The organism is Aquisphaera insulae, assembly GCF_011064615.1.
GTDB classification, from domain to species: domain Bacteria; phylum Planctomycetota; class Planctomycetia; order Isosphaerales; family Isosphaeraceae; genus Aquisphaera; species Aquisphaera insulae.
The window spans coordinates 1-40,987 of the sequence record NZ_JAALJH010000083.1 but is presented as its reverse complement, the minus strand read 5'-3'; the positions used below and the strand labels follow the sequence as shown (position 1 = coordinate 40,987).

The 40,987-nt window shown below is 67.4% G+C and carries 42 protein-coding genes; 11 read left to right on the top strand and 31 right to left on the bottom strand.

Annotation, left to right across the window (positions count from 1 at the left end):
• Positions 1 to 63 precede the first annotated feature (63 nt).
• The gene (locus tag G6O54_RS29680) at positions 64 to 258 is read left to right on the top strand and encodes a type II toxin-antitoxin system VapB family antitoxin (RefSeq protein ID WP_165231844.1); all 195 of its coding nucleotides are present in this window, start codon (positions 64 to 66) and stop codon (positions 256 to 258) included.
• A complete protein-coding gene (vapC, locus tag G6O54_RS29675) occupies positions 255 to 650 on the top strand; it encodes a type II toxin-antitoxin system VapC family toxin (protein WP_165231841.1) in 396 nt (131 codons plus the stop codon). The genes G6O54_RS29680 and vapC overlap by 4 nt, the downstream gene beginning before the upstream one ends.
• Before the next feature lie 21 nt (positions 651 to 671).
• Here vapC and G6O54_RS29670 read toward each other — a convergent pair whose 3' ends face one another.
• From G6O54_RS29670 to G6O54_RS29655, 4 genes are all read right to left on the bottom strand, one after another.
• Positions 672 to 3,653 carry a DUF5060 domain-containing protein gene (locus G6O54_RS29670; RefSeq protein WP_165231838.1) on the bottom strand — a complete coding sequence of 994 codons (2,982 nt, stop codon included), beginning with the start codon at positions 3,651 to 3,653 and terminating at the stop codon, positions 672 to 674.
• Between the two features lie 125 nt (positions 3,654 to 3,778).
• Positions 3,779 to 4,240 (bottom strand): SRPBCC family protein, encoded by a 462-nt coding sequence (locus G6O54_RS29665; RefSeq protein ID WP_165231835.1) that lies wholly within the window; start codon positions 4,238 to 4,240, stop codon positions 3,779 to 3,781.
• Positions 4,233 to 4,562: an ArsR/SmtB family transcription factor gene (locus G6O54_RS29660; protein ID WP_165231832.1), complete on the bottom strand. Its 330-nt coding sequence runs from the start codon at positions 4,560 to 4,562 to the stop codon at positions 4,233 to 4,235. The genes G6O54_RS29665 and G6O54_RS29660 overlap by 8 nt, the downstream gene beginning before the upstream one ends.
• Before the next feature lie 74 nt (positions 4,563 to 4,636).
• A complete protein-coding gene (locus tag G6O54_RS29655; RefSeq protein WP_250847156.1) occupies positions 4,637 to 5,377 on the bottom strand; it encodes a GNAT family N-acetyltransferase in 741 nt (246 codons plus the stop codon).
• Positions 5,378 to 5,470: 93 nt separating this feature from the next.
• Here G6O54_RS29655 and G6O54_RS29650 point away from each other — a divergent pair, with 93 nt between their 5' ends.
• The 6 genes from G6O54_RS29650 to G6O54_RS29625 all read left to right on the top strand — a co-directional run bounded on the left by G6O54_RS29650 (position 5,471) and on the right by G6O54_RS29625 (position 13,666).
• Positions 5,471 to 6,481: a hypothetical protein gene (locus G6O54_RS29650; protein WP_165231830.1), complete on the top strand. Its 1,011-nt coding sequence runs from the start codon at positions 5,471 to 5,473 to the stop codon at positions 6,479 to 6,481.
• Between the two features lie 191 nt (positions 6,482 to 6,672).
• Positions 6,673 to 7,263 (top strand): ECF-type sigma factor, encoded by a 591-nt coding sequence (locus G6O54_RS29645; protein ID WP_165231827.1) that lies wholly within the window; start codon positions 6,673 to 6,675, stop codon positions 7,261 to 7,263.
• An 87-nt stretch (positions 7,264 to 7,350) separates the two neighbouring features.
• Positions 7,351 to 10,785 (top strand): protein kinase domain-containing protein, encoded by a 3,435-nt coding sequence (locus G6O54_RS29640; RefSeq protein WP_165231824.1) that lies wholly within the window; start codon positions 7,351 to 7,353, stop codon positions 10,783 to 10,785.
• A 162-nt stretch (positions 10,786 to 10,947) separates the two neighbouring features.
• On the top strand, positions 10,948 to 11,739 hold the full coding sequence (locus G6O54_RS29635) for a dienelactone hydrolase family protein (RefSeq protein WP_165231821.1): 792 nt from the start codon (positions 10,948 to 10,950) through the stop codon (positions 11,737 to 11,739).
• 139 nt (positions 11,740 to 11,878) lie between these two features.
• The gene (locus G6O54_RS29630; protein WP_165231818.1) at positions 11,879 to 12,298 is read left to right on the top strand and encodes a hypothetical protein; all 420 of its coding nucleotides are present in this window, start codon (positions 11,879 to 11,881) and stop codon (positions 12,296 to 12,298) included.
• 144 nt (positions 12,299 to 12,442) lie between these two features.
• Positions 12,443 to 13,666, top strand: coding sequence for a PDZ domain-containing protein (locus G6O54_RS29625; protein WP_165231815.1), 1,224 nt, complete (start codon positions 12,443 to 12,445; stop codon positions 13,664 to 13,666).
• Positions 13,667 to 13,676: 10 nt separating this feature from the next.
• On the opposite strand, the gene G6O54_RS29620 is transcribed toward G6O54_RS29625, so the two are convergent.
• Positions 13,677 to 14,486: an IS5 family transposase gene (locus G6O54_RS29620; RefSeq protein WP_165231812.1), complete on the bottom strand. Its 810-nt coding sequence runs from the start codon at positions 14,484 to 14,486 to the stop codon at positions 13,677 to 13,679.
• Positions 14,487 to 14,736: 250 nt separating this feature from the next.
• On the opposite strand from G6O54_RS29620, the gene G6O54_RS29615 reads away from it, so the two are divergent.
• Positions 14,737 to 15,897: a prenyltransferase/squalene oxidase repeat-containing protein gene (locus G6O54_RS29615; RefSeq protein ID WP_165231809.1), complete on the top strand. Its 1,161-nt coding sequence runs from the start codon at positions 14,737 to 14,739 to the stop codon at positions 15,895 to 15,897.
• Between the two features lie 142 nt (positions 15,898 to 16,039).
• On the opposite strand, the gene G6O54_RS29610 is transcribed toward G6O54_RS29615, so the two are convergent.
• The 5 genes from G6O54_RS29610 to G6O54_RS29590 all read right to left on the bottom strand — a co-directional run bounded on the left by G6O54_RS29610 (position 16,040) and on the right by G6O54_RS29590 (position 21,198).
• Positions 16,040 to 16,546: a GNAT family N-acetyltransferase gene (locus G6O54_RS29610; RefSeq protein ID WP_165231806.1), complete on the bottom strand. Its 507-nt coding sequence runs from the start codon at positions 16,544 to 16,546 to the stop codon at positions 16,040 to 16,042.
• Positions 16,543 to 17,106 (bottom strand): pyridoxamine 5'-phosphate oxidase family protein, encoded by a 564-nt coding sequence (locus tag G6O54_RS29605; RefSeq protein WP_165231803.1) that lies wholly within the window; start codon positions 17,104 to 17,106, stop codon positions 16,543 to 16,545. Before G6O54_RS29605 ends, G6O54_RS29610 begins: the two co-directional genes overlap by 4 nt.
• Before the next feature lie 113 nt (positions 17,107 to 17,219).
• A complete protein-coding gene (locus G6O54_RS29600; protein ID WP_165231800.1) occupies positions 17,220 to 17,789 on the bottom strand; it encodes a Uma2 family endonuclease in 570 nt (189 codons plus the stop codon).
• 95 nt (positions 17,790 to 17,884) lie between these two features.
• A complete protein-coding gene (locus G6O54_RS29595) occupies positions 17,885 to 19,462 on the bottom strand; it encodes a hypothetical protein (protein WP_165231797.1) in 1,578 nt (525 codons plus the stop codon).
• 80 nt (positions 19,463 to 19,542) lie between these two features.
• Positions 19,543 to 21,198, bottom strand: coding sequence for a hypothetical protein (locus tag G6O54_RS29590; protein ID WP_165231794.1), 1,656 nt, complete (start codon positions 21,196 to 21,198; stop codon positions 19,543 to 19,545).
• Positions 21,199 to 21,436: 238 nt separating this feature from the next.
• Between G6O54_RS29590 and lpxB the strand changes: the two genes are divergently transcribed.
• Complete coding sequence (lpxB, locus tag G6O54_RS29585; protein ID WP_165231791.1) at positions 21,437 to 22,705, top strand: lipid-A-disaccharide synthase; 1,269 nt, start codon at positions 21,437 to 21,439, stop codon at positions 22,703 to 22,705.
• Positions 22,706 to 22,875: 170 nt separating this feature from the next.
• Here lpxB and G6O54_RS29580 read toward each other — a convergent pair whose 3' ends face one another.
• The 11 genes from G6O54_RS29580 to G6O54_RS29530 form a co-directional block, all read right to left on the bottom strand.
• Positions 22,876 to 23,085, bottom strand: coding sequence for a hypothetical protein (locus G6O54_RS29580; RefSeq protein WP_205679082.1), 210 nt, complete (start codon positions 23,083 to 23,085; stop codon positions 22,876 to 22,878).
• Positions 23,086 to 23,120: 35 nt separating this feature from the next.
• A complete protein-coding gene (locus G6O54_RS29575; protein WP_165231787.1) occupies positions 23,121 to 23,420 on the bottom strand; it encodes a hypothetical protein in 300 nt (99 codons plus the stop codon).
• Between the two features lie 50 nt (positions 23,421 to 23,470).
• Complete coding sequence (locus G6O54_RS29570) at positions 23,471 to 23,980, bottom strand: hypothetical protein (protein ID WP_165231784.1); 510 nt, start codon at positions 23,978 to 23,980, stop codon at positions 23,471 to 23,473.
• 214 nt (positions 23,981 to 24,194) lie between these two features.
• Complete coding sequence (locus G6O54_RS29565) at positions 24,195 to 24,605, bottom strand: hypothetical protein (RefSeq protein ID WP_165231781.1); 411 nt, start codon at positions 24,603 to 24,605, stop codon at positions 24,195 to 24,197.
• A 61-nt stretch (positions 24,606 to 24,666) separates the two neighbouring features.
• Positions 24,667 to 25,089: a hypothetical protein gene (locus tag G6O54_RS29560; RefSeq protein ID WP_205679081.1), complete on the bottom strand. Its 423-nt coding sequence runs from the start codon at positions 25,087 to 25,089 to the stop codon at positions 24,667 to 24,669.
• 95 nt (positions 25,090 to 25,184) lie between these two features.
• On the bottom strand, positions 25,185 to 25,574 hold the full coding sequence (locus G6O54_RS29555; RefSeq protein WP_165231779.1) for a hypothetical protein: 390 nt from the start codon (positions 25,572 to 25,574) through the stop codon (positions 25,185 to 25,187).
• A 154-nt stretch (positions 25,575 to 25,728) separates the two neighbouring features.
• Positions 25,729 to 26,097, bottom strand: coding sequence for a hypothetical protein (locus tag G6O54_RS29550; RefSeq protein WP_165231776.1), 369 nt, complete (start codon positions 26,095 to 26,097; stop codon positions 25,729 to 25,731).
• A gap of 195 nt (positions 26,098 to 26,292) precedes the next feature.
• Complete coding sequence (gene cyaB, locus G6O54_RS29545; protein WP_165231773.1) at positions 26,293 to 26,856, bottom strand: class IV adenylate cyclase; 564 nt, start codon at positions 26,854 to 26,856, stop codon at positions 26,293 to 26,295.
• 90 nt (positions 26,857 to 26,946) lie between these two features.
• Positions 26,947 to 27,168 carry a pilus assembly protein HicB gene (locus tag G6O54_RS29540; RefSeq protein ID WP_165231770.1) on the bottom strand — a complete coding sequence of 74 codons (222 nt, stop codon included), beginning with the start codon at positions 27,166 to 27,168 and terminating at the stop codon, positions 26,947 to 26,949.
• Positions 27,165 to 27,332: a type II toxin-antitoxin system HicA family toxin gene (locus tag G6O54_RS29535; protein WP_165231767.1), complete on the bottom strand. Its 168-nt coding sequence runs from the start codon at positions 27,330 to 27,332 to the stop codon at positions 27,165 to 27,167. The genes G6O54_RS29540 and G6O54_RS29535 overlap by 4 nt, the downstream gene beginning before the upstream one ends.
• Positions 27,333 to 27,340: 8 nt before the next feature.
• Positions 27,341 to 27,742 carry a S1 RNA-binding domain-containing protein gene (locus G6O54_RS29530; protein WP_165231764.1) on the bottom strand — a complete coding sequence of 134 codons (402 nt, stop codon included), beginning with the start codon at positions 27,740 to 27,742 and terminating at the stop codon, positions 27,341 to 27,343.
• A gap of 375 nt (positions 27,743 to 28,117) precedes the next feature.
• Between G6O54_RS29530 and G6O54_RS29525 the strand changes: the two genes are divergently transcribed.
• Positions 28,118 to 30,445, top strand: coding sequence for an SPFH domain-containing protein (locus G6O54_RS29525; RefSeq protein ID WP_250847155.1), 2,328 nt, complete (start codon positions 28,118 to 28,120; stop codon positions 30,443 to 30,445).
• A gap of 196 nt (positions 30,446 to 30,641) precedes the next feature.
• Here the strand turns inward: G6O54_RS29525 and G6O54_RS38595 are convergent, their stop codons facing one another.
• The 10 genes from G6O54_RS38595 to G6O54_RS29475 all read right to left on the bottom strand — a co-directional run bounded on the left by G6O54_RS38595 (position 30,642) and on the right by G6O54_RS29475 (position 40,375).
• Positions 30,642 to 32,342, bottom strand: a complete 1,701-nt coding sequence (locus tag G6O54_RS38595) for an FAD-dependent oxidoreductase (protein ID WP_165231761.1) — start codon at positions 32,340 to 32,342, stop codon at positions 30,642 to 30,644.
• Positions 32,343 to 32,375: 33 nt separating this feature from the next.
• Positions 32,376 to 32,660, bottom strand: a complete 285-nt coding sequence (locus G6O54_RS29515; protein ID WP_165231758.1) for a ubiquitin carboxyl-terminal hydrolase 14 — start codon at positions 32,658 to 32,660, stop codon at positions 32,376 to 32,378.
• Between the two features lie 107 nt (positions 32,661 to 32,767).
• A complete protein-coding gene (locus tag G6O54_RS29510) occupies positions 32,768 to 33,607 on the bottom strand; it encodes an aldo/keto reductase (RefSeq protein WP_165231755.1) in 840 nt (279 codons plus the stop codon).
• Positions 33,573 to 33,965, bottom strand: a complete 393-nt coding sequence (locus tag G6O54_RS29505) for a DJ-1/PfpI family protein (protein ID WP_165231752.1) — start codon at positions 33,963 to 33,965, stop codon at positions 33,573 to 33,575. The genes G6O54_RS29510 and G6O54_RS29505 overlap by 35 nt, the downstream gene beginning before the upstream one ends.
• Before the next feature lie 269 nt (positions 33,966 to 34,234).
• Positions 34,235 to 35,404 (bottom strand): zinc-dependent alcohol dehydrogenase, encoded by a 1,170-nt coding sequence (locus tag G6O54_RS29500; RefSeq protein WP_165231749.1) that lies wholly within the window; start codon positions 35,402 to 35,404, stop codon positions 34,235 to 34,237.
• A gap of 116 nt (positions 35,405 to 35,520) precedes the next feature.
• Positions 35,521 to 35,967, bottom strand: coding sequence for a cyclase dehydrase (locus G6O54_RS29495; RefSeq protein WP_165231746.1), 447 nt, complete (start codon positions 35,965 to 35,967; stop codon positions 35,521 to 35,523).
• A 73-nt stretch (positions 35,968 to 36,040) separates the two neighbouring features.
• Positions 36,041 to 37,210 (bottom strand): zinc-dependent alcohol dehydrogenase, encoded by a 1,170-nt coding sequence (locus G6O54_RS29490; RefSeq protein ID WP_165231744.1) that lies wholly within the window; start codon positions 37,208 to 37,210, stop codon positions 36,041 to 36,043.
• Positions 37,211 to 37,224: 14 nt separating this feature from the next.
• Positions 37,225 to 38,016 (bottom strand): SRPBCC family protein, encoded by a 792-nt coding sequence (locus tag G6O54_RS29485; RefSeq protein ID WP_165231742.1) that lies wholly within the window; start codon positions 38,014 to 38,016, stop codon positions 37,225 to 37,227.
• 129 nt (positions 38,017 to 38,145) lie between these two features.
• A complete protein-coding gene (locus G6O54_RS29480; RefSeq protein ID WP_165231740.1) occupies positions 38,146 to 39,312 on the bottom strand; it encodes an L-dopachrome tautomerase-related protein in 1,167 nt (388 codons plus the stop codon).
• A gap of 412 nt (positions 39,313 to 39,724) precedes the next feature.
• A complete protein-coding gene (locus G6O54_RS29475; protein WP_165231738.1) occupies positions 39,725 to 40,375 on the bottom strand; it encodes a response regulator transcription factor in 651 nt (216 codons plus the stop codon).
• Between the last annotated feature and the right edge of the window lie 612 nt (positions 40,376 to 40,987).

Below are 40,987 nucleotides of genomic sequence, written 5' to 3'. Positions count from 1 at the left end.
CTTACAGCTTCACACACTCGACCCCGGCTCCCACAATGTGTATTATCCAAACGGAGCTTACACATGCGCACGAACATCGTGATCGATGACACGCTCATGGCCGAGGCCCTCAAGGTCTCCGGTGTCCGCACCAAGCGAGAGGCCGTGGAGCTCGCCCTCAGGACCCTGGTACAACTCGGCAGACAGAAGGAGATCCGTCGCCTCCGCGGGAAGATTCCCTGGGAAGGTGATCTCGAGAGCATGAGGCGCGACTCATGATTCTGGTCGATTCCAGCGTCTGGATCGATTACCTCCGCGGGACGTCCACACTCCAGGTCCGGAAGCTGGATTCCCTTCTCGCCGTCGCTCCGCTCGCCATCGGTGACCTGATCTTAACCGAGGTCCTCCAGGGCTGCACGACGGGAAGGGGCTTCAACGAGGCCCGTCGAACGCTATCCATATTGCCACTCATCTCCCTCGGAGGCGCTGACGTTGCCGTCGCCGCGGCGAGGAACTTCCGGACCCTGCGCTCACTTGGCGTCACGGTTCGCAAGACGATCGACACCATCATCGCCACGCGCTGCATCCTGGATGATCTCGAGCTCTTGCACAACGACCGCGATTTCGACGCTTTCCAGAAGCACCTCGGCCTGCGGTGCGTGGTCTGCTGACTGGGCGTGATCCGAACGACCTCACCGGCTCGCCTTCACCGCCACGTCCTTCTGGAGCCTCGGCAGCTCGATCGGAAGCACGCCGCCGCTCGCGCGGACGGTCTCGCGCCGGGTGACCTCGCCGAGGAAGGTGTCCCACCATTCGAGGTGCCAGACGCCATCCGCCGCCGGCACGTTGACGCGGAGATGCTCCGCGGGCTCGATGATCTTGCCGTCGTGCTCGGACCGCCAGGTACTCGCCGTGTTGTGGAGCCAGAGGAGGACCTGCGAGTCGCTCCCCAGGCCCAGGGCATGCAGCGGCGGGGCCTGGATCGTCCGGTATCGAGGGAGCGTCAGGGAGCGGAGCTGGATCCAGTCCCCGTCCACGTTCGCGAGCGTCAGCTCGTGGCGGCCGGCGGGGACCTCGATGGCGATGTCCTCCGCATAGTCGGAAACCCATATGTTCCATTGCTTGTCGAACCGGGCCTTCTTCCAGGGGCCCTTCCCCTCGGGCCCGGCCTCGAGCGCCCGGTCGAGGACGACCGCGCCGTCGACCGAAGCCCGGAGCCGCGCACGCGTGCAGACGTCGCCGAGGCGGACGAGCACCTTGCCGGCCTCGGGCATGTCCAGGTGCCACGTCAGCGTCGTGAACAGCTCGTGCGGGTTGCCCCGCGACGGGCCGCCGATCGTCATCGCCACGGGCTCGCCCCGGACGGTCCCGTCGCGGAGGACCGTGTAGGAATTCGACGAGGACTTGCCCCACTCGACCGTCGCCGGGATGGTCAGGTCGTCGTGCCGCTCCGGGGGCTGGCGAGTGTACTCCACCTTGAGGCCGTCGATCGGCCGGAAGGCCGTGGTGGGCCAGCTCACCGAGTCCGTGAACTTCCGCAGCGGGGTGAGCACGTGATAGAGGTTGGCGGGGTGGACGTAGCTGTCCCAGTACCAGAGCATGGCCGTCCCCGCGCCGCCGGACATGACGCCGGCCCAGGCGCCGTTGTGCATGTTCAGGCCGGTCCGGGTCGCGTCCCACTTCTCGTCGCCGGTCTGCCAGTCGATGCCGAACTCGGCCAGGATGTACGGCTTGTCGAAGCCGAGATGGGCACGCGTCTCGCGCTCGATCATCCGGGTGAAGTCGGCGATGTCGCCGGCCTTGCCGTACATATGAGCCATCGAGAAATCGACGTCGGGCAGCTTCCAGGTGGGGGCCGTCCCGTAGGTGTTGCTGACGAGGTGCTTGTAGGGGTCGTGCTGCTTCAGGTATGCGGCCATCTCGGCCGTCCAGGCGACCTCCGCGGGGGACTCGGGGATCTCGTTCCAGAACTCCCAGGCGAAGAGGGTCGGCTCGGCGGCCCAGCGGGCGATCAGGTAGCGGAGCCTGCGCTTGTAGAGCCGCTTCGCCTCGGGGTTGGTCCAGAAGTCCTCCGGGCGGGCGCACGGGCCGCCGTTCTTCGCGTTGTAGGGGTTGCTGACCCACATCCCCTCGTTGAAGTAGCCGCCGTCGCGGAACTCGCCGTAGGTGCCCAGGCAGAACATCAGCCGGACGCCGTTCTCGCGGGCGAGCCGGGTCACCTCGTCGAGCTGCCAGGCGTTGCCCAGCTCGTAGCGGCCGAGGCCCTCGTAGGATCCGCTGCCGGCCTTCGGCGTCGGCGCGGGGGTCCATTCGAGCCCCTTCTCGTTGTTCGACAGCCAGAGCCGCGCCCAGTTCCCTCCGGCGCCTCCGAGCGCCTTGAACCAGGCGGCGTACATCGCCAGCGGAGCCCGCCCCCACGACCAGCAAACGTTCTCGCCCACGGCGAAGTAGGGCGTGCCGTCGTCGAACGCGAAGTAATGTGGGTTCGACTTCGCCACCCGGATGAAGCCGTGCGAGGCCCCCTTCTCCGCCTTCAGCTCCACGGGCGCCGAGCGGACGGTCCCGCCCCGGCCCTTGACGACGAGCGCGATCCGGTGCGTCCCGACCATCGCCGGCGCGTACCGGACGCGAAAGCCCGGCGGGCCGTCCCGGACGATCCGCTCGCGGCTCGACCGCGACTCCGATCGCATCGGCGCGAAGAAGAACCCGGGGACGACGAGCTTCGATCCGTCCGGTGCCGAGACCTCGGCATCGACGGCGATCTGCTCCGGATCGAACGGGTTGTCGTACGTCGCGGCGACGTCCGCGACCAGGTCGACCGCCGTGAATGTCGACACGACGTCGCGATCGAGCTTCAAGGATCGGATCGCCAGCGGCCGGTCGTCGGCCTGCCCGAGCCGGGCGAGCTCGCCCTCCGCGCCGGCCTTCGAATCCGCCAGGAGGCGTTCGGCGGAGGTTTCTCGCACGATGATGCCGAAGCGGATGGGCTTGCCCGCCTCGAGCGTGCCGCCCCCCGCGATCAGGAGGAGCCCGAAGGCCGGCGTGTTCCACTTCCGGTTGTCCTGGAGCTGGATCCGGACGCCCCGCGTCTCGATCCGCAGCGCGGACCCGCCCGGGTCCCCGAACCCGATCCACTCCGCCTCGTCGGTCCCCGCGAGGACGTGGTTGTCCGTGGGCGACGCTGCCGGCAGGGTTCCGCGGGCCGGCGAATCGCCCGCGACGTAGAACTGCGTCTTCCCGGCATGCGCCGGAACGGGGAGACTCCCTTCGAGCAGGACGGCTTCGGTCTTCAGGGCTCGAGTCGGCGTGATCTCATAATCAATCGCCACGCCGTCGTTTGCCTTCTTCACGGCCTGTCGGAATCGCACGGGCATACCGGCAACATCCCAGGTCGCCGCGTAGTGCGTCGTGTCCCCCTTCGTCTCGACCCGCACGCCATCCGCGGAGCCGCCGCCCTGCTCGGCCAGCTTCCCGTCCCAGCCCGGCTTGATGAGGGCGACGCCAAGGTTCTCGAGGTAGGTCGTCCGCCCGGCGCCGAGCCGAACGACCTCCCCACGCGGCCCGAATTCCGAAGCGACCTGGGCGCGGGCCACCGTCGCGAGCGAGGCGATCGAGAGGGCCACCAACGAGAAGGACGTCCTGGCACGCGATCCCGACCGGCAGACGATCCTCATGACGAGCATCCTGATTCATGGCGTCGAGCCGAGTCGAGTCGATCAGACGGCGAGCGATCCCGGCGGCCCGGCATCCTTGCAGGCTAAACCCGGCGTCCGAAGATCTCAAGGAGTGCAGCGCCCCGTCATAGGCCCTCCGGCCAGGTCCTCGTCTCCTCCAGGGCCTCTCCCGTCTCCAGCAGGCTCTTGAGGCTGGACAGGATCGCCGGCCAGCCGCTCGAGACCATGCCGATCAGCTTGGACTCGGGCCGGTCCATCTCGTGGATCACGGTGAGCTTGACCCGTTCCCCCTTCGGCTCGAGCTCGTAGGTCAGCCGCGAGAATCCCTCCGCATGGGCCTCGGGGAAGAGCTCGCTCCGCCACGAGATCACGAGCCGCCGATGATCCTCGATCACGAGGACCTCGCCGCGGTCGGCGACCCGGCCGTCCGGCGCGACGATCTTCCAGGACGACCCCGGCTTCCAGTCCGACTCCTGCACGGTCTCGACCCAGTACTTGCGGGTGAACTCCGGATCGATGAGCGCCCGCCAGAGTTTCTCCGGCGTCGTCCGGATGTACGTGACGTAGACGAATCGCGACTCAGCCATCGTTCTCCCCCTCCAGCCTTTCCTTCAGGTCCGCGAGCGCGCGAAGCCGCCCCTGCTCGAACTTCCCGATCCAGCGATCGGCGATCTCCTGGATCGGCACCGCATTGAGGTAATGCCGCTTCTCCCGGCCCCGCCGGATCGGGACCACCAGGTCCGCCCCCTCCAGCACCTTCAGGTGCTTCGTCACCGCCTGGCGCGTCATCCCCATCCGCTCGCAGAGCTGCCCGAGCGTCTGCCCGTTCTCCGCATGCAGACGATCCAGCAGCTCGCGACGGCCCCGATCCGCGAGCGCCCGGAAGACCCTGTCTTCATCCACTTCCATCGCCCCATTATGCAACCAAACGGTTGCATGTCAAGCAAGCCGCCGCGGGCCGATTTCCGCCGGGGCCCGGTCGATCAGGGGGCCTCTCGCCTCAGCCTGGCCAGGGGGAGGTCGCGACGCCAGGCGAAGCCGGCCTTCTCGTAGGCGGCCCGGGCGCCGGCGTTCCCGGCGTCGACGTGGAGGAACGGGGTGAGGCCCTGGTGGAGGATCTGGTCGACGAGACGAGCGAGGAGGCGGCCGGCGAGGCCCCGGCCGCGGAAGTCCGGGTGCGTGCAGACGCCGCTGATCTCGCGGAAGGTCCCCGGCCACATCCGGGTCCCCGCCATGGCGATCAGGGCTCCCTCGTGGCGGAATCCGAGGTAGCTCCCCAGCTCGTGGGTCCTCGGGCGGAAGTAGGCCGGGTAGACGAGGCCCGTGAGCGCGAGCATGTCGGGCACGTCCTCCGGCCCGAGCGCGAGGGCTTCCGCGTCCAGTTCGGTGTCCTTTCGATCCCCGTCGAAGACCAACTGGGAGACGGCCCCCCTCGATTCCATCGTCCAGCCGGCAGGATCGTCGGGTATCAGGCCGACCATGGTCAGTCGCTCGCCCGGCTCCGCCAGACGGGCCATCGCCGCGAGGCTCGACGGGCCGATTTCGGGTATGCCGAGGAACGGGGCCACCTCAGGGGGGAACCTCCGCGCCAGACCGTCGCCGACGGCGAAACCGGCATGGTTCGTCGTGAGTGAGCTCCAGATCGGATTGTCGAGCATCGCGTGCGCGTCCTCCAGGATCCGGTTCGTGTCCGGTCGCCGCCTGGATCGTCGATAAGGTCTCAAGGGCTGGACCGGCCTCCTCGTGGCGAGGCCCTGAGGTTGTACCGCAACGGTCCGGTCGTCGACACCTCGTACAGGTTCGCAGGAGTCGGGATCATGTCCCATCCCCAAGCGGTCTCGCGGACGGAAAAGCTCCAGGCGGCCAGGCAGTTCATCCGGGATGCTCCGCTCCCCGCCATGGCGTTCGCGCTCGCCGCTCGCGACCTGTCGTGGACCCAGGCCCGCGACTTCGTCTTCGGCCTGGCCGCCCAGAACTACTTCCAGCTCGACGACTCGGTGCTGGACCAGTTCACGGCCGCTCGCGACGCCGACGGCAAGGTCGTGGTGACGCCCCCGGCCGAGCCCCCCGCCGGCAGCGGGTCGAGCGCCGCGCACACGGGCATGTTCTCGATCCGGCCGGACATCATCAGCGGGCTTCAGGTGCTGTATATCAGCAAGTTCACGGCCGCGTCGGACATCGCCGGCACGGTGCGACGAGGGGTGCTGCGGAACCTCGACCCGCGGTTCCTCGTCCTGCTGGCGTGGCTCTGCGAGATGCTACGCACCCGCTGGGGCGCGACCACGCTCTACGACCTGGGCTTCGGCGGGGACGAGAACCACAGCGGCAACAACGCCCACCACTGGGGCCGCGCCTTCGACCTCGCGGGCGTGGGGGGCGAGGTCGGCTGGGGGCGATACGACATCACGGTCCTGAAGCACTGGGGCAAGCAGCCGGTGACGATGCCCGCGGACTTCGGCCCGATCAACCCGGCCACCCGCGAGCACCGGTACAAGAAGGGCCAGCGCTATCCCCAGTGGCCGGACGGGTTCGAGCAGACGGACTACCGGATCGCGCTCCCCGACGACCCCGACGCCTTCATGAAGCGCACCCTGGAGATGCCGGCGCAGGTCGATTACGCCTCCCGCGTCTTCGCGGACATCTACCAGACCGCCGCCATCGAGGGCAAGGACACCGCCAGCCCCCAGGCCCGCCCCACCTCGATCGGCAAGGAGAGTCGCTTCATCATCCACCCCGACCATCCCAACACCGGCCTGCGGACGCATCACCGCGATCACTTCCACATCCAGGTCGGGCCCACGGAACACGCGGGGTTCTGGAGGAGCTGAACGGACCGGGCCGCGATCGAGGCCGTTGGCGCCGGCCGGGTGCCTTGCTATCGTTCTTCTCAGGACGGCAAGCACGTCCCCACCCGGCCGGCGACCGGATCCCGTTCGTCGCCGGCCGGCCGGATCCTGAGCACAAGAACCGCGAGTTCACCTCCGGTACGACGCTCCTCAGCCTCTCGGAGGATGGCCTCATGAGCGATGCCGCGCAGGCCGTTCCCATGAGCGGGACGATCGAGAAGCAGACGGCCGGGCGGCTCCTCGCGCTGGTCTATGACGAGCTCCGGCTGCTCGCCTCGCGGAAGCTGGCCGGGGAGAAGGCCGGGCAGACGCTCCAGGCCACCGCGCTGGTCCACGAGGCCTTCCTGCGGCTGGCCGGCGAGGGGGACGCCCCCAGTTGGGACGGCCGGGGCCACTTCTACGCCGCGGCGGCCGAGGCGATGCGGCGGATCCTCATCGAGAACGCCCGCCGCAAGGGGGCGGAGAAGCACGGCGGCGGCCGGACGCGGATCGAGCTCGACTTCGACCTCGGCGCGACCGATCGGCCCTTCGGCGGATCTCTCGACGAGCTCCTGGACCTGGACGACGCCCTCAGGGCGCTGGCCGCCGAGGACCCGGACGCGGCCCGGGTCGCGGAGCTGAGAGTCTTCGCGGGGCTCTCGGTCGAACGGGCCGCGGAGATCATCGGGATCTCCCGCGCCGGTGCCTACCAGCAGTGGACCTACGCCCGAGCCTGGCTCAACGCCCGACTCCGCGACGAGGGGCCCGCGGATCGTCGCGGATAGCCTCTCCGCGATTTCGTGGACATTCCCGCGGCGGATTTCGCATGGCTCAACAGCGAGCTATCCGAGGACCGCACCGTGAGCGCGGAAATGGCCCGAGCCAAGTCGATATTCCTGGAAGCCGTCGAGCGGTGCGAGCCCCACGAGTGGCCGCGGTTCCTCGACGATGCCTGCGGAGATGACGGGGCCCTCCGTGCCCAGGTCGAATCCCTGCTGGACTCCCACAAGTTGCCCGCGGGCCTGCTCGACGTCCTGGGCCGGACCTGGGGAGACACGCCCCCCCTGCCTGCCCCGGCCGATACGCCGGCGGCCCTCGGCTCGATGATCGGCCCGTACCGGCTTCGGGAGGTGATCGGCGAGGGGGGCATGGGCGTCGTCTACATGGCGGAGCAGCAGTCGCCCGTCCGCCGGATGGTCGCGCTCAAGGTCATCAAGCCGGGGCTGGATACCCGCCGCGTGATCGCCCGGTTCGAGGCCGAGCGGCAGGCCCTGGCCTTGATGGACCATCCCGGTATCGCCCGCGTCCTGGACGCCGGCACGACGGAGCTGGGCCGCCCCTACTTCGTGATGGAGCTCGTCCGGGGCGTCCCGATCACGGAGTATTGCGACCGCCACAACCTGCCGGTCCGCGACCGGCTGGAGCTGTTCGAGCGCGTCTGCCGGGCCGTCCAGCACGCCCACCAGAAGGGGATCATCCACCGCGACCTGAAGCCGACGAACGTCCTGATCGCCACCACCGACGGCGTCCCCGAACCGAAGGTCATCGACTTCGGCATCGCCAAGGCGATGGGGGACCAGGCGCTGACCGACAAGACCCTGTTCACCGGCTTCGTTCAGGTCATGGGCACCCCCGCCTACATGAGCCCGGAGCAGGCCGAATGGAGCGGTCCCGACGTCGACACGCGTTCCGACGTCTACTCCCTGGGCGTCCTCCTCTACGAGCTCCTGACCGGCACGGCCCCGTTCGAGCCCGCGACCCTCCGCTCCGCCGGGTTCGACGAGGTCCGCCGGATCCTCCGCGAGGACGACCCGCCCACCCCCAGCCGCCGCCTCCAGACCCTGGGCCGATCGACGTCGGGACAGGACTCGCAGCTCGCCGCGATCGCGGCCCGTCGCGACGCCGACCCGCGCAAGCTCTGTCGGTCCATCCGCGGCGATCTCGACTGGGCCGTGATGAAGGCCCTGGAGAAGGACCGCCGCAGCCGCTACGAATCCGCCAGCGCCTTCGCCTCGGACATCCGCCACTATCTCGAGAGCCGCCCCCTCGCCGCCGGACCGCCGTCGATCTGGTATCGGAGCCGGAAGTTCGCCCGCCGACATCACGCCGCACTCGTCGGAGTGACGGTCCTCCTCATGCTCCTGTCGCTTGCGGCCGCCAGCCTCTGGCAGGCTTCTCGGACCCGTCGCGCGGAGGAGCTACTCACGCGAAAGCAGGATGAGGTCATCCGACGTCGCGACCGGCAGGTCCGCCTCGTCCAGTACGCCGCCGATATCCGTCGCGCCGCATTCCTGAGCAGGTCCGGGCAGACGGTGATGGCCCGCGAACTCCTCGATCGACTTACAGCCGCTTCCGGAGAGGAGGATCTCCGCGGTTTCGAGTGGTACTACCTCCGGAACCTCCTGGATGCGGGCATCGCGAGCTGGATCGCTCATGGCGGACGCGACGTCTATCACGTCGAGTATTCCCCCGACGGCAAGTCCATCGCCACCGCCGGCGCCGATGGCAGGGTACGGATCTGGGACGCGGAGACGCACGAACTTCGTCGCGTTCTCCATGCCCACGAGGGTGACACCAACGATGTCCGATTCTCTCCGGAAGGTCGCCGGCTGGTGACGACCGGGGACGACATGGTCATTCGCGTCTGGGATGCCCAGTCGGGTCGGCGCCTCGGAATCATCGCAAACCACCTCGGGGAAGAAGTCGGCGCGGCCTTCACCCCGGATGGCCGACACATCATCGGCATGAATCGGGACAGCCTGCTTGTGCGAAGGAACGCAGCGGATCCTTCTGTCTCGGAGGGATGCTGGTCCCAGTTCCAGAAAACTCTGGTTGCTGAGTCCATGGCCATTTCGCCCGATGGGAAGATCCTGGCCCAAAGCGCTCGCCTCAAGGGGAGCGTGGTCGCGGGACGCGTGATGCTCTACGATCTCACCGATCCCGGGATGAGGTTCTCAAGAGCTATTGAAGTGAACGGCCAGGGCCTCTGCCTCGCATTCTCCCCCGACGGCCGAATGCTGGCGGTTACGGGCAGCGACCACACTCACGCTCTCATCTATGACACGACCACCTGGCAAGTCATCGAAACACTGGAAGGACCGGGAAAGCGTGCGAACACTCTGTCGTTCTCCCCTGATGGAAAGACCCTCGCTATCGATTTCAGTCAAGCGGTCCAGCTCTGGGACCTGCCGAGCCACGGTAGTCGAGAGTTACTCCATGGACACACCGACCGGATCTGGAGCGTGACCTTCTCGCCCGACGGCCACCGCCTGGCATCGTCGAGTTCCGACGGTACAGTCCGAATCTGGGATACGCAAAGACGAATGAACTATCCCGTCTTCCGTTGGCAGGGCCAGGGAAACTTGGGTAGTTGTAGTTCCATCGTCTTCTCTGAAAATGGAAGCCGAATCCTCGTTTCAACCAGCGCCGGCGCTGTGATGGCATGGGATCCGATCACGGGTTCGTCGAACGTCCTCCGACGCAAGTTGAACCCATCATCCTACTTAAGGTCATTTCTGGCCCCTCACGGGCTCCATCTGGCGATATCGTGTCGGGAGAAGGCCGAAGATCGAGCTTGCCAGCAGCTTGCCATTCACGACATGACCGGAGAGCGATCGCCATTTGTCAGCGACAAGGGGATGGTCGAACTGGCGAGATGGTCGCCCGACGGATCCCGCATCGCCGCCTTCGATCAATCGTGTCGTGTCCACATCTGGGACCTGGCAGGGCATGAAATCGCCGCGACCAACTTCGGGGGCGAGCAACCCTATGGAGCCGTGGCATTCACGGCCCTCGACGAGGTCATCTCCGTCCGCAATTCACTTGCCTCCACCACTGGACCGGCCCAGTTGGTCACCTGGAACATCACGAAGGGGCAACTGACTCGAACGGACTTTGCGACGTTTCCACGGGACTATTCAGATACCCTGCTCGTTTCGCCGGACGGTCGAATGATCGCCAGCGCCGAACATGCGATGGTCTGGGATTATCCTTCCTTGGAGTTGAGGTTCCACCTCATCGGTCATCGAGGACTCATAGAGGACCTGGTCTTCTCGCCGGATGGCCGCACCATCGCCACGGCAAGCCGCGACCACACCGTTCGACTGTGGAACGCGGAATCCGGCCAGGAACTTCTCACCCTGGAGGGCCATTCGGGGCCGGTCAACTTCCTGGATTTCTCGCCCGACGGTCGTACCCTGGCCTCCTGCGGTAACGGGCCGGAGGGCGATGTCGAGGTCATCGCCTGGCACGCCGGCCCACGCCCGAGGGGCGACCCGAGCGCACGGCATGAAACCACATCGCCCTGAGCCTTTTGAGATCCAGCAGAGACGCAGTGCCGGCTGAGTCGCCCTGAAGTGGCCACCTCAGGAGGCGGACGATCGGGGTGCGCGCCGAGATGATGCGAACGACGCGCCAACGCGAGATGGCTTCGGAACCAAAATGTTCGTTTCATCATGAGGACTCGAGACATGCCGCGAGGGGTGACCCATCGACTTCCGATTCGCCTCGAGGAGATGGAGCCTCGCACCCTGACCACGATGGTCTTCCTGCTCAATGGCAACGCCTATGCGGCGGCGCCCCCCAACGCCCTGACGGCCGGCGCCGCGGCCGACCTGGCGCGACGGGGATTCACCCCGATACAGGTCTCCTATCCGGACATGAACGGGATCGGTCCCTTCGTTCGGCTGGCCAACTCGCTCGTCCGGGCCAGCAAGGGCCAACCGATCGGTCTCGTCGGCTTCAGCGCAGGGGGAACGCTCGCGATGCGGCTGGCGAGTTACCCGGGCCTGAACGTGTCCAGCGTGCTGAGCTTCTACGGCCCTCCCGACCTATCCGCCTGGCTGAACGACCACCGGGGCGACGCGGCCTTCAGGCTCGTGTCTCGAAACACCGATTCGAACCCCGCCTTCATCAACTCCATGAGCGGCCCGAGCGAGACCACGACCCACATCGTCGCCGCCTTCGGCACCATCGACCACACCGTCCACGCCGCCGCCGGCGCCCGGAGCCTTACCGACGACTTCCCGCACGCCACCATCTACACCTACAACGGCCCCCACGGCGTCCCCATCCGCGCCCAGCCGGCAGCCTATGCCGACTTCCTCAATCACCTGCCGCCAACGATTCGCCGCTCTCGGCCACAAGGTCGAATCAGTCATTCTTCTATTATCTTCTTATGCTGTCTTCATGCGTTTACTCTAAGGCCTCTCCTCAAATCATTACAGGATGATGCCCAGCGAAACCCGAGAGTGGTGATGTGATGCAGGTACAACCGCCCAAGTCGGAGGCGATTCCCCGATAGTGCGTTCCTTCAAGATCGGGCCCCGGAACACGGGGGCCAGCCGGCGGCCTCGCTCGGTCCGCCGCGCTTGTGAGTGGAGAGCTTTGGAGAGGTCGACAATGAAACGACTGGCAATTCTCGCGATTCCGGTCCTGGGTCTGAGCCTTTGTTCGGTTGCTGAGGCTCAGAGCGTCACCTCGGTTCGCAAGGGCCAGACGAGGGGCGGCACAATAGTCTACGACGACTCCGCGCCCAAGAGCCTGGCCAACGGCTCCGCGGGCTCGAATCAGAGGCCCGGGATCGTCAACTCCGGGCCCAGGAGCCAAGCCAACGGCACTACTGCCTTTGATGCCCGACGGCAGCAGGCAGGCTCGAATCAGAGGCTCGGAGTCGTCAACCCCTACAGCAATGACTCTTCGTACCTCTACTACAACAATGGCGGAACCGCGACCCACTACTCGTACCAGGGCAACAGAGGCCGCGCCATGACGCAGGAACGCCTGAAAAACCTGAATCAGCGAAGGAGCCGTGGTCGCTGAGGACAGTCGATCCGCATCGCTCCGAGAGTTCAACCCACTCGGAGCGATCTCACCAGCTCATTGCAGGCCCCGAGCATCCACATGCAACCAAGTTTACTATTCCACGTCTTTGAGTCATTCAAGTCTTTCGCACAAGGAACCACAATGTTCTCGCTGAGAATCGCATGCCTGGCCGCAGCTGCAGCGGTCGCTCTCGAATCATGCAGCGCTCAAGCATTCCAAGATCCAGAACGATCAAACCTCCTGGGAGTACGGATTATTGTTGCGATCGATGCCAATTCCAATCTGACGGGCTTGGAAACTTCGGAGCACAGACTTGGACAATTCATTTCTATCTTGGAAAGGACAAAAGCAAGGATTCACACAACAACGATCGATCGTGAGAAGGTCAGCCCAGAAACCATTGTAAGCGCAATCCGCCAATGCACCGTCAACCAGAATGAATCGCTCATGTTTTATTACATTGGTCATGGGGCAACCGACCCCAACTACGGCCATTTTCTCAGCACCCACGGAGAAGGGCAAAGGAGAGATCTTCTCAGAAGCCGCCTCCGAGGTGAAATTGTTCGCAAGCGTGCGGGGTTGTCGATCATCGTATCCGACTGTTGCAGTAGCTCAGGAAGGGCACAGATAGCTGTGTCTCCCGCCCCTCAGGTCGATGGTGAACTTTTCCAGACTCTAGAGGATCTTTTCCTGAGAAGCCGTGGTGTAGTCGACATCACGGGTGCATCCTATTTCTCACAGGACGGGGCGGGAGAGTTTGGTTGGTTTCATCAACATTGGGGTGGGCTCTTCACGGCTGGATTTTGCGATGCGATGTGTGGAGGCCAAGTCATCAATAGACGCATCCTCGACAATAACCAGGACGGGGTTGTGGGATGGAACGAAATCTTTCCAGTTGTCGTCGAGAACACCCAACGGTATTTCACCCGATACAAGAGCGATGTTATAGACGGCAAAGTAGAAATGTCTCCGGACAGCGTCAGGAAGATTAGAGCACAGGATTCACAGACTCCACAAGCCTTCTCGCTAGGGAGCTCGGCCGCCCTTCTCTCGCCAAAGAGGAGCCGCTTTGGTGCCTGGCTCTCCGACAATTACGGATTTGGCGTCGTAATTCTTGCAATCACTCCAGGATCACCAGCAAGCCGAATCGATCGTCTGAATGGACGGGTCAATAATGATAATGAGAGATGGTCGTTCGTCCCAGGAGATCTCATTCTCGAAGCGAATGGACAACAAATCCATGAAATTCGCCAACTAGCATCAATTATAGATGGTTTGGAACCTGGTAGCCGTTTGAAACTGGTCGGACTCGATGCGGGATCGAGGTGGAGGGAAGCCTTCGTTGCAGAGGTCGCACTTCCATGACTAGAGCGTGTTATGAACCTGATTCCAGGAGGGGAGCGGCCTTGCGGAGCATGAGGAAGCTGAAGGCGATGAAATTCATGCCGGCGAGCACCTCGGGCAGCCGCTCATAGTCCTTCGCCAGGCGACGGAACCGCGCCATCCAGCCGAAGGACCGCTCCACGACCCAGCGCCTCAGCAGCAGCACGAATCCCCGCTTCGCCTCCGGCAGCTTCACGACCTCCAGGTGGATCCCATGATCGGCCGCAGCCGTCTCCGCCGCCTCGCCCGTGTAGCCCTGGTCGACGAACGCGACCTCGATCGACTCGCAGGTGGCCGCCTGCACCGCCTCGCAGAGCAGGCCGACCTGGGCCCGGTCCTGCTCGTTCGCCGGGGTGACGTTCAGCGCCAGCAGGTGGCCCAGCGTGTCGACGGCCATGTGGACCTTCGATCCCTTGGTCTTCTTGTACCCGTCGAAGCCGGCCCGGCCGCCGCTCTCGGGCGTGGAGCGGAGCGTCCGGCTGTCGAGGATCGCGGCCGATGGCTGGGCCTTGCGGCCCTGCCCCAGGCGGATCATCGCGCGGAGGTCCTGGACGATGGCCTCGAAGCAGCCAGCGGCCATCCAGCGCCGAGCCTGCTGATAGACCGCGGGCCAGGGCGGGAAGTCGGCGGGCAGGTAACGCCAGGGGGCGCCGCTGCGGGAGAGCCAACGGAGGCCGTCGAAGAGGTCGCGGAGGTCATGGACTCGCTGGGCGGCATCCTCGCGGACCAAGCAGAGGTACGGCAGCACGAACCGCCATTCGGCGTCGGAGACATCGCTGGGATAGGGTTTGTGGGTGATCATACCTATCCTACGTCTGCCACTGGACTAAAGTTCATAACACGGTCTAGCAAGAAGACTTGAAAGCGAAGCTCCGGTACAATCATCAGTCAGGGATTCCGACTTTCCCCTGAATGATTAAGTTCATCACGCCATGCGTGCTACACAGAGCCACAAGGAATAATTAAAGTCACTGGCTGAGATGCTCGATATGCCGCAAATGCCCAATCATCGCCTTCACCAAACATCTCGGGTGCGCGATAATCGGCTAGACGTGAAAGCGAACGTCTTAGGACCGGCAGTACTCGCGCAGACTTCCGCCGGCGTCGTCGTCGTGATCCTGGCGGCAAGCGTGGCAATCGCGAACGCCGACGAGCCGCGGAAGCCGTGGGATTCCGGCGCCGCCCTGACGTATCTTGATGGGCGAGCCGAGTGGTGGAGCAACTGGCCGGACGCGAGGCGGGGGCGAGGGACGGCCTGCGTCTCTTGCCATTCGTCGATGCCTTATGCGATCGCCATCCCGGCGATGACCAGGCTGCGAGGCAAGGCACCGGCCCCCGAGGCCCAGAAACGACTGCTAAGCGGCGTCCGCTCGCGAGTCGAGCACTGGGACCAGATCGTTTCGCCGGAAAAGGAAGGGGAGGATCCGTTCGTCCCGCTTTATGCCGGAGCCCGCCGGGAGTCGGCGCTCGACACCGAGGCCGTGCTCAACGCCCTGGTGCTGGTCGTCAACGACCCGAGGACAAACGGCAAGGTCGAAGCCCCGACGGGCCGGGCGCTGGACCTGATGTGGGGCAGGCAGCAGGCGTCCGGGAACTGGCGATGGCTCGAGTTCGGCCTCCGCCCCTGGGAGAACGAGGCCGAGTTCTTCGGCGCGGCGCTCGCGGCCGTCGCGGCGGGAACGGCCGGGGACGCCTACCCCAACGGCCGGCGGCCGGAGATCGAGGCGAAGACCACCGCCCTCCGAGGCTTCCTCAGGTCCCGGCTGGCGGCAAGCCCCCTGCTCCACCATCAGGCGCTCGCGTTGTGGGCGGGGAGCCACCTCGAGGGGACCTTCGCGGAGGACGAGAAGGGCCGGATGGTCACCGCCCTCCTCGAAGCCCAGCGGCCCGACGGGGGATGGAGTGCGAAGGATCTCGGCAAGCCCGTGTCCCAACCTCAGTCCGCCGGCTGGGAGATCCGCGGGGCCCATCCCGCCGGGTCCGTGAGCGACGCCTACGCGACCGGGCTCGTCGTCCTGGCCCTCCGCCGGTCCGGGCGACCGGTCACGGACGAACGTCTCGCCAGGGGGCTCGCCTGGCTCGCCACGAACCAGGCGGACGACGGCACCTGGCCGGTCGTCTACCTGAACCATCCCCAGGACCCGCAGGAAGACGTCGGCAAGTTCGTCCGGGATGCCGGCACGGCCTACGCGATCATGGCGCTCACGGAATGAAGATTGACTACCACGGATGACGAGGATAGCACGGATAGAAATCCATAGATCCATCAAAATACATTAAAGTATAATTTGTTTCTTTATGTGTTTATCTTCTTTATCCGTGTTATCCGTGTCATCCGTGGTAGTAAATCCTCGTTCAGGTCGGGTTGGAGAGGTCTCTTGCCATGAAGATCGCGTGCCCGGCGGGGTGGTCCCAGTAGGGGGTGGCGTCGGTGAAGCCGAGGCTCCGGTAGAGGGCGACGGCGCCGGCCATGTCGGGGATGGAGTCGAGGACCATCCGGCGGTAGCCCGCGCGTTCGGCGGCGGCGATCAGGGCGAGGACGAGGCGGCGGCCCAGGCCGGTGCCGCGAAAAGGCCTCGCGACGAACAGGCGTTTCATCTCGCAGACGCCGTCGCCCAGGTCGCGGAACGCCACGCAGCCGGCCGGAGCATCGCCATCGGAAGCCAGCAGCAGGCAGCCCGAGGGGCCGGCGTAGCGGCCGGGGAGGCCGGCGAGCTCCGACTCCAGGCCCTGGGCGGCGAAGACGGCGCCGCAGCAATGGTCGTACTCGGCGGTGAACGCGCGGATCAGCGTGCGGACGTCGCGGAGCCCGTCCTCGTCGCCGGCCTCGACGGTTCGGAGGGTGACGGCTTCCTCGCTCATCGAGCGGCCTCCTCCCTCGGGGCCAGGCCGGGGATGCCGTCGATGCTCGCGGCGTTGTTCTCGGAACGGTAAGCATCCAGCCCCGAATCGCCCTGGCGATTCGCCCAGTCGATGAGCTGCGACCGCTCCCCCTCGTACGCATAGCGCGGGATGGCGTAGCCGCAGGCGTCGGCGATGCGCTTGAGGTCCACGACGATGATGGTCCGGGCACCGGGATGCGCCGGGAAGAGGTCGATCAAACTGCTCCACTCGGCGTCGTTCCGCTCGATGGCCCGACCGACGCCGTAGAGTCGGACGATCCGCGGCCGTCCCTCGAACGCGCAAAACAAGAGGCTGATCCGACCGTTCTCTCGCAGGTGCGCGACGGTCTCGATGCCGCTCCCCGTGAGGTCGAGATACGCCACCCGGGTCGGCGACAGGATCCGGAATGAGTCCAGACCCTTGGGGGAGATGTTAAGGTGGCCGTCCAGGCTGCTTGGCGCCGTGCCGACGAAGAACAGGTGTTGGTTCTCGAGGAACTGCGCGAGGCTCGCGTCGATCTGATCGTATATCTTGCCCATGGTCGATACTCCTCGCCTGGTCGGGAAAACCACGACCGAATCGGCCGAATCCAGGACAACCGACGGACGCGGAAGGTTCGCGACGACCTTCGCGTCCCGTCGTGTCCGAGCCTCTATTTCCCGAAGATCTCGCCGACGGGGACCCGGAAGCCGGGCAGGTGCGGCTCGGCCGTCAGCTCCTCATCGCCGCTTATCAGGATTGGCCTGGCATCGGGGCGGTAAACCGTGACCGTGCGGAGCCGGGTGTTGACGATCCAGACGATTGCCACCCCGGTCTCCAGGTAGAGTTCGATCTTCTCGTCGATGTCCTCCTGCGTGTCCGATGGCGAGAGGATCTCGACGGCGAGGACGGGCGGACCCTCGAAGTAGGGCGAGGTCGGCTTGGCGGCCGCGACCTCGGGGGAGACATAGGCCACGTCGATCCCCACCGAGCTATCCGGATCTCGGCGCAAGACAAATCCGGCTTCCCCGGAGACGATCTCGCCACCGGGCTCCGATCGATCCCCCAGCCAGGCCCACAAGATCGAGGCGATCCGACTCTCCACGACGCTATGCCATCGATTCCGCCTTGTCATCTGTCTCTCCCGCAGCTCGCCGCGGATCAGCTCGCGATCCACGCCGTCTTCCGGGTACGCGAGGAGTTCCTCCAGCGTCCTCAGCCTGGGTCCGGCGATCGTGCTCACGGCCAGGTTCTCCCGATGGTTTCAAGGGCCCCTCGATCCGCGTCCCTCAGCGACCTTCCATCCTATCAGGAATCCGCGGTTCCGGGCCCACCCGGTCACCGGACGGAGCCGGCTCCGACGACGGAACCATCTCGGATCATGGCGGTGACCGGCGTTCGGGTCGCGGATGAAGGCGGCTCGAGGACGGCCAGGTAGTTCCAGCCGGGCTGGCGTACGTAGCCGGCGGCGAGGGCGGCGGCCAGCATCTCCTCGTTGCGGTTCTCCAGGACAATCAGCGGGAACTCGTGCCGTTCGAGCAGCCCGCGCAGGCCCGGGCCGCGGAGCAGCCCGCGCTCGGCGGCGGGGCGATGGAAGTAGACGTAGTCGTCGAAGATGGGGGCGGGGAACGTCGGGTTCAGCGCCAGCCCGGAGAGCGCCGGCTGGCAATAGACCAACCCGTCGGTCCGCTTCGCGAGCTCGCCCGCGCGGTCGACCTCGGCCGCCTGCCCGGGCTCGAGGGCGAGCCGAACACGCCCGAGCCGGCCGTCCCCCGCGCCGGCGATCCGGAGCAGGTCCATGCCCGCCCAGGCCGCCGCCATCAGGGCCAGGGCGGAGAGCGCCGGCCGGAGCCAACGCCGGGACGTCATCGCCGAGGCCGGCCCGGCCGCATCCCAGAGGAGGCGGACGCCCGCCATCACGAGCAGGCCGACGACGACCCAGAGCTCGAAGAAGTAGTTCGCCTCCGAACCCGTCCGGCACGACGTAACGAGGCCTCCCGCCAGCGTGGTCAGCCAGCAGGCGAGGAGCGTCGTCCGCTCGTCGGCCCTCAGCCAGCTTGCTCGCCTCAGGAACGGCAGGACGGCCGCCGAGGCCAGCAGCGGCAGCCCTCCCTTGACGCCGAGCTGGGCCGCCATGTGAGTCATGTTTCGAATCGAGAAAGATGAGAGCGACGTGGCCCAGAGGACGTTCGCCCGGTAGTCCGGCCCCAGCAGCGTCAGGCAGGCGGCGATGACCACGGCCGGGGGAATCACGAGCATCGCCGCGACCGCGAACCTCCGCTGCCAGAGCGCGGCCAGCACCATGCCGGCGGCGATCAGGACGGCCGACTGCTTGAACGACCAGGCGGCGGCGAGGCAGGCGCCGGCGATCGCCGCGGCCACGACCGGCCGCCGGCCGCCCAGGCCGAGCAGCACGACCAGGCCGATGCCGGCGAACGCCGCGGCCCCGATGTCCGGCCGTGTCGTCAGCGCCCACCAACCCACCAGCGGGCCGAAGCCGGTCGCGACGCCCGCGAGTGCCATCGACGTCCCGGCCCAGGCCGGCGACTCCATGCCTCCCCGGCGGTTCCATCCTCGAATTGCCAGCACGATCGAGGCCGCCAGGCCGACGAGCATCAGGCCGAGCGACACCAGCCGCATTGCGGGGACGACCGCGGCCGGATCATGCCGCCAGGGCCAGGTCGCCGCGGCGTAGACGGCATAGAATCCGGCGTTGTAGAGCGTCGTCGGGTAGAAGGGCGGATCGCGCGGATCCTGGTAGAGCGGCACCCCGCGCTGGAGCTTCATCGCGTTGTACATCGAGACCGGCTCGCCCCCCGACGTCGCCGCGTAGAGGCCCGCGGGGGAGAGGACCGAGCGCGTCCGCACGGCCAGCGTCGCGATCGCGGCGGCCGCCGTCGCCGCGCAGATCGCCATCAAGAGCACTCGAGTTCCGGTCAGGTGCCGATTCATGAGAATATCCGTCCCTTCCGTGGATTCCTGACGGTCGCGGCGGATCAACCCTGCCGGATCCGCGTCCAGACCTCGATCCCGCCGAACCGTGCCGCCGGCCGATAGCGTCGCCGCACGGCCTGCGCGAGCGACTCATACGGCTTCTCGAGGGGGTCGTGCCAGGCGGCTTCGCCGGGTGCCCAGACCACGACCGAGTCGTCGGCCTGCTCCAGGAACCCCACGAAATCCGCCTCGGTGTGGAACGAGTTGAGCCAGAGCCAGTCGAGCGACGGGGTATCGACCGGGAAGACCGGCAGGCGGGCCGTCGGGCCGCAGAGGGCCGGCGACCGCTCCCGCAGCAGGTTCGCGACCCGGGTCGTCGCCGCCGTGTTCGTCCGGAGGTATCCGAGGGTCTCCTGATAGTCGTGCCAGGGATAGGACAGCGTGACGCCCGGGGGCATCCTGTCGGGCGCGACGCCGGCCCGCAAGGCCCGGATCCCCTTGGCCGTCCAGTGGGGATACCAGTGGATCGTGGGGCCGGAGATCGCGGTCCCGGCGCCGGCCAGCAGCAGCATGAGGCAGACCATGGCGGAGGCGGGGATCTCCAGCGAACGGAGGGCGATCCCCGCGAGCAGGGCCACGTCCACCGCGAGGACCAGTCGGAGCGGATGCCGCAGGTAGAGGTGGTCGAACGGTGCGACGAGTCGGTACGCGAACGCCGCGACCGTGGCCAGCCCCCACGCGAGGATCAGCGGCCGATACCGCCGATCGGCCCGCTGCCAGGCGAGGACCAGCCCCAGATAGATCGCGAGGTTGCCGCAGGACAACTGCCCCATGGCATTCCGGAAGGTCGTCGAGACGCTCCGTCCGCCGTAATGCGACCGGGCCATGTCGAGCATCCGGAGGAAATCGCCGACGAGCCGGTCGGCGGCGAGCGGGACGAACAGCAAGGCGGCGAAGGCCGCGAAGGCGGCAAGCCACGCCGCCGAGGCCCGGATCCCCGGGGATCCGGCCCCGCGGGCGTCGCCCGGCCGGCCGGCGATGGCCACGAGGACCGCGGGGAGGAAGAGGATGGCGTAGGGACGGATGCAGAACCCGAGCGCCAGGAAGAGCGCGGCGACGGCTCCGGCCCGCCGCGTGGGCGATGCCTGGAGGCTCATCAAGGCCATCAGCGCGAAACACGCGGCGTGCCAGTCACGCTGGGCCACGTTCGTCCAGTCCAGGCTCAGGTAGTAGCCCAGGAAGGCGAGGAGGCCGAGCCACCCCGGGAGCGCCCGGCCCAGGACCCGACGCGACCACCAGACGATGGTCCCGCCGAAGCCCGCGAGGATGGTCGCGTCGAGGGCGTAGATCGGCCACGTCCTGGCCCAGCCGAACAGCTTGCCGAGTATCCAGAACTCGTAGATCTGCCCGGGGAAGTTATAGGCGAAGATGTCGCGGTACGGCCGCACTCCCGAATCCCACGAGTGGGCCAGCACGGCGTAGGCGTCCAGGTCCGACCACCAGGGCCAGGCCAGATAGAGGGGCAGCCAGACGGCGAACAGGAGCAAGCAGGTGCCGCCCGCGATGACCGAGAGCGGCGTCCCCAGCAGCCAGCCCGCGAACGCCTCCAGAGACAGCCCCCAGCCGCGGGACTTCTCCGAGTCTCCGGCCTCTCCAATCCGCAGGCCGGGCTGCAACCCCAGCTCCGTCAATCCGTGCAGGGGCGCGTTGGCTCGCATCGATCCCTCCCTGGTGGATGCGTCGAGATGCATGATCGTGCGCGAGGACCGGCCATGAGGCCTCCTCGCGGCCCCAGCAGTACCATCATGGGGCAATCGCGTCAAGCCGGACCGGAATCCACGGGTGAGGCGGTGAGGCGGGGGGATCGATTCGGCTTCCTCGATCGGCCGGCATCTGCTATCAAGCGGCGAGCATCATCGACGACCGTCCGATCACGCAGGGAAGCGAGAGCGGCGCATGAAGATCTTCGTCTCAGCGGGCGAGCCCAGCGGCGACCTCCACGGCGCCAATCTCATCGAGGCCTTGCGCGTGCGCCTCCCGGGGGCGACGTTCCTCGGCTATGGCGGGCCGAGGATGGCCGGCGCGGGGGCGACCTTGATCTACCCGCTCGTGAACCTGGCCGTGATGTGGTTCCTCCAGGTCTTCGCCAACATCGCCACGTTCGTCTGGCTGATCTTCCGCGCCGATCGGTGCTTCCGCGAGGATCGCCCCGACGCGGTGATCTTGATCGACTATCCCGGGCTCCACTGGTGGATCGCCCGGCGGGCGAAGGCGCGGGGGATCCCGGTCTTCTACTATGTCCCTCCTCAGCTCTGGGCCTGGGCCGGCTGGCGGGTGAAGAAGGTCCGCAAGTTCGTGGACATGGTGCTTTGCAGCCTGCCGTTCGAGCCCGACTGGTATCGCGAGCGGGGCGTCCCGAACGCCGAGTTCGTGGGCCACCCCTACTTCGACGAGCTGGACGAGCGCGAGCTCGACGAGGGCTTCCTGCGGGACTGGAGCGTGGAGGCCCGCGGCGGGCCGCTCGTGGCGATCCTCGCCGGATCGCGGACGCAGGAGGTGAAGCGGAACCTGCCGATCATGCTCCGCGCCGCCGCCAGGCTCGCCGTCGATCATCCGACCGCCCGGTTCGCCGTCGCGTCCCTCCACGAGCGGCACAAGGGGCTGGCCGAGCAGATCATCGAGGCGACCGGCCGCGAGGACGACGCCCCGAAGCTGCCCGCCATCGAGGTCCACGCCGGCCGCACGCCCGAGCTGATCCGCATGGCCGACGTCGCCTGGTCGGTCTCCGGGTCGGTCAGCCTGGAGCTGATGATGGAGGCCCTGCCGACGGTCATCCTCTACAAGCTCAACGCGATCGACCTGTTCATCGCCCGGCCGTTCATCAAGGCGAAGTTCATCACCCTGGTGAACCTGCTGGCCGACGCCGAGATCATGCCCGAATACCTCACCACCCGCGACGTCTCGGTCGAGCTGGCGGCCCACGCCCGGACCTGGCTCGACGACCCGATCGCGCGGGCGAGGGCCACCGCGAACCTCGCCGCCCTTCGCCTCCGCGTCGCCCGCCCGGGCGCCTCGCAGCGCGCCGCCGGCCGGATCGCCGACTGGCTCGAGTCTCGCCGGTCTGAGCCCCCCTCGCAGAGCCCCGCCTACCACGGCCCGCACCCCGCCGCGTCCCACGAGGGCCGGCCCGCCGGGCCAAGCTCCCGCCGAGATACCACCGCCTGAGGAGCTGAAGATTCATGCTACCGCCGATGCTCAGCGGCCCCAGTCGTCCAAGCGACCTTAATTGGTCACCAAAGGTGCCGCGGCAAGTGGGAACCGCTGAGGCTCGAGGTGAGGCGTCGCTCCTCGCTTCAGCCGTTCTCGGGCGACGCTCAAGGCGGCCGGGATGTCCCTCATGACTTCGCCCGCTCGGCCCGAAGTCGCAGCAGGGTTAGCAAGTCGGCCAGGTCGGCCAACCCCTCGGCCTCGGCACGCTCGTCGGCGGTCAATGTCGAGCCGGCATCCTTGCGATCCAGCAGGCTTTGTAATCGAGAGGCGACGGCCGACGGGAGCCGGAATCGGGCCAGGTCCGCTGGAAGATCAACGTCAATGGTCAGAAACACTGCGCACCTCCGTTCGAGGCCTGGCACCCCCTACCTTACATCACGCGCCCCGGACGCAGCGCCTTGCGACGCCCGATGCTACGGATCGATCCGCCAGGGACAGCCGCCGCGCAGTCAGGGTCGTCGTGGCAGGCCGTGGGCCGCTGCAGCTCAAGCTCAGGCGGCGATTCGCGGCGGCGGTTCTGGAACCGTTCCAAATTATCCCTCGGAATTGGATCGTCCACAGGCGCCGCCGCAGCGGCCGCCAGGAAGTCCGCCATCGCTTCCTCGTCACGCCCAATTTCCCAATACGCCACGGCTCGATTGTTCAATGCACCTTTCGTGAGTTCATTCATTCCGGCGTGGGTCGCGCGAGACGATCGGTCTCAACTTCTACTGCGCGCGGTCAGTCGTCGAGCGGTCCTTCGGCAACCCGAACATCCGGGTAGCGGCTCCCGACTCCATCGCCCGGTATCAGGCACATGATTGAGAATCCCCAACGGCTCCGGCTCTCGCACGTCAAGTTCTCGCCGATGCCGTCGGACCATTGCCCCATCGTGTACTCGACCAGTAGCGCCAGCTCGGCCGGCGAGAGGGGCCGACGAGATCGATACTCGGTCCTCACCTCGAGCAGGGGCTCACCCTCCCGGTAGGAGAACCGCAGGACGCCGCCGCTCTCCAGCGCGGCCGCCAACTCATCTTCGCCGGGCCCTCCGAGGTAGTCCGTGAACCGCTCGTCGTCGTAGGCCAGGCCATCGAGCGTGCGGAGCACCGCCGGGTCGTCGATCTGCTCGTCGTCGCGGGAGACCGCGGCTCGTCCACTGATGATGATCCGCTGCATCGGCCCCCGCCCCCGGGTGATGGTCGGCTGCGAGATGGACGAGGCCGGCCCGAGCGGGACGATGGCGGTTACCACGCCAGCCCGACACCCCAGCGGAGCCGGCCCCCGGTGACATCCTCGCATCCGACGCCCACACCCTGCCAGTGGTTCCCCCGCCTCCTACGAGGGCCGGCCGGTCCGGGCTCCCGCCGGTACGCCTCCGCCTGAGGAGCGGAGCGGATCATGGCGAACCCACGCCATCGAGCGTCGAGATCGGCCGAGTCCGCTGCTGTGGCACGTTCGGCAAGCCTTACTCCAGCAGGCTGTCGCCTTGCGACGGCTTGACCGGATCATGCTCCGCGCCGCATTTCGAGCAGAATCTCATGGGTTGGAACCAGTTGTGGTTGTACAGCGTGGCGTTGCATTTGTCACAGAACTTGGTGAACTTAATGTTCAGGTAGGAGATCAGGACCACGGCCGGCACGACCAACACCAGGAAGCTCATCGAGGACCAGGAGCGGGATTGCAGGACGGTCATGGTCGTCGAGAAGAAGACGAACAGGACACCGACCAGGATCGCCTCACGCGGCGCCCACCGCCGCTTCGCCGCGGCGCTCATACGCCGAGAGGCAATGAAGCCGACGATCGCGAGCACGATCCAAGTCCCGATGAAGGCCGTCGTGATGATGCCCTCGAGGGCGGCGGCGGTGCGGTCGTCCATCGCTCGGTATGTCATCCTCCAGCGAGGAGGAGCCTCCACTTCGGGGCCGGGCTCAGCGGGGTCAGACGTCGAGGCTCCGGTCGTACATTGAGGTCTGGGATATCGTCTCGGACCCGGGCCGATGACCGACATCCCCTGGGAAGTAAGAACGCAGCGCTGAACCCACAAGAAGGACAAGGACCAGATTCAGGAAAGCGATGAAAGGGGCAAGCGTGCTGAAGGCCAGGACGTGGAGGCCCGCAACGACCAGGAACAGGACGAACACCCACCGCCAGCCACGGATCAGGCCGACGACGAAGAGGCACTTGGCGGCGAGCCAGACTGCCGCGGCCGGCTCACTCGGGACCGACAGGAGGTCTCCGACTCCCTCGAGGCCCAGGAGGGCCACGGTGACCCAGATCTGCCAGGGCACCTCACGAGACGAGCCGGTGGGGCCGGATGCGGCCGGGTCAGTGTCCCTCTTTCGGAAGTGTGTCGTGGCCACGTAGGAACTCCCCAGCGAGCGGGAACAAGCCCGCACCTTCGCGAAAGCCTGTTCGCCGAGATCCGCGGCATATTGTCAACGAACGCCACCGGAGGTTAGGCGTTGTTCGCCTTCGCTGCAAATCTCTTCGCCAGGGATTCGCCTTCGCTGAGATGTCGATGCGCCTCCAGCCAGGCGGGAACCTCGCGTAGACGTTGCGGCGGAACGAAGCCGCCGGCATCGCAACCACATCCGTGGAAGGCAAAGCCGTAGTGCTGGAGCATCTCCAAAATCTGCCACGCTTCCCGGTCGTCTTTCGAGGGGGCTTTGAAATCCAGGCCCATGTCGATCATTGGACGAGAGCAGTCGGGGCAAACGATCTCGCGCGGGACATGCTCCAGCCGAGCCCGCATCTTCCATTCGCTCTCGTCGCTGTCCTCCCACTGCCAATACTTGAACGCCTTCCGGCAGCGGAAGCAGGCGAAGTGGTCGCGGTAGTTATGCAATCCGTACCTGCACATGGATGGCCCCGCCTAACGAGAAAGCTCACCGGCCCGGCCCCCCGGGACCGTCAACATCATCATACCGCGTCCGCGTGGCCGCGTGGCCGGGATCGCTGCAACGCGAGACTGGACGGTGGCCGGACCGCTGGTGCATCGGCTACGGCAGGATTCCGTACCGCTCGCGCCACGTTACGAAGAGGGCTTCGGCACGGCTTTTGGCGGCGTTCCAATCGAAGTTGGGGTCGTTGACGTAGTTAGCCGGCCGGCCCGGTCCTTCCAGCGCTCGCTCGAGTTCCCTCTCCAGGCGATGGTGGTCCGCTTGCGGAACCGCGCCCTCAATGTCCGGAGGGATGAGTCGATTGACGATCCAGTGGAGCGGCAACTCGTGGTAGATCAGGTCATTCTCGTCCTTCGCATACTCTCTGAAGCGCGCGAGACCTTCATCCGAGCGCATCCGCTCCCTACTCCACCCGAACGTGGCGAGCACCTTATCCCAGACTGCCGGGTAAACTTCGACCCATTCCATGAGGTAGAGCCTCAACCTCCCGCTGGCGTGACCCTCGCCTCCGTCGAATGATCACTCATCACGGTTTCCTCCGACGGCGCCGAGGATACGCTTGCTCGGCCTTGCCGGTCAGTTCATGAACGATGATGACGAAGACGTTCCCGGGTTCTTCGTCAAGCATGTATACGATCTGAACATAACTCTCGACCCCGCCATTCAAAGGCTGCTCCCCAGCGCCATCCGCAGGTAGGACCGCGGCTCGACGTCCGTCAGCCCGAGTTCGCCCGCGAGCGACAGGACCGCCTGCTGCGCGGCCGGCAGGTCCGCCGGCGAGGCCGCGATCGCTTCGACCTCCGCGAAATCGCCGAGCCCCTCGGCCCGGTCCAGGACGATCTCGATGGGCCTCCCCTGGTGCTCCAGATGGAAGCTCCGGCGACTCTTGCGGATCGTGGCGACGCGGCGGAAACCCAGGCGATCGAGCATCCGCAGGGTCTTGTCCATCTCGTCGGAACCCGGCCCCAGGACGATCTCGATCTCCTCGCGCGTCTTGGTCGGCCCGTCGTGACGGGCCCCCTTGTAGGTCACCCGGTTCTCGTCCTTCTCCACGAGCCGGCGGACGCGGAATGCCTCGCCCGTTCCGGCAAAGTCCCGGTCGGGATGATTGAAATACGTGTCCTCCTGAGTCTCAGTCCCCTCGGGCGTCGCCCCGAGCGACGTGATCCGTTGACGGAGCGCCTCGTGATCGACGCCGCGATACTTGACCTCGACTTCATAGCTCATGCAAACATCCTATCGCACCCGTCCGAAACGGCCAGGTGTTCGTAGCGGCGGGGCGTGGTGAGGCCAGTGAATGGTCGTGGCTCCAGGTGGCTAGCGAACCTCCATCATCGGCCGCGTTCGCGGAGAGGGAAGTTCCCGCCCTGATCGTTGAAAATGATCGATGATCTCCTGAACGACTTCGCTGAGTTCCTTGTAAACCTGGACCGGATCGTCACCGTGGATCCCAGTCATGAGATCGGGACATTTTCCAATGTAAACCTGATCCTCGTCGCTCCACTCCACCCAGCGATGATACGCGTCGATCGGCTTCATCGGTCCACCTCCTCAATGGCTCGTTCGACCTGTCTTTCCTGATAGATCTTGGCGTCATCACCATCCTTGCCGCTGAGGGTCACGGCGCCCGGGTAATTCGGATGCGTGAACTTGCGATGCGATCCTTTGCCACCGCCAGAGACGATCGAAAAACCGGCGTCCATCAAGTCCTTCACCAACTCACGGACCTTTCTTGGCGCGTCATCTCTCCATCGCGGGGCAGCGCGGATTGGCCAGCCCGAGCGACCTGCGATTCGATCGGATGCCGCCGCGGCGGGCCGAGTCCGCCATGACGCGAGCTCAGGGGCCTCGTCAGCAGGCCGGGCTTGACTTCGAGCCAAACCTGCTTTCGCTGCTCGCTCGTATGGCCGAGGACAATCTCCTCGATCGTCGCACCGATCGGTGGGTACTGATCGGGTGTCATGCGGCCCTCGTCGCGGAAGTCGGTGACCTGGACCAAACCCAGGATTTCCGAGACGCCGCGGTCCACGAAGATGCCGAACGGGCGATGATCGATCACTGTCCCACGAACTCGGCTACCGATTGGGAACCTTCGCCTGGCCTCGTCCCACATCGTCCCGTTTCGCTCCATCTCGACGCCGACCTAACAGGGGGCTTATGTCGCGCCTGGATCAGGTCATCTTCAAGGATGCGGCGCTCCCTATCGTTGGTCAAGAGTCCAGGTCACGACCCCACCGAGTCCTCGACACAAGCCCCCGTCGATGCGGTCGCGATCACGCACCCCAAACGAAATGGGACACGCGGGAACGCGAGAACGCTCCGGCGATTCGGCCGAATATTCCGCCGGCCGGGCGAATACACGTCAAATACGGGGGGCTGAACGACCCCCACGAGCCTGATGATCAGGTAAACTGCGCGAGGCTGGTGCGCTCCACGGGTGTTCCGGATTGAGTCGACCTCTGCGCGTTCGTTCACCAAGGAGTCTGCTGTGGGATCGCCACTCTTCGAGAATGTGGCAACACTCGCGCCGGCGTTCGTCGCGTCGGTCGCATCGCCGGTGTACGCAGCCATCGGCGACCTCCCGTCCGGGATCTTCTGGCTGCTAGGCGTGGTCGTGGGGGTGGTCGTCCTCTGCGAGCTGGCCGGCCTGCGGTACATCGCCAACAACCGGGTCGGCATCGTGGAGAAGCTCTGGTCGCTGAAGGGCTCGGTGCCGGAGGGCGGGATCATCGCGCTCCACGGCGAGGCGGGCTTCCAGGCGGAGGTCCTCCGCGGCGGCATGCACTTCGGGCTCTGGCGGTGGCAGTATCGGATCCATCGCGTCCCCCTGGTGACGGTGCCGCAGGGCAAGATCGGCTACGTGTACGCCCGGGACGGCGAGCCCCTCGCGCCCAGCCAGACGCTCGGCTGCGTCGTCGCGTGCAACAACTTCCAGGACGCCCGCGGGTTCCTCTCGGGCCAGCAGGTCACCCCGGATCAGCCGCCGATCGCCGGCCAGCGCGGCCGCCAGCGGGCCATCCTCCGCGAGGGCGTCTACGCGATCAACCTGTCGCTCTTCTACGTGCTCACCGAGGACATGGTCTACCGCCTGGGCACCGGCGGGGCCATGGAGGCCAAGACGCTGACCAACTGGCAGAACGAGCTCGCCGAGCTCGAGGGGTTCGACCCCGTCGTGATCGGCAGCCCGGTCGAGGCGGCGGATCCGCTCAATCCCGACCGCAAGGTGCTGGTGGACAGCATGGGGATCGTCACGGTGCACGACGGCCCGTCGCTCCCCCCCGGCGAGATCATCGCCCCGGCCGTCGGCACCGACCGCAACGAGAAGTACTTCCACAACAACTACCAGGACACGGAGGCCTTCCTCCTGGCCGGCGGCCGGCGAGGGCTCCAGTACGTCCCCCTGACGGACGGCACCTACTTCATCAACCGCTGGTTCGCGACCCTGGAATCGACCCCCAAGACGATCGTCCCGATCGGCTACGTGGGCGTGGTCGTCAGCTACTACGGGCGGAGCGGCAACGACATCTCCGGCACGGGATTCCGCCACGGCGAGCGGGTGGCCGACGGCGAGCGCGGCGTGCAGGAGAAGCCGCTCGGCCCCGGCAAGTACGCGTTCAACCGGTACGCGGGCAACATCGTCCTGGTGCCCACCACCAACTTCGTCCTCCACTGGGTCACGGGCCGGAGCGAGACGCACCGCTATGACGAAAGCCTGCGGTCGATCGACCTGGTGACGCGGGACGCCTACGAGCCGACCCTGCCGCTCTCGGTGGTCGTGCACATCGACTACCAGAAGGCGCCCAACGTCATCCAGCGCTTCGGCGACGTCAAGAAGCTGATCACCCAGACCCTGGATCCGATGCTCTCCGCCTACTTCCGCGACGTCGCCCACAAGCGGACGATGCTGGAGCTGCTCCAGGAGCGCGACGCGATCCAGCACGAGGCCAGCCAGGAGCTGGGGCGGAAGTTCCACAACTTCGACATCGAATGCGTGGACGTCCTGATCGGCAAGCCGGACACGGCGGAGGCCGGCGGCAAGATCGAGACGCTCCTGGAACAGTTGCGGCTCCGGCAGCTCTCGCTCGAGCAGGTCGAGACCTACGCCAAGCAGGTGACCGCGGCCGAGAAGCTGCGGGTGCTCAACGAGGCCCAGGCCAACGCCCAGATGCAGACGAAGCTGAGCCAGTCGCTGATCCAGGTCAAGATCGTGGAGAACGAGGCCGAGGCCCAGCTCGCCAGGGCCCGGAAGGAGGCCGAGCAGAAGGTCGTCACGGCCCAGGCCGAGAGCCAGCAGCGGATCCTCGCCGGCCGCGGCGAGGGCGCCAAGATCCTCCAGGAAGGCCTGTCGGAGGCGTCGGTCCTGGTCCGCAAGATCCAGTCGTTCAGCGACCCCAGGCTGTATGCCCTGTCGGTCGTGGCCCAGAACCTGGCCAAGAGCAGCCAGCCTCTCGTCCCCGAGCGGGTCTTCATCGCCGGCGGCGGAGGCGGAAATGGCAACGGCAACGGTCACGCCGGCGAGGCCCTGGCCATCGGCGCCGGGGCGAACGCGGGCAACGGCCTGATGGGGATGCTCCTGAGCCTCCTCGTCGCCGAGAAGTCCGGCTTCGACATCGCCGGCCTTCCCGAAGGCAACGTCCTCCAGGAGTTCTCCGACAGGATCTCGAAGCAGGCCATGGACAACATCCAGGCGGCCATGGCCTCCGGCAACGGCAACGGCCATACGCTGGATCTCGACCCATCAGGCCAGGCCCCGCTCGCCTCGGTCCTTCCCGGGCCCGAGAACTCGCTCGAGGAGACCGAGGTCGGCGCGTCCTGACGTCGCAGCACCAAAGGTGGAGAGAGCCGCCCCTCGGGGCCCTCTCTCCTCGCAGGTCCGCCGCGAGCGATCCGGCGGACCTGCTCCCTTGCGCCCGGCCGGCGTCACCCGGCGCCCCGGACTCGTTCAGCCGGCGGCAGCCGTTCGCGGCCTGGGTTGCTTGCTCAAGGCCGCCTGTTCAAGACAGCCGCAGCCGTCAGCCGCCCTGTTGCTGCACCGGGGCGCCGGCCTCGTGGTGCTCGGCCTGGTTCACCTCCCTCAGATATTCGTGGACGAACTGCACGGCCATCGCCCCCTCGCCGACGGCCGAGGCGACCCGCTTGATCGATCCCGAGCGGACGTCCCCCGCGGCGAAGATGCCGGGCCGGCTGGTCTCGAGCAGGAACGGCTGCCGCGGCGTCGTCCAGTGGGACGATTTGGCGAGAGCCGGCCCGGTCCTTACGAACCCCTTGGCGTCACGCTCGACCTCCGGAGGCAGCCAGTCGGTCCGCGGCGCGGCCCCGATGAAGCTGAACAGCGCCGGCGTCTTCAGCTTCCGGACCGCGCCCGACTTGTTGTTGACGAGTTCGACCTCGCCGAGGTGCCCCGCCCCGGACATCCCCCGGACCTCCGTGTTGCGGAGGACCTCGATGCGGGGGTGCTCCTCGACCCGCCGGGCCAGGTAGGCGGACATGTCCTTGTTGAGGTCGTCGCCGCGGATCACGAGGTAGACCTTCCGCACCTGGGTGGCGAGGAAGACGGCGGCCTGGCCGGCGGAGTTGCCGCCGCCCACGACCACGACCTCCGACCCCTGGCACATCTGGGCCTCGATGGGTGTGGCGGCGTAGTAGACGCCGCGGCCCTCGAGCTCCTCGCACCCCTCCACCCCCAATCGGCGGTAGTCGGCCCCGGTGGCGATCAGCACACACTTGGTTGCGACGGTCTCGCCGCCGTCGAGCTGGATCACCGCGTGCCCGTCGTCGAACGTCAAGCGCGTGGCCCGGGTGGAGACGGGGATGTGCGCCCCGAACTTGTTCGCCTGCACGAAGGCGCGTTCCGCCAGCTCGCTTCCCGTGACCCCGATGGGGAAGCCCAGGTAGTTCTCGATCCGCATGCTGCGGCCGGCCTGTCCCCCGGGGGCCGTGGTCTCCAGCACCACCGTCCTCAACCCTTCGGACGCTCCGTAGACCGCCGCGGCCAGTCCCGCCGGCCCGGCCCCGGCCACCACCAGGTCGTAAACCCCAGGCTCCAGCGGCCGGCGGAGGCCGAGGGCCTCCGCGAGTTCGCGGTCCGAGGGCTGCCGCAGCACGAGCCTTTTGCCCCAGGCGACCAGGGGCGTGTCGGCCTCGGAGGCCTGGAACTGCCGGAGCAGCGGCCGCGCCCGCGGGTCGGACTCCAGGTCCAGCCAGGTGAGCGGCACGCCGTTCTTGGCCAGGAAGGTGCGGACCCGGAAGGTCTCGGGCGAGTCGCGCGAACCGATCACGCGAAGGCCGGTGAATCGCCCCGACTCTCGCAGGAAGCGCCAGCGGGCGATGAATGCCCGCAGGATGACGTCGGCGATGTCCAGGTGGCGATCCATCAGCTCCCGCAGGGCGTCGGGGGAGACCTCGAAGACCTCGCAATCGCCCCGGGCGACGCACGTGACGAGCGCCGGGCTGGCGGCCAGGTGCGCCACGTCGCCGGTGAACTGGCCGGGTCGCAGGACCACGATGGTTGTCGAGGGCTCGGCGGAGTCGTCCCGGATCTCGACCTCACCGGACTTGACCACGTCGAACTTGCATTCGCGATCGCCGGCCTCGAACAGCGTTTCACCGTCGCGATATCGCCTGGATGTCGTCAACGGACAGCGGACCAGCGCGGCCATCTGGGCCTCGTCGAGGGTCGGGAGGGCGATGGCGTCGAGATCGTGCTCTGACATGACTCGATCGCCTCGCGGGCGATCCTCCTGGGGCTAACGTAAGTACGGGGTGGCCTCGGGCGGGACGTCGACCTCCGCCTCGTCGATGTAGCACCACGCCCACCGCTCGCCGGGCTCGAACGAGGCGACGACCGGGTGGTCCGTGTGGTGGAAATGCCGGGTGGCGTGCCGGCCCGGCGAGCTGTCGCAGCAGCCGACGTGGCCGCAGGTCAGGCAAAGGCGGAGATGGACCCAGGGGGTCCCCAGCCTCAGGCATTCCTCACATCCCAGGGTACGCGGGGGGGCCGGCTCCAGTCCGGCCTCGTGCTCACAGAACATCTCGCACCTCCTGAAGGAGACAGGTTTGAGCCAGGGGGCATTCCGTTCCTACGCGCGATCCGAGCGAGGGGGCGTGGCCCCTTGGCGGATTTCCGAAGTGCTCGGGCCTATAGCATCGGCAACTGGTCAGGTCGAGGGCCGCGCGGGAACGCCTCGTCGATCCGTGCAAGTTCGGCGCCGGTCAATCGGAGGTCGCCGGCCCCCGCGTTCTCGGCGGCGTGGTCCGGGCTGGAGGCCTTGGGGATCGCGAACAGGCGGGGGTCCCGGGTCAGGAAGCTGAGTGCAACCTGGCGAGGGGTCGCGTCGTGCGCGGCGGCAATCTCCCGCAGGACGCGCCCTCCCTTCGAGTGCGGGCCGGGGAAGTGTCCGTGCCCCAGCGGGCTGTAGGCCACCACGGCGACGCGGTGCGCCTCGCACCAGGGGAGGACGGCGTGCTCGATGGCGCGCTGCTCCAGGTGGTAGAGGACCTGATTGGAGGCGATCCGCCCCTCGCCCGCGACCGCCAGGGCCTCGTCGAGGTCGGGCTCGTCGAAGTTGCTCACGCCCCAGGAAAGGATCTTCCCCTCGCCCCGGAGTTGCTCGAAGGCGGCGAAGGTTTCCTCCAGCGGGTGCTCGCCGCGCCAGTGCAGGAGGTAGCAGTCGAGGCGGTCGGTCCCCAGGCGGGCGAGCGACCGCTCGCAGGCCGCGACCGTCCCGCTCCTCGAGGCGTTCTGCGGGACGACCTTGGAGACGAGGAAGACCTCGTCGCGCCGCCCGGCGATCGCCTCGGCGACCACGGTTTCCGCGTCGCCGTACATCTCTGCGGTGTCGACGTGATTCATCCCGAGGTCCAGCCCCCGACGCAAGGCGGCGACGGCCGAGGGGCGGTCCGCGGTGTCGATGTACCAGGTCCCCTGGCCGATCACCGAGACATCACGATCGTTGGGGCCGAAACGGTGGCGATTCATGTCTCTTCTCCGGGTCGGATCCGTCCCTTGCGTGGACCGTCGCACGCGCTTTCAGGACCAGTGCGGCCGGGTCGGGATTGACGAAGCCCCCGGGGATCAGGAGCCCGTCGTAATCGGCCGGGTCGGCCCGGTCGAGCGTCTGGTCGACGCCCACCGTGCCGGCCGGCTCGTGGAGGTTCATCCCGCGGATCCGGCCCGGATGGATGGAAATCACCTCGACCGTCGCGCCGGCCAACCGCATGGCGGCGGCGGGGACGTCGAGTTCGACCATCTCGAACCCGTCGGTCGCCAGCACCGCGATCCGCCGACCGGCGAGCGGTTTGTCCCGGTGCAATTGTCGTACTCGCTCCAGCAACATGGGCCTGCTCCTCTGTCGTTTGAACGTGCCGCGCGTCGGAATTGCGCGCGTCCGATGGGGGGACAACGTGCATGCCGAGGCGGTGGCGTGTCCCGGTCAGGACGACGGTCGGTGCGCGTTCGCTCGGGCCACGGCCGGAGAGCCTGAGCCCCCCGCGCCAGCGGTCGAGATCGCCCGTACGAGCGACGGAGGGGATCCGTCCCAGTTGATGAAACCTCCGGTCGCTGGGGCGGCACTGCGCCGCCCCGCTTTGCCACGGCTCAGGGCCCTCAGGGCTTGAGGACCACCTTGATGCAGTTGTCCTTCTTGTCCCGGAACGTCTTGTACATCTCGGGGCCCTCCTCCAGCGGGACCTCGTGGGTGATCACGAACGAGGGGTCGATCTGGCCGTCGATGATCGTCTTCAGGAGCTTTTCCTTGTACTTCTGGACATGGGTCTGTCCCATCTGGAAGGTCAGCGCCTTGTTCATCGCGGCGCCCATCGGGATCTTGTCGGGGAAGCCGATGTAGACGCCCGGGATCGAGACGGTCCCCCCCTTGCGACAGCACATGATCGCCTGGCGGAGCGTGTGCGCCCGGTCGGTGGTCAGCCCGACCGACGCCTTCGCCTTGTCGATCACCGCGTCGAGGCTGCCCCCGGCGTGCGCCTCGGCCCCCACGGCGTCGATGCAGCGATCCGGCCCGCGGCCCTTGGTCATCTCCATGAGGGTGTCGTAGACGTCCTGCTCCTCGAAGTTGATCGTCTCGGCCTTGCCGTCCTGGGCCATCTTCAGCCGCTCCGGCACCCGGTCGATGGCGACGACCCGGCCGGCCCCGAGCATCCAGGCGCTGCGGATGGCGAACTGGGCCACCGGCCCGCAGCCCCAGATCGCGACGACGTCGCCCGGCTCGATCTGCGCCTGCTCGGCGGCCATGTAGCCGGTCGGGAAGATGTCGGAGAGGAAGACGACCTTCTCGTCGGGGAGGCCTTCGGGGATCTTCACCGGGCCGACGTCGGCGTAGGGCACGCGGAGGTATTCCGCCTGACCGCCGGGGTAGGCGCCGAGCATGTGCGAGTAGCCGAAGAGGCCCGCCGGGGATTGCCCCATCGCCTTGCGGGCGATCTCGGCGTTGGGGTTCGAGTTGTCGCAGAGCGAGTAGAGCTGCCGCTGGCAGAACAAGCAGGTCCCGCACGAGATCGTGAACGGGACGACCACGCGGTCGCCCGGCTTGAGATTCGTCACCGACTTCCCCACTTCCTCGACGACGCCCATCGGCTCGTGGCCGAGGACGTCGCCGGCCTCCATCGTCGGCATGTAGCCGTCGAAGAGGTGCAGGTCCGAGCCGCAGATGCAGGTGGAAGTGATCCGCACGATCGCGTCGCGCGGATCCTGGACCTTGGGGTCGGGGACGGTGTCGACACGGACGTCGCTCTTGCCGTGCCAGCAGATGGCCCTCATGCTTGCTCCTCTCGGGTTCAGGTCCTCAGGATTGGGGTGATCGCCGCTGGAGAGTCGGCCGCGGGCCGCCGCGGCCGGGATCCGGCCCGGCCCGGGCGGGGACGGCCCGGAGGCGCTTACCGACGGGCCGCCGGGAATTCCCCCGAGGCGGTGCGGCGGCTCGGCCCGTCGGCGACGTACTGCTGATGGACGCGGTAGGACGCGTGCGGCCGGCCGCTGTGGAGCCGCTTCGCGCACCAGTAGTCGGCCCACGTGATCCCGGCGATCGACGCGATAGCCGCGGCCACGTTGTCGCGCTTCGGGTTGTCGTCCCGGCAGGCCGAGGCCAGCGTCGCGAGGTCGAGGACGTCTCCGGCGACCCGCGACCACACGCCGGCCCTGGGCGTGTCCTGCGAGAAGATGGCGACGCCCGAAGCGATCTCGCGGACCCCGTAGGCCCGGATCAGCCAGGTGCGGTCCTCCATGCCGAGCGTGCGGCCGATCTCCCGGCCCGCCACGATCTCGGCCAGGCCCAGGCCGATGCTGAACCACCCCAGCCCGCGAGCCACTTTCATCTCGTTCATGGTCTCCCCCTCCGGTGCTTTAGATACGCCACGGGCCGCGCGGCGGCCGATGGCCGTGAACGCGGCGCGTCCGTCACGGCACGAAGACCGAGCGGACGCAGCCGTCCTCCTTGTGCTTGAACATCGCGTAGCCTCGCGGCCCGTCCTCGAGCGAGAACCGGTGCGTCGCCAGGAACGACGGATCCAGCTCCCCCTTCGCCGCGTGCTCGAGCAGGCGCGGCATGTACTTCTGACCGTGCTGCTGGGCCGACCGCACGGTGAGCCCCTTGTTCATGATCGCGCCGATGGGGAACTTATCCATCAGCATGTAGACGCCCAGGATCGACAGGACCCCGCCCTTGCGCACGGCCATGATCGCCTCGCGCAGCGCCGTCCCGCGGTCGGTCTGGAGGTGCAGCGCCTGCTTGACGCTGTCGTAGGCGTGCTGGATGCCGGTCCCGTGCGCCTCCATGCCCACGGCGTCGATGCAGGCGTCGGGCCCGCGGCCGCCGGTCATCTCCTTGAGCGTCTCGACGACGCTGTCGACCTCCATGTAATTGATGACCTCGGAGCCGCACTTCTCCCGGGCCAGCCGGAGCCGCTCGGGGAAGCGGTCGATTGCGATCACCCGCTCGGCCCCCAGCAGGTAGGCACTCCGCTGCGCCATGAGCCCGACGCCGCAGCAGCCCCAGACGGCGATCGTGTCGCCGGGCTTGATGTCGCAGAAGTCGGCCCCCATGTAGCCTGTCGGCGCGGCGTCGGAGAGGAAGAGCACGTGGTCGTCGGGCACGCCCTCGGGGGCGTGGAAGCAGTCATTATCGGCGAACGGGACGCGGACGTATTCGGCGTGCGACCCGGCGTAGCCGCCGAAGGCGTGGGTGTAGCCGTAGATGCCGGCCGTGGGATAGCCGAACAATGGGACCTGGAGCTCGGGCTTCGGGTGCGTGTTGTCGCAGAGCGAGAAGAGTTGGTTCCGGCAGTACCAGCACTGGCCGCAGACGATGAACGAGGGGACGACGACCCGCTCGCCCTTCTTGACCTTCTTGACCTCGGGCCCGGTCTCGACGACCTCGCCCATGAACTCGTGGCCGATGATGTCGCCCGGCTTCATTGTCGGCAGGTAGCCGTCGATGAAGTGCAGGTCCGAGCCGCAGGTGGTCGTGAGGGTCACCTTGAGGATGGCGTCGTGGGGGTTGATGATCGTCGGATCGGGGACGGTCCCGACCCGCAGGTCGTTGACCCCATTCCAGTAGAGGGCTCGCATGTCGTTTCCTCCTCTCAGCGGGTGTCAGACCGTGCGGCCGGTTGCCGGTCGGTGGTGGGGATCTCGCCGGTCTCGGCCAGCGACTTGAAGTAGTGGAGCGTCCGCTCGGCGAAAAGCCTGGGCACGAAGCCCAGGAGCTTCGCGGCCGCCAGGCCGAGGGCCCCGCCCGGCGGGTCGAACCGGATGCGGAGGGTGACCTCCGTGCCTCGGTCTGCCGGCGCGGGGCGGAAGCGGACCTCGCCCTCGCTCGGCAGGGACGCCCCGTCGACCGACTGCCATCGCTGGCCCGAACCCGGCCGATCCTCGACGACCCGCGTGTCCCATTCGAAGTCCCGCCCGAGCGGGCCCCGGGCCTTCCAGTGCATGCGGCCGTCGCCGCCGGGCGTCAGCTCGACGAACCCGGACGTGATCCGCGTCAGGGTCTGCGGTTCGCGCCAGAGGCGGTCGAGCTCCTTGGCTGGCTTGCCGATCGTGATGGCGGCCGTCGCCTCCGGTGCGTCCTGCGAGGCCCCGGCCGCCCCGTGATCGGCTGCGGTATCGATCCCGAGCGCCTCATAGAGATGACAGTGCCCGGTGACGGCCCGGTAGAAGAGCCCGCCGCCGAGGGCGGCCACCGCCGCCCCGCCGAGCGAGCGTCGGCCGAGCCCGAGCAGGAACAATGTCCCGCCGACCGCCGCCGAGGCGACGCGCTCGACCTGGCCGACGTTGGCCCCCGACGACCTCGGGGCCGCCTCCCTCGCGGAGGGCTGCCGCGCTTCGGCCGTCCTCCCCGGTGGGTCTCGTAAGATGACATTCGTCGACGCCATGTCTTGTCCTCCCGGCGGGGCTCCCGGGCCGCCCCGCGATTCATCGGTGTCAAGTCGGTCACATCGACGCCCCCCCCGAGATCCCGAGGGGTCGATGCGCCCATGAGTCCCGCCGGCTTCCTTGGTCCTTCAGCGAGTCAGCCGCACCGGCCCGGCATCGATCTTGACCCGGAATAGGACGTACGGCTCCTGGCGCAGGTCCTTGCCCCCTTGATATCTCGCCTGGCGGTGGAGCTGGTTGGCGGTGAAGTAGAGGTGCCCGTCGCGGGCCACCGACAGCGTGTCCGGCCAGAGCACGCGCGGGTCGTGGACCAGCGTCTCGAATCGGCCGTCGGGCGAGCGGCGAAGCACGGCGTTCTGCTCGTAGTTCGTCGCGTAGGTCCGCCCCCGGTCGTCCGACTCCAGGCCGTCGGACGGACCCTTCTCGCCGTGGTCCAGGACGGTCGCCGCCACCTGGGAGTCGGGCACACGGGCGTCGACCAGGGCGTTGACATCGACGCTGTAGAGGCGACGGCTGACCAGCGGGCAGTAGAAGAGCCGAGAACCGTCGTGCGCGATGGCGATCCCGTCGCTGCCCATCGTCACCGGCTTCGGCGGCCCGCCCGGCGGACGCTCCATCACCGGACGGCCTTCGACCAGGGCGAGCATCGCGGGGTCGGCCTTGGTCGTCGGGTGGTCGTGCAGGCGCCGCCAGCTCCGGCCCGAGGCCAGGTCGACGACGATGATCCCGTTGGGGCCCTTGTCCGACGAGTCGGTCAGGAAGGCGTATCCCGCCTCGCCGCGGCGGAGGTCGAAGCGGACGTCGTTGATGTAGCTCGTCGGCAGGACCACCTCGGGGGGGAACGGGATGATCCCGGAAACCCTGTTCGACTCCAGGTCGAAGCAGGCCAGCTTGGGGCCGCCGGGCGAGGTGGGGCCGAACTCGACGCTGCCGGTATCGACGGCCCAGAGGCGGTCGCTCGGGTCCACGACGACGCTCTGCACCGAGATCAAGTGTCGCCCGTCGCCAGCCCCGGAGGCCTGGTTGGTGGCCTGGTCGGGGTAGGCGACCGGCTTGCCCCCCTTGACCTCGGCGACCGTGAAGGCGACCTTGTCGCCCCACTTCGGGTAGCAGATGAAGATGCGGCCGGTGTGCGAGACCGTCACGCCGGTGGGCATCGGCCCGTCGAAGGTAGCGACCGTCTCGACCTCGCCCGCCGGTCGGTCCCTGGCCAGGCCGTCGTCCGCGCGGGCGGGCGATGGCATCCCGGCCAGGGCGAGGGCGAGCGGGATCCCTATCAGGGAGAATCTTCTCATCTTGCACCGTTTGTATGAGGCAGTGTGGATGGTCGCGGCCTGCGGCCCCCGGATCGTCCGGGGTCGGCAAGCGTCCCGGCCGATCCACCGCGGTCGCGAGACACTGGTGACCGATGCGGGGCCGAGATACCGCGATTCACGCGCCGCCGCCCCCCCCGGGCCGTCAGCAGCTTCCGAGAAATGACGTAGGACGGCGGATGACACGAGCCCGGCCGGATGCTCGGCCCTGCCATCCCGCCGAGCCTCACCGTCGCCCCGCCGGCCCTGTTCCGCGGGTAGAGCCGCGTCGATGGCGCGGCACGGGTCGGCCTCTCCGCCCGGGGATCGGGGAGGCTGAGGCGACCGGTTCCGGGAGGCGGGGCGGCGTCGGGATCGGCGAAAAACCGCCGCAAGACGTCCGCCGAAAGCCGGCTCAGACGTCGAGCCATCCCCGCTGCACGGCGTAGCCGACCAGGTCCGAGCGGCTCGAAAGGCCGAGCTTCTCCAGCGACCGGGCCTTGTAGGTCTCCACCGTCTTGGAGCTGAGATCGAGCTGGGCCGCGATCTCCTTGTTGCTGAAGCCCCGCGCGATCAGTCGGACCACCTCCGCCTCGCGCTCGCTCAGCTCGGCCTCCCCGCCCGGACCCCGCCCCGCAGGCTTGCCGGCGAAGCCCACGAGGACGTCGCCCGCCAACGTCGGATCGAGATAGGTGCCGCCCGCCGCGACCGCGTGCAGCGCGTGGATGAGGTCGTGCGACGCGGCCCGCTTCAGCAGGTAGCCCGAGGCGCCCGCCTGGATGAGCTGGCGGAGGTACCCTTTGTCCTCGTGTATCGTCAGCGCGATCACCCGCGTCCCGGGGCAGTCCCTCCGGATCGCCTCGGTGGCCCGCGCCCCGTTCAGCACGGGCATCGAGATGTCCATGACCACCACGTCGGGCCCGAGCTCTTTCGCGGCGTCCAGCGCCTCGCGGCCGTCGGCCGCCTCGCCCACCACCTCCAGGTCGGGCTGGGCCTCGAGCAGGGCCCGGAGGCCCTCTCGGACGATGGCGTGATCCTCGGCCAGGAGCACCCGCAGCCTGGTCATCGGGGCCCCTCCTCGGAGGACGGGATCGGGATCCGGATCGGGACGCTCGTCCCCGCCCCCGGGCTCGACTCGATCTCCAGCGTACCCCGAAAACGCCGCCCGCTCCCTCCGGCGCCGTATGGCCCCGGGAGTGTCCCCTCAACCCGTTCCGGACCGCCGGCGCTCATGGCGTGCCATCCTTCCGCTCACATCGGGCCGCTCGGGTCGCTTCCTCTGCCGATTGTCACGACGCGCAGCCCCCTCTCGAGCGGCACCCTGACGCGAGGCGGCGCCAGGAACGGGGTGGGAGGGTGAGCGCCCCTTCCTGCCGCGGCAATTCAGGTTAGCAGGTTTGCGTCAGGATTCCCTCCGCAGTCGCCACGCCAGGACCAAGACGGCCGCTTCGATTGAGCACGTCGGGGCCGTCCAGGTGGACCCTCGGCCTGGCGCGATGAAAAGTTGGCCTGGACGACCCGGGCGTCTTGTCCAGGATTTGTTGCGCGGGAACGAGGCCTGTCGGCATGCCTCAGCGTGCGCCTGGCTCGGCAGGAGCCTCGCCCTGGCGCGATGAAAAGTTGGTCTTGATCACGGGCTTTTCCCTTGCCGGAACTCTCGGTTTTTGTTGCGCTATAG

Excerpts from the sequence above, each read along its gene's own strand:
- G6O54_RS29680 (WP_165231844.1), top strand. The coding sequence starts at position 64 with ATGCGCACGAACATCGTGATCGATGACACGCTCATGGCCGAGGCCCTC.
- vapC (WP_165231841.1), top strand. The coding sequence starts at position 255 with ATGATTCTGGTCGATTCCAGCGTCTGGATCGATTACCTCCGCGGGACG.
- G6O54_RS29670 (WP_165231838.1), bottom strand. The coding sequence starts at position 3,653 with ATGAGGATCGTCTGCCGGTCGGGATCGCGTGCCAGGACGTCCTTCTCG.
- G6O54_RS29665 (WP_165231835.1), bottom strand. The coding sequence starts at position 4,240 with ATGGCTGAGTCGCGATTCGTCTACGTCACGTACATCCGGACGACGCCG.
- G6O54_RS29660 (WP_165231832.1), bottom strand. The coding sequence starts at position 4,562 with ATGGAAGTGGATGAAGACAGGGTCTTCCGGGCGCTCGCGGATCGGGGC.
- G6O54_RS29650 (WP_165231830.1), top strand. The coding sequence starts at position 5,471 with ATGTCCCATCCCCAAGCGGTCTCGCGGACGGAAAAGCTCCAGGCGGCC.
- G6O54_RS29645 (WP_165231827.1), top strand. The coding sequence starts at position 6,673 with ATGAGCGATGCCGCGCAGGCCGTTCCCATGAGCGGGACGATCGAGAAG.
- G6O54_RS29640 (WP_165231824.1), top strand. The coding sequence starts at position 7,351 with ATGGCCCGAGCCAAGTCGATATTCCTGGAAGCCGTCGAGCGGTGCGAG.
- G6O54_RS29635 (WP_165231821.1), top strand. The coding sequence starts at position 10,948 with ATGCCGCGAGGGGTGACCCATCGACTTCCGATTCGCCTCGAGGAGATG.
- G6O54_RS29630 (WP_165231818.1), top strand. The coding sequence starts at position 11,879 with ATGAAACGACTGGCAATTCTCGCGATTCCGGTCCTGGGTCTGAGCCTT.
- G6O54_RS29625 (WP_165231815.1), top strand. The coding sequence starts at position 12,443 with ATGTTCTCGCTGAGAATCGCATGCCTGGCCGCAGCTGCAGCGGTCGCT.
- G6O54_RS29620 (WP_165231812.1), bottom strand. The coding sequence starts at position 14,486 with ATGATCACCCACAAACCCTATCCCAGCGATGTCTCCGACGCCGAATGG.
- G6O54_RS29610 (WP_165231806.1), bottom strand. The coding sequence starts at position 16,546 with ATGAGCGAGGAAGCCGTCACCCTCCGAACCGTCGAGGCCGGCGACGAG.
- G6O54_RS29605 (WP_165231803.1), bottom strand. The coding sequence starts at position 17,106 with ATGGGCAAGATATACGATCAGATCGACGCGAGCCTCGCGCAGTTCCTC.
- G6O54_RS29595 (WP_165231797.1), bottom strand. The coding sequence starts at position 19,462 with ATGGCGATCTGCGCGGCGACGGCGGCCGCCGCGATCGCGACGCTGGCC.
- G6O54_RS29590 (WP_165231794.1), bottom strand. The coding sequence starts at position 21,198 with ATGCGAGCCAACGCGCCCCTGCACGGATTGACGGAGCTGGGGTTGCAG.
- lpxB (WP_165231791.1), top strand. The coding sequence starts at position 21,437 with ATGAAGATCTTCGTCTCAGCGGGCGAGCCCAGCGGCGACCTCCACGGC.
- G6O54_RS29575 (WP_165231787.1), bottom strand. The coding sequence starts at position 23,420 with ATGAATGAACTCACGAAAGGTGCATTGAACAATCGAGCCGTGGCGTAT.
- G6O54_RS29565 (WP_165231781.1), bottom strand. The coding sequence starts at position 24,605 with ATGGACGACCGCACCGCCGCCGCCCTCGAGGGCATCATCACGACGGCC.
- G6O54_RS29550 (WP_165231776.1), bottom strand. The coding sequence starts at position 26,097 with ATGGAATGGGTCGAAGTTTACCCGGCAGTCTGGGATAAGGTGCTCGCC.
- cyaB (WP_165231773.1), bottom strand. The coding sequence starts at position 26,856 with ATGAGCTATGAAGTCGAGGTCAAGTATCGCGGCGTCGATCACGAGGCG.
- G6O54_RS29540 (WP_165231770.1), bottom strand. The coding sequence starts at position 27,168 with ATGAAGCCGATCGACGCGTATCATCGCTGGGTGGAGTGGAGCGACGAG.
- G6O54_RS29535 (WP_165231767.1), bottom strand. The coding sequence starts at position 27,332 with ATGGACGCCGGTTTTTCGATCGTCTCTGGCGGTGGCAAAGGATCGCAT.
- G6O54_RS29530 (WP_165231764.1), bottom strand. The coding sequence starts at position 27,742 with ATGTGGGACGAGGCCAGGCGAAGGTTCCCAATCGGTAGCCGAGTTCGT.
- G6O54_RS38595 (WP_165231761.1), bottom strand. The coding sequence starts at position 32,342 with ATGTCAGAGCACGATCTCGACGCCATCGCCCTCCCGACCCTCGACGAG.
- G6O54_RS29515 (WP_165231758.1), bottom strand. The coding sequence starts at position 32,660 with ATGTTCTGTGAGCACGAGGCCGGACTGGAGCCGGCCCCCCCGCGTACC.
- G6O54_RS29510 (WP_165231755.1), bottom strand. The coding sequence starts at position 33,607 with ATGAATCGCCACCGTTTCGGCCCCAACGATCGTGATGTCTCGGTGATC.
- G6O54_RS29505 (WP_165231752.1), bottom strand. The coding sequence starts at position 33,965 with ATGTTGCTGGAGCGAGTACGACAATTGCACCGGGACAAACCGCTCGCC.
- G6O54_RS29500 (WP_165231749.1), bottom strand. The coding sequence starts at position 35,404 with ATGAGGGCCATCTGCTGGCACGGCAAGAGCGACGTCCGTGTCGACACC.
- G6O54_RS29495 (WP_165231746.1), bottom strand. The coding sequence starts at position 35,967 with ATGAACGAGATGAAAGTGGCTCGCGGGCTGGGGTGGTTCAGCATCGGC.
- G6O54_RS29490 (WP_165231744.1), bottom strand. The coding sequence starts at position 37,210 with ATGCGAGCCCTCTACTGGAATGGGGTCAACGACCTGCGGGTCGGGACC.
- G6O54_RS29485 (WP_165231742.1), bottom strand. The coding sequence starts at position 38,016 with ATGGCGTCGACGAATGTCATCTTACGAGACCCACCGGGGAGGACGGCC.
- G6O54_RS29480 (WP_165231740.1), bottom strand. The coding sequence starts at position 39,312 with ATGAGAAGATTCTCCCTGATAGGGATCCCGCTCGCCCTCGCCCTGGCC.
- G6O54_RS29475 (WP_165231738.1), bottom strand. The coding sequence starts at position 40,375 with ATGACCAGGCTGCGGGTGCTCCTGGCCGAGGATCACGCCATCGTCCGA.